This window comes from Agrobacterium sp. DSM 25558, from assembly GCF_900100825.1.
GTDB lineage: Bacteria > Pseudomonadota > Alphaproteobacteria > Rhizobiales > Rhizobiaceae > Agrobacterium.
The window spans coordinates 1-55,225 of record NZ_FMUD01000034.1 but is presented as its reverse complement, the minus strand read 5'-3'; the positions used below and the strand labels follow the sequence as shown (position 1 = coordinate 55,225).

Below are 55,225 nucleotides of genomic sequence, written 5' to 3'. Positions count from 1 at the left end.
TCGGGACATCTGCGACAACCGCTATGTGCTCCTTCTGACCGCAGTCGAAGACATAGCCTCTACCGTTCCCTCTCAGAGACATGAAGAGCGAATGCCGTTGATAAACCCCCGCATCACGGGCCGCATCAGCTTGCGGCTGGGATAGTAAAGGAAGAACCCGGAAAACGGCTCGCACCAGTCTTCCAAGACGCGCACAAGCGCGCCGGACTGGATGCTATCGAGCACCTGCCTTTCGAACGCATAGGCGAGGCCGGCCCCTCCCAGCGCGGCCTCGATGATCAACCGGTCGTCGTTCAAAGTGATCGGTCCCTGCATCGCGACCGCCATCGCCGAGCCCTCCTTTTCGAACTCCCAGTCGTAGAGGGCGCCGCCCGCGAAGCGCCGGCGGATGCCGACATGATCGGCCAGGTCGTGCGGTGTCGTCGGAATTGGATGCGTTTCGAAATAGGTGGGCGATCCCACCACCGCCGCACGCTGACGGGGTCCGATCGGGACAGCGATCATATCCTGTTCCAGGCTCTCGCCGAACCGCACGCCGGCGTCGAAGCCTCCGGCGACGATGTCGGTCAGACCGTCCTCGACCAGCATGTCCACCGCCGCGCCGGGGTGGTGACGTGTGAAGGCTAGCACTAGTGGAAGCAATACGAGTTCGGCCGCCGAGCGTGGCACCGACAGCCGGATCGTGCCCGTCAGTTGATGGCCGGTTTCGCCCGCGAGTTCGACGGCGTCGGTGATCGAGGCGAGCGCCGGGGCCAGTCCTTCGAGAAGACGGCGGCCGGCTTCCGTCGGAGCGACGCTTCGGGTCGTGCGATCCAGCAGTCGAAAGCCGAGGCTCTCCTCCAACCCACGAACCGCATGGCTGATCGCCGAAACAGATATGCCCTCTGCACGGGCAGCTCCCCGGAAGCTGCCATGCCGGGCAACCGTGGCGAAGATCGACAGCGCTGGGAGATCGGCTCGCTTCATTGATGAGCATTATAGAACAGGCCTTTGAATCTGTCGCGGCTTATCGATCAGTTATGCAGGCTGTATCTTGAGGCTCTGTTCAACAAGGAGTCACGCAATGAACGAACGTCATCTCGGACCGGATCTTGCCGTTTCGGCATTGGGCCTCGGCTGCATGGGAATGAGCTTTGCCTATGGCGGGCAGCCAGAAGCCGATTCGATTCGCACCCTTCACCGCGCCATCGACATCGGCGTCACGTTTCTCGACACGGCGGAGGTCTACGGCCCTTACGAAAACGAGGAACTCATCGGCCGGGCGATCAAGGGAATGCGCGAGCGCGTGGTGATCGCCACCAAATTCGGCTTCAAGATCAGCGACCAGGGACAAGGGACCGAGCGGATGATCGGGCTCGACAGCCGGCCGGAGCATGTCCGAGCCGTTTGCGACGCTTCGCTGAAGCGCCTCGGCATCGACGTCATCGATTTATTCTATCAGCACCGCGTCGATCCCGCCGTGCCGATCGAGGACACCATCGGCGCGATGGCGGATCTCGTACGGGCTGGCAAGGTGCGAACGCTCGGCTTGTCCGAAGTCAGCGCCGCCACCATCCGCCGGGCGCATGCCGTGCATCCCATCGCGGCGGTACAAAGCGAATATTCGCTGTGGAGTCGGGAGCCCGAGACAGAGGTTCTGCCGACATGCCGGGACCTCGGCATCGGTTTCGTACCCTACAGCCCGCTCGGACGCGGCCTCTTGACCGGTGCCATCCAGGATCGCGAGAGCCTTGGCCCGGATGACTTCCGCCGCACATTGCCGCGGTTCGAGGCGGCGAACCTGTCCGCGAACCGGCCACTGCTCGACACCCTGGGAACGATGGCCGCCGACAAGGGCATCACGCCCGCGCAACTCGCCCTCGCTTGGGTCCTGCATCAGGGCGATTTCATCGTACCCATTCCCGGCGCCCGCAAGATCAGGCATCTCGAAGACAATGCGGGAGCCGCGACGGTAGCATTGTCGGCCGAGGATCTCGCAGCGATCGAGCGGGCGATGCCGAAGGAAGCGATCAGCGGCGACCGCTATACGGCGGAGGCACTGGCCCTCGTAGACCGCTGAGGGGATAATTGATGGTGGCCGTGGGTCACTGGATCGTGCGGTCGCAATCGAAGCTGCAGATATGATTCTAGATTTTCGGATGGCCAGTTCGGCTTCTAAGTGGCCGAGCTGTCCACGGGAGGTGAGCGTTACCCGCCATGCGCTGGAGTTATACGATGAACATCACATAAAAGTCGTTTTAGGATTGTCTCGAAACCATGATTTTGCAGCGTTGCAAAAGTCCGGCTACCATATCGAATAAAATTCGGAATTATTGCGACAGTTCTTCCGCTTCGTGCCGATACTGAAAACTCTTCAATGTTCTAGCCGCGCGAGTGTTCTACGATAGTCGCTCCGTTTGGGCTGCTCATGGCCGTCTTGCAATCGTAATGATTTCAGGACTCTCGTTCGTAAACGATCCCGACTGGAAGTCGCCGTATTGCTGCTCAACAGCAAACCCATGCTTCACCAGAAGCGCCGCAAGCTCGTCCGCATGATGGAAGCGCAGTGTACTTTCGCTGCTCAAGGGGAGGTCTGGATGGTCTCCAGAGAAGTCATGTCTGAAGGATACTGTGCGACCGTCGAACTCTGACGTGACGGTCGTGACAATCTTCACCAAGCTATGATCGTCCAAGTAGACCACGGCAGGGCGCTCAGGTGTCCATTGTTCCCACGGGCGGACTAAGAGATTTCGGCTCTCAAATGCGAACAGTCCGCCCTCAGCCAGGCAGTCTCGGACGTCTGAGAGGAACTGTTCCACATCATTATCGGCAATGATGGCTTGGAATGCATGTCCGGTCATGACGGCGAGCTCGAACTTGGTGCTCCAAGCGGACTGAGGGAGCGTGCCTAGTACCCAATTGATATTCGGTAAAGTCCGAGCACGAGATAGCACGCCTGCCCCTGGGTCGATCCCGCACAAGTCGCCGAGATGCCCAGCGGCTCTTGCTTCATGTAGAAGTGACCCTGTTCCACATCCGATATCGAGCACTGAGCCTGCATTCATGATAATGGGCAGGTAGAAGTCGAAATCGTCGCGAACTGAGCGTGGATGCCAGGCATCATATATCTCTGACAGAAAGAGGTCGTCATAAAAGCGGTCGCTACTCAAGCGGGCCTCCGAATGCCGGTTGACTGGTATACTCATAGGGCGATGCTCGACGAGCAATAACCGCGGTTGGCGCAACGCGTTTGCGCTGTCGCAAATTTCCTGACTTCTTAAATATTCCAGAATATCTGATTAGATTCTGAACAAAAATCGGGAAAACTAGCTGCGCACCCAAAGTGAAAATTGCGATGTCGAAATCATTCCAATCCCGAGAGCCGATGATTGAGCGGTCGACGGCATTGGGCAGTTCTCCCTGAGCGTATCAGCGCTCGATATCATTTTGGCGGCAGCCTCAACCGGGCTTGCCCATCGTTACGATGGCTGTCTGGTCGCCCTGGGCCGCATAGATCACTCGTTCGAGATCGGGATAGGCTGACGGCTCAATCCGTTTCGACTTGATGACGAGCCTGCGGCGGACGAGGAGTTCGTCCCCGTTCAACGCATATGTCGCCGTGTAGGAACCGACCGGGGTGTCGACGGAGACGTCCTTCGGTGCTGCCGCAATTCGAAGGTCGGGTGGCAGAGTTACCGTGTAGGTCGAAACGATATCGCGAACGGGCAGGGCCATCGGGGTTTTTCGCTGACTGTCCCGGTCAAGATACGATCTCAAACCCTCCATGGGGGCAAAGGAGGGCGGCGTGGGCAGGACGAACGCGTTCGCTGTCGGCTCGATCCCGTGCGGGCTGTGCCAATTCATGGAGAGTTCCAGCGGGTGATCCATATCGTAGGTGTCGCTGGTCTTTAGATGACCAAAGCCGCCCTCGGGTGTGTCACGCAGCGCTTGGTCGATCTGCGCGTCATTCCGGTCGGAATCCTGCAGGCGGGCACGGAGGCCTTCCTCCAGGCTCGGCGCCATCGTCGCCGTCGCCGTGCCATCCACGGTTCCGTCCGCCGCGATGTGGATCGTGCCGTTCGTGGTGAAGCGCCCGGCCTTCGGCGTCATCGCGGGCGTCTGCCGCACCTGGGGCTTCTCGCCGGCGAGGATCGCGAGTTTGCCGCTGAGGTTCTGGTCGAGCGCGCCGAATGGCGTGAAGGGACTGGTTGGATTGGCAAACACGTCGAAATCGGGGAGGTAGACGATGGCATGATTGGTCTCGCGGCTCGACCAGATCGGCAACGGCTTGTCCCGGTTGCTCCAGTCGATCAGTGCGGGCTCGGCGCGAATGCCGACCGCCGCGAGGAGGGCCTGCATCAGCGTGACGTGATCCTTGCAGTCGCCGTAGCCGTTCTTCAGTACCGTCGATGCGTCATGGGACTCTTCGCCGGCGTCGTCGTTCCGATAGACCGCGAGATAGCGGATGTTCTTGGCGATCCAGTCATAGATCGCGCGCGCGGCATCCAGGCCCTTGCGATCCCCGACGATTTTCCGGGCGAGGGCCTCGATGTCGGGCTTCACGGTCGCCTTGTCCTCGTTCACGCGATGGTAGATCGCGCCCGCCGCCTCGTAGCTTTTCAGCGAGGTCGCGAGGAACATGGGCCCGAACTCCTCGGTCGGCGCCATGTGCGGCTCCCTGTCCCGCATCGAGACGTTTCGCATGCTGGCATCCGCCACGATATGGCGCATGCCGTCCGTCGTCGTGTCGGACACGACGAAGCCGCCCTGACTGCCGATCGAAAGGGGAAGGTCGGCTGGAATGTCGATAACGACACGTTCGTCGGCGGTCATGAAGGGGCTTAGCCACGCCATGGGGTTGAAGCCCATCAGGGGCAACTTTCGAACCGTCTCCTCGGCTTTGTAGTGGACATGGCTGCCCTTCACGACGCCGGGCATGACCACGGTGGTCGTCACCGAGGACACGAAACCCGGCGCATCGCGAGAGGCCGCGCTCGGGCGCGTAAAGATGGCGTCGGGCGCTGGCTCGTGGCGGGTGCCGTCCGGCCCGTCGACCCAGCCTTCGACGAGGTGGAAGGCCGTTCTGTCAGGATCGTAGGTGTAGGAGATGTGGGACGCATCGTTCACCTCGGCCTGCTTGTCGACGAACCTGTCGGCCACCACCGTCAGCTTGTAGGAATAATCCGGAGCAACCTCGTAGTGGAGGCTTTCGCTTTGCTCGACGGTCTCGGCTGCACGGGCGGGAAGGTCGATGGCCAAAAGGCAAACCGAACTCAGAAGTAGTATTTCGGTCGCTCGATGCAGGAGCGCTTCACGGCTCATTTTTGACGTATCGCTGTTCATAACGAAACCTCCTTAGGAGCCTTTCTTCAGAACGCGAGGCTCCAGCGATCTACGCGCCATGGTCACACTCCTGACATCGGGCCAAGCCGGTTGCCGCATTGGATTCGAAGAGTGCGGACTAAGGCCTTCAGGCCGTCGTCATCGTGAGCCGATGGGCGTAGTAAAAGACGTAGATCAGACCTGAATGCTCCGTTTCTCATGTATCTTCTAATAAAAGAACATCTTAAAACAACATCGATCTACGGCTTTTTTGCGTCAAAGAGAATCGTCTTTTTCGATCGAAATATTAAATATCTTTAATTTTCAAGAAATTAGGAAATCCCTACGCTCGTGCCAGAGCGGCAGTAATCCGCCAAACAACATAGTGTATAATGCAATTATCAAATAAAATCTGCAACGATCTATAAAATACTTTCCAAATAAGAGAGTTCGATATGTGATGATAGAAGCCTATTCGGCTAATCATCAATGATCGTAGCTGGCCTTCAACCCTGATAATATTCTATGTCGCAGAAATCCTGATTTTGCAGCGCTGCAAAAGTCGAGATAAAATACCGAACAAAACTCGGGAATTTCGCGACATAACAATAATTCGGATTCGCTTGCCATTGCAGACATCACACCGGTGTCATGAAACTTTCATAGACCCTAATCCGATCTCGCAATGAGGCCCGCCGCAATGGCTGAAGACCAAGCAGTATTCAAGAAGATTTCCGGGACGTTCTTCCGATCCATTCTCGCGGAAAAAGTTCATCAGGTCTTGGACCCACCGGGTGCCGCTAGCGCAGGCCGCTACCATCGTTTAGGCGAACCAACGCTTTACACAAGTGCCGCGTTGGAGTGGTCCATACAGGCTATATCGGGCTATATGCGCGAGGACAGACTTCCGCGCGTCGTTGTGCCGCTGAAGGTAAGTGATGCGATCGTTCTCGATCAACACGATAAAGAGGCCTGTAGGCGGCTTGGGATAGATCGCGGGTCATCCAATGAATCCTGGCGAACAGCTTTATCGGAAGGCAGAGAGCCTGCCTCATGGCGTAATGTTGACATCGCTCGGAAGGCAGGTGCGGACGGCATCATCGACAGGTCACGTATGATACCGGGTGGATGGCATCTCAACCTCTTCCGCTGGAATGGGAGCGGTGGCCCCTTCGTTGAGGTATGCGGCGATCCTGTCGAGATTGTTTTGACGCCTGATGGCCCCAAATGGGGCTTGTAGGTAAGCCGGATTCGCGGAAATCCGGAATTTCGGACGCCGCAAAAGTTAGCTATAGAATTCGAGCAAATGTCGGGATTTGTGCGAAAACGCGGTTTAGCGAACTTGATGAGCGAGACAAGCAGCTAGAAACGAGGAGGTTTTCATGTTCCTAATTCTTCCTCCTGCTCCCAAGCTCGCCACGCTGGTACACGCCTACTGGTTCATTGAAGATCTGCCGGGAAAATATGCAGGACGCTTAACCCGAACAAGCCCCATCCCTCTGGCGGTGCTATCCGTCAACATGGGCCGTCCCAATGCAGCGGAGGATGGAGGTCTGGTCCCGAGCGTGTCTTTTCTCGGTTTGCAGTCACGAAGCCGCGCTTGGCGTTCGTGGTCAGACACCTATTTCGCCATGGTGATGCTGACAATTCCTGGGCTTGTCCGGCTGTTTCCCAATACCGGAACGGGTACCGCCGACATTCTGCTTGATCTTGCTGCTCTCACCGGCGACGCTTCCGCGCAGACGTTGAAAAATAGCGTCGGGCTGGAACAGGAACCGAGACGTATCGCAGCCTTGCTGGATCACTGGCTGATTTCCAGGATGAGCAGCACGCGCCTTATTTCGGAGGGCAAGCAGATCGCTATGGCGCATTCAATCCTGAAAGGTGGCGGAAACGTCGAAACAGCCGCAGAGACTACCCAAGTCAGTCGCCGGCAACTCCATCGTCTTTTTCTCCGACACCTTGGCATGGGGCCAAAGTCACTCGCAGATTTGGAACGATTGCATTCCAGCCTGAAGAGCGTTCAGTCCGACAGCGGCGAGCCCATACATGGGTTCAGCGACCAAGCACATCAGATAAGAAGCTGGCAACGGCGGCTGGGCGTAACGCCAGGAGCATATGCCCGTGAAGCTCGCACGCCCCTGGCCGATCACTTCGGCGCGCAGAGTGGCCCATCGGGGATCGCCTATTATTTGTGAGGCCGATTGTCCCATTTATTCAATACCGGCCACGCCTTTCGACGAATATCGGATTTTTTCGAAGGGAGACCAAAAGAGCCATGCGCCTTCATCTGCTTCACCTGGGCATAATGCAGCCCGGCGATGTGCCCGTTCCGGGCTACCTAGTTCAGACAACGAACGGCATTAACATTCTTATTGATACAGGTTGGCCACGGTCTTTCGTCGAAGATCCTCGTAACCCACCGGGACTTTCAATCGAAATGAGGCCGGGGGATACGGTGGTCGCTCGCCTGGCGGCCATCGGACTCAAACCTTCCGACATTGATTATCTCGTATGCACCCATCTTGATGACGACCACTCCGGCAACCACGATCTGTTCGCCAGCGCCGAATTCGTCATTCAGCGAAAGCACTATGAACTGGCTAAAGGTGGCTGTCCCCGGTTTTCGGCCAATCGGGCGGTGTGGGATCATCCGTCGCTTCGGTATCGTCTCATCGAAGGCGACATCGAGCTTGTTCCGGGCGTGGAATTGCTGGAAACTAGCGGTCATGTCCCCGGCCATCAGTCTGTGTTGGTTCATCTTCCAAAGACGGGAGGCATACTGCTTGCTGCCGACGCTATTATGCACCAGTCGATGGCGGACGCGGCAACGCGTCAGATGTTCATAACCGATATGGACGATGAACCGGCCATCAGACGAAGCACACAGAAGGTGTCTGACATTGCGGAACGCGAAGGCTTGGCATTTGTCGTCTACGGGCATGATGCCCAACAATGGAAATCCTTACGTCACTCCCCAGCGTTTTACGAATGATCTACCTGCCAATCTCCCACGAGGCCTCTGTGGCGGCCATGCTGTCGCGAAAATCCTACAGAGCGTCCAAAAACTCTTTGGATAAATGAAGAACTGCGCTGTTCAGTGCCGGACCTCTAAAAGTGGCGAGATTTTCTTATTATCGATGTCCAAAGAGCCGGAAAGGCATGATCGAGCATCTGGTCGCTCTTATCTGGTTCAAAATGTGCATAGGACGGCCTTTTACGCCCTAACGGCGGCAATCAGGCCCGCAACGCCGACAAGGGTGATGGCTCTTTTGATATTGTAGGCGAGCGCCGTCAAGCTAAACTCCCCTCGCACGTTTTCCAGCCTGCGCATCAGAAACGCGCCCTGATACATCCACTGCTTGATCGTGCCGAACGGATGCTCCACGCTTTCGCGCCGTCGGTCCAGAATGTCGGGCCGGGCGGCAAGACGCGCCGCCATGCGGTCGAGCACCGCCTCGTTTTCGAGGCGCGACACGCGACGGAAGCTTCTGGTGCAGCGTTCACGCAGGTGGCATGCCTTGCAGGCGTCGCGGTTGACGTAGTCGATCTTCACATTGTCGCGTGATTTCCCGAAGTGACGGGGTGAGAGCACCTGGTCTGCGGGGCAAAGGTAAATGTCCTTGTCCGGATCGTAGCGGAATTCCTCTTTGGAGAAGAAACCCTGGGCCACGGCCGGACCGCGTATCGGTTTGGGAACATAGGCGGTGATACCGGCAGTTTCACAGGCTTCGATGTCCTCGATCTTGAAGTAGCCCCGATCGGCTACCGCCGCGATTCTGTCGACACCGAGCGTGTCCATCGCTGCCTCGACCGTCGGGGCAAGAAGCCCCATGTCGAGCACCTGGTTGCAGACCTCCTGCTCGGCGATCAGCTTGTGCTTCACGTCCACCGCGAGCTGGATGTTGTAGCCGACGCCGACCTTCGTCATGCGCGCCATGGCGCGGGCATCCGGATCGGTCAGCGAGATCTGGTCCTCGCCGGTCTTGTCCAGTTCATCCAGTAGCGCCTTGTGGCGATCCCGCTTGCCTTTGATCGCCGCAATCTTTTCCGAGAGTTTGTCATCGCCGCGGCCGGAGCCATTGCCGCTGGCTACCTTGTCTTCGTCGGCATCGCCCTCATCAAGACGCTTCATATAAGCGGCCAGTTTTTCGTCGGCTTCGTTGATGAACTTCGTCAACGCTCCACGGGTGAAGTTGCGGTCCTTGTTGTTCACCGCCTTGATGCGCGTGCCATCGACCGCCAGCAGTTCGCGTCCGAACAGATCGAGCTGCCGGCACAGGATGACAAATTCCCGGAACACCTGCTTGAAGGCCGACCGGTTCACGCGGCGGAAATCGGCGATGGTGCGGAAGTCCGGCTTCAGGTGCCGCAGCAGCCAGATGACCTCGATATTGCGATGGGCCTCTGCCTCCAGCCGTCGGCTGGATCGTACGCGGTTGATGTAGCCATAAACGTACAACTTCAGTAAATCGGCCGGATCATAACCCGGACGGCCGGTCTCCTTGGCAGCCACGCGCACGAAGCCTGCGGCAGCAAGATCGAGGCCATCCACGAAAGCCTCGATGAAGCGGACCGGGTTGTCCGGGCCGACATAATCCTCAACCGCTTCCGGTAGAAGCAGCATTTGGGAACGGTCAATTCCTGATAAATGTGCCATGGCAAAATATAGCATGGGGCCTTCGCTGTCGGAATCCCAGTGCATCATCGTCGACAAATTTGGCAACTTGTTAGAAACTGAGGTTGCACGAACCGAACAAAAGTCTTCGATAGGTCAATGAATGACAGAGATAACATTACGAGCAGCGTGTGTTAGGGATGCCAGGGAAGTCGCAATTCTGCATGTAGCAGTTTGGCAACAGACATACCGTGATCTCGCTCCGGAGAACGCGTTTGTGACGTTGGATGAAAGTTATCGTTTCGAGAAATGGAACGAAAAATTATCTGTGCCGGAGGCAGATCAACTGGTTCTAGTAGCCGAAAAGGAAAACAGGCTTGTTGGAATTGCGGCGGCCGGCGCTCCATCAGAAAAAGCGTTCGGCGGGAGAGGCGAAATCAAGTTCCTTTATATCGATCCCGATTTTAAACGGCAGGGGATCGGCCGCCATCTTCTAAGAAACCTGGCGACCCACCTAAGGGATCGGCAATATCCAGGCGTGGCTCTTAGCGTCGTTGAAGGTAATCGAGCGGCAACTGCCTTTTACGAGGCTCTAGGTGCAGAAATCATCGGTCGGTATGTCGATCCAGGGCCAATTTGGCGTTCGCAAAACATTGTTATGGCCTGGGATGATTTCGGAGTGCTTATACAATAGTCTGTTCAAAGCAATGAGGAAGACCTCAATAGTTTTCGGACAGTCTGCAGGATTTCTGCGACATGCGAGTTTGTTCGATAGTGGAAAGCATCCATGTCGCTCTGAGCCTGCGAGGGAGGCTTTCATCTGTTAGACGTTCTTTCAGGGCTTCTATCAACGCTGGGGTCGCAATAATGCAGGCGAGACGACAATAATTGCGAAATTCTTGCGTGTTCCTTTCATCAACGATTTTGAGCAAGACCTTTTCCAATCGGCGAACCTGATGGTTCGATAAGCGGACGTGCTTTAGAAACCTTGCGAGATTCGCCTTGATATAGCCGGATCGAAAGAACCAGGGGTCGGCCTCGAGGAACTCGATAGCCATTTCCACACCGCGCGCGTCGCCGTTTTTCAGCCGATCATAATGCTCCCAGAAGCCTGGCGGATAAGCCGCATCGATGGCATTGGAAAAGCGCTTAAGCAATTCGGGCGCTCGCGGAGAAGCATTGACAGCTCTTCGTGCTTCCTCTGCATTTTTCGCCCGTTCAGACCATGCAAACTTGCTCAATAAGTACCGTCCATTCAAAAGCACCTAGAAACCTGCGACGACTTTAGCAACTAACTCCTGTCAGGTAACAGGCATTGGATTTCCGCGACATGGGGAGGCCGCCGAAAGGAATCCGGCAGCCACGAGCTCACTTGCCCGATAGGCCGTAGCAAAACTCCCCGAGTTTCGCCCGAAATGTTAGCCTGACTTCGAACGACGGGGCCTGGGAAAAAGTGGCACGCATTACTGGCCCTCAGGTCTGCTGGTATACGGCGACGACGCGCTCGAACGCCCGATCCTGAAGATCCTTGTCGCGGATCAAGAAATAGACGGTGCCTTCCCCGCTGTCCTGCATCCAGCCGGGCACGCTGAGCTGCAGCAGAAGCCGCCAGTCCTTTGCCGTCTCCATCACCTTGGTCCTGTTCTTCGCCCAGTCCTCACGGGAGAGAGACTGCGTGTTGTAGTCGCTGACGACGACCGCGTCGTAACGGGGATCGTCTTGCTCCGGCACCGGCGCGCCGAGGAGCAGGGTTTCCCGGTCGGCCTCTCCCGAAAGCGCGTCATAGGCCTGGCTGAACGCCTGGGCGCCGCCGATCACCGCCCGATCCGCGGAATAGGTCGTGACCAACCGGCCGGTCGCCTCGAATTCGAGGCTGGAAAAGGAGGGCAGCTGCAGCGCAGCCTTCAGAGCCATCGGTCGGGAAGGGCCGCCATAGGGTGTGCCCGGCAAAGGCGTACCGGCCGGGCGAGCGTCCGGCTGTATGCCGTATTGCCGGTTCGTGTCGTCAATCATCGTGCGATAGGCAGAAGCGGCGGTTACAAGACTGTCCGGCATGTCCGCATGCGCAAGCGCGTCGGTCGGGCTGCGGTCCCAGATCACCTTGGCCGACTGCTCGCCTGTGTCGAACGGGCCGGCAATCATGTCGTAGAAGAACAACAACCGGCCCGCATCGGGCAAAGATTTCGCCACATCGCCGAGACCCGCCGCCTCGCCCAGATTGACCTGCGCGATAAAGGCGTAGGGCAGGCCCGCGGCAAGATGCTGGCGCAAATCAGCGTCGAAAGGCTCGCCTGCGCGTTTAGCGATCTCATCGACATCGTCGGGAACCGGTCGCCGCGGCCACTCGATCACCTTAGGCAGATCCGGCGTACCGCCAATCCGGCTGCCACCAAGCTTGTCGTCATTTTTCGCCGAAAACACTATGGCCGGTCGCAGCGCGCCCGCCACCATCTCGACCATATTGGGAGCGAACCGCTCCTCGATTACCTGATGCGCTTGCGCCGGCGTATCGAACATCCCTTACCCCTTGCCATATGCATTACGGGCTTAGGTAAAGTCACCAAATCGCGACGGCAAGTGGCGATAAGGTGCACCCCAACCACGTCCGGCTTGAAATCGCCCTAGGCCGGCAAAGCATAGAAGGCTTCCCTTGCGCCCAGCAAGCTGGAATGCCGCAGCGATAACGATCAGGTAGTCTGCACTCTCGCTGGAAAAGATAACTCCTAACGGAGCTTGCAGCGCTTAGTGCCGCCGGAGCAAACTTCAGGACCTTGAAGCAGCTTTTTATCTGTCGCGTCCGCAGCAAGCATCCAATGTTTGCTTGCACTGTTTTTTGTTGATCTATTCTGTGAGGTTGCTAGTCTAGGTTTAGAAGGAAGGGGGGCTTTCCATGAGGATTATAATCGCTATTTCTTTAGCTGTTACAGGGATCTGCCTGGGGTGCAGTACCGCTTCGGCCGTGACGTTCTGCCAAACCGCGAATGAACGGAACTGCTTTACAGGTAAGTTCGGACTGGTCGACATTTTGGGTGATCCCGACCATAAGCAGCTCGAGGCAGATTTCGGTTACATCGATGCAAATGGCGTGGGCTGGCAGACCAATAAGGCAACAAAGACTGACGGTGCATCGATCCCGCCCCTTCTACGACCGTTCGTGGGTTCGTCTTGGGAAGAAAGCTATATTCGCGCCGCTGTAATCCACGACTGGTATTGCGATCGACATGTACGAACGTGGAAGCAAACACATCGTGTGTTCTATGATGCGATGCTATCCAGTGGATTGCAAAAGCCTAAAGCCAAGCTTCTGTTTTACGCTGTCTATGCCTTCGGACCGCGGTGGGGCTATCTCGTTCCTGGACAGCCATGCGCAGCTGGAATTGATTGTATCCAGACGACTGGCAAGGAAGTCGTGTTCGTTCAGCTTCCCGGTGAGTTGCAAGATCAATCGGGGGTCGGAGAACTGCGGGCGATCGCGGCGGCGATTGATGTTAAGGAAGATTCTGCGGATGCGTTGACGCTTGATCAGCTTATGGCAATCGCCGATGAGGCCCATCCTAAACAGTCGCTTGTTGACCAGAAGCCCACCAGCAGCGTTGGGATCACGAAGTGACTAACTCACCGAGGTGGACGATAGTGATAGGACGCGAATGATTATCGATGTGAATGAACGGCGCAAGGCACCGATCATCCTCAATGGCCTTCACAACGCTGACCGCGCCTACACGATCTTTTACGACGAGACCAACAATCATCGACGGGTCCACGTTCGAGAGGATGGCCTCAACATCCCCGAGCCCACATGCTTTGTTATCGGCGGCATAGCCTATAGCGGGCCGCAGCGGAGTTTCGACCTGAGACACTTGCGGAAGATTCTGAAGGTGCAGGACAGCGCTCCGGAGATCAAGCTTAAGCATGTTGCGACAGGCGACTTTCTTAAAATACTCACCAGTCAGAAATTGGAGACTTTTCTGCGTTGGGTTCTCGAGCAGGGCCTGTATGTCCACTTCTCGGTGGTTGATCCCCTCTACTGGAGCGTTGTTGATATTGTCGACTCGATTTTGTCGGATGATTCCGCCGCCCAACTTTTCCCCTTCGAGCGCGACCTGAAAAACGATCTGTTTTCAATCCTCCGATATGATCTTGAGGGGCTAATCGATCTTTTTCGTCGCTATTCATTCCCCAACGTCGGTAGAGAGCGCGGGCGCGAATTTATCGAGGAGCTGCTTGACCTGGCTGAAGCACGCTCTGAACTGCTCGATCATTTTAACTACATGATGTTGAAGGGCGTGTTGCAAATGGGTCGTAATGTCGCCTCGCTCCCCTTTATTGAGAACGAGACTTCGAATGTTCTGATTGGCGGCTTTGGCACCTTCTTTCTGGAGCGCTTCTACATCCTTAAGAACGCTTCGCACATTCTGGATGTCGAAGAAGTCATCATCGAGTATATCAAAAACGTTCAATTCGTCGATGGAATCAAGGAACTCAACCATTTCCGGTTTGCAAACTCCGAGAGTGAACTAGGCGTCCAGATCTCAGACGTTATGGTCGGCTTCCTCGGAAAATATTTTTCGTTCATTTGCTTGAATGACGATGACGAACTCAGTGAGATCCGACAAACATTGGGGCAGCAACAGACCGCCAACCTTTCGCTCCTGAACGAACTCCTGGAGCGCTCCAACGCTGAAAACCCGGTTTTCGCTCATGCGGTCATGAGCAACCGAGATCGGATGATGGCGGAGAGGTTTCGAGAGCCAATCTAGATTGCAAGACTTTACTTCCCTTGATAGCGCAGCCGCCTGTCACGGGGGGGATGATTGCACATTGGGCGCTGATTTCCGCCTAGAGCGTCTTGGTGTCGTAGTCTCGGCTTGCCCCGTCTAGCTGAAGAGGATTGGCTTTAAAAGAAGTAACGATGTGATTAGCCCTTCAGTAGGCGTTTTCGTTGTGCCCTGAACCAGTCCAACAAGTCCCGAAGACGTCGTCGCAGGACCACCGGAGAGGCCAGGTTGGCCGGCCTTCGATACAGCTACACTCACTCCTTCTACTTGAGTTACAACCGCGCCCAGCGAGGTTGCCGACTTCGGATGGAGCTTCATACCGGGAAAACCTGTCATCAAGATTTTTTCACCAACTGTGGCTGCAACAATTGAACTTGCCTCGTAGAAGCCGTACGCGGCAAGTGAAGCCGCTTCAAAGCCCGAAAGCTTGACAGACATGGCGTCGAAGAACATTCCATCAGACGGATCATTCGCAATTGAGTATCGCCCGGAGATGCCGGTCTGGAGCGCAAGCCGTACATTCTTGCCAACAACTTGAAATGATACGCTCATAAAGAAACTAAGGTTCGCGGGCGTGTTCACGAGGCCACTCACGAGATGCACCGATGTCACCAGCCATTTGGAGTTTCCGCTCCTCACCACGAAGCCAGTGCCAACGCCTAAGTTCTGAGTGTTTGGCCTAATGCAGTGTAGCGGAATAGGTAGTGGCATCGCGTACTCCAAGAACATGCGCAGAAATTGGAAACTGATAATTAGCAACGGACAGAGCCAGCATTTCGACCCTACGGCGGGCCGTGCCAGATCTGTCTTTAGGAAGCACACGGCGGGAATCCGCCGGAGCTTAATCGGTAGATTGAGGAGGTGGAGAGAAGAAACTACAGTGTCGGCAAAGCTTGTTAACTTGGACTGAAGCAAACAGATACCCGACGTCGCAGCGATTTTTTTCGTCTTGCCGACCGCGTTACACTGCTTTCAGGACAACAGATACACCTGTCGCCTCCACTTCCAATATAAGCCCATGAAATCGATAAAGGCGAGAATTCCCCCCACTCCATCCACTCAAGGCAACTTCGTTGGGTTCCGCGCCCGGAAGACGCAGCGACCACTATTGGAGATTAGCGTCCCCAAATTTTGCGCGATTGCTGTCGATTTGCGCAACTGCTAGATAGTCAAAACTAGAGACAGGGCCCTTTAGTAAGCCCAGAACCGTGGCCGCTTTTTTAATGTGAAGGCGCACGATCCAAGTCGAAGTGGATGTATGGTTTTCTGACGGCTTTAAGGATTCGATCATCGCCACCAGAGCTGTCCGGCGCTGATCGGCCGTGCCCTTTGTTTTCACCTTCACGTCTTTGATGCGGTAATTGATCTGGTATAGTCGACGCTTCGAATTGAGCTCCGCCTTGGCTGCAGTTTCAGCTGCGGCCAACGCCGCGATCGCTTGATCGACTTGCCGTTTCCGGCGCTCTGCCTCTGCGTCTGCCGCTTCTACCAACGCAGCCATCTTTTCGAGCAAACTTTCCGCCTTTGTAGTTGTACCTGTGTCTGCCATTTTAAGTTCCTTCATTATTATGGCCTACTAGTGGAATCTCGCAAATGCGTCGCGCACTTGCAGATGCCGTGTTACCCCCGGATCGTGATCTCGATGGCGCTTTCGGGCACATCAAACGTGACCGCGAGGCCCGCCTTAGCTTCGGCGATCGTCAGCCCCAACGCCTTTGACGCGGCTATTGGTTGGTAAGTCAGCCCCTTGAAGTCGATATCTGAGAAGTTCCGGTCGCTCCAGTAAGCTACGGGATTTCGGCCAGACCACTGATCTGGAACGTTGGTTCTGGCGTATTCGCTGATTAGGATCAGCCAGCGGCCAGCTGTTTCGGTCGATGCAACGACATCCTTGACCTTACCGACCAGAAACGCCGTTCCATGCGGTTCTGGCCCTTGCGCTTCGCGGGTCTTTGCATTTCGGCATACGACGACATAGTCACATCGGGCAGCTCTCGTCCTGTCCAATGCCCAGGACTGCGTGCCACCATCAGCCAGAATCGTCTCGACTGATTTAAATGTCAGGACAGATATAACGTCGCTCATCAATTTTACCTCGGTTGATGCGTGATGTTATCAGATACTCGTCGGGAAGTACCAAGCACCTTTGCGGATGTTATGTCAATAGTTCCGGTTCAGTGTATGCGGATCCATATCGGTCTTTGAACTGCTGTGGCATGCGCTCAACATGGCTAGCGCTGAGTTCCGATCGATTTGATGAGGTGATCGAGCAGCCGACCAAACTTTCGAGGTGGCGATGATCGTCATTTCACAGGGGGTCCGTGTACGCGCGAACAACACGTGGGATGAGATCGCCATTCTGCTCCCGCCACGACCATCAGCGCTTGACGAGAGGAACAATAAAGGAACAAATCCTAGCTTCGACCTAAGTACCTGAACTACCTGAACAATTCGGTATTTTAAATTATTCATTAAACGTAATGACTTGTCAGTGATTTCAAGAGATAATTGGCAAGCAGGCCACCGGAAGAATCAGTCGAAATTTTAGAATTTGATGAATAAAGGCGCAACACAAGACGAGAAGGCGGAGAACCTCTTTGCACGGATAGAGGACGTCATCACACGCCTCGGTTTTGGTGCCAGCGCCGGGCTGACGCGTTCTTGGGATCAATTCAAGGGTACATCAAATCGGCATATAGTTCGCCAGGCATTTGACACAGTGGGAGCCTACGCTGTATTCGGGTTTGGACTACCCGGTGCGGGCTATCAACAGAGTTTCACACCCATACTTTACTTCTGCGCGGCACAGGACGATGCCGCTGCCAAGGACATTCATCGTCTGGTGTGGAGCCAAGGGGTCGTGCCGCTACTTTTTGTGGCAACGCCGTCAGGCCTTCAGATAAGGCGCGGTTTGGCACCTCCGCCGGAGCAAGCGATCAGCCTGGCATGGGAAAAATTAACAGATTCTGAGACCCTCCCAGTAGAACTCACGTCGCTCACGGCCATTGCTTTGAGTAGTTCAGTGGTTTGGCGAGATTTCTCTATCGACCGCTCATCTCGTGTCGATAAGGCTTTGCTGGAAGGAATCGTTGCTCTCAGCCAAGTCGTTCAGACCGAGCAGACAGAGCTGGAACGGTCAGTCATTCACGCGATTATTGGTAGGTTTCTATACCTCTATGTTCTACTCGACCGGCATATCGTCGATACGAGCTGGATCGCGAGTCTGAAGGCTCCGGGCGGCGACGAATTGCTTTGCCCATCGATCGCGGCAAGTCTGGACGATCCCCAGCGTTCTCATGTTGTATGGCCTGCAAAAGAAGTCTGGTCGTTGTTTGATGCGATTGATGGCGTGATGAACGGAGCGATCTTTCCTGTCTCGGAGTCGCACCGGAAGGCGGTAACTGACGGCACCCTTCACATGATTCATCGCGTAATACGTCACGGAGACCGCGTTAGCCCTGCTGGGCGGCAGCTAAGCTTTCTGGATGTCTCTTTCTCGACGCTGCGGACCGAAACAATCTCCGCTATATACGAACTGTTCCTCGCACTGGAATCACAGGATACAAAGTCAGACGACGGCGCTTTCTACACGCCGCCTTTCCTGGTCGACTACGTGCTGGACGAGACGGATCGCATTGAGCCTTTCACAAAAGAGAGCCGTGTCCTCGATCCTGCGGCCGGATCCGGAATTTTTCTGGTTGGCGCGTATCGCCGCATACTGGAAAGAACACTACCGGCCGGCACTTGGGGGGGGCAGCAATTCAGATCCTCGCGCAAGTTGCTCGAACGAAACATTTTTGGAATCGAACGAAATGGACAGGCGGCAAACGTTTGCCGTTTCAGTCTGTACCTAACCTTGCTGGACTATATAAGTGGCGCCAATATTACAGCGCTCGCAAAAATGGCGCGCGGGACACAGGTGTTCCCGCCGCTGGTGAACAACATCATTTCTCAGGATGTGTTTGCCGTGCAGAGCGAAGGTCCGAACAGCGTCGGACGTTTCACCCACGTGGTAGGCAATCCTCCATGGGGATCGTTTGGTGATAGCGCCAGCCGGACAAATGCTCAGCGCTCTCAAGAACGGCAGGATAAGATTGCTCAATCAATGGTCGCGGCGATAGAATTCCATACCACTTTGAATGAGCGTCATTATCCCATATCGAACAAACGTCTTTCTGAGCTTTTCATTTGGAAGATCAAGCGAGACCTGCTTGCTGTGAACGGCGTTATGGGCGTCCTCATCTCTACAAGAAGCTTTGTCAGCAGAAGCGCTTCAGCGTTTCCAAATGCGGTCGCCTCGCATTTCGCCCTCGCTGGCATCGCCAATCTTTCGCATTTCCGGTATAGGCTGTTCGCCGAAGCCAGAAGCCCAACAATTGCGGTGTTCGCCCGGAATATCGAACCTCATCCAATGGACGAGGTGTGGATCTACTCACCGCTGCTGTCGTCTCAGCCAATCGGTGAAAAGGGACATTTGTGGTCGATCATCGCAAACGCATCGGATGTGGAAACGCACCGGTTGCGCGATCTTGTACGCGACCCGGACGGCTGGTTCACCCACCTCATCCTGCGTCCGCTAGACCGCAGATACGCTCGTCACATCAAGCTGTGGACTGAGAAGACGTCGAAATCTCTCGGCGGATTTCTTGAAGCATGGGGATTGCGAATGTCGCGCGGCGGGAGTCCAGCTCAAACTGGCCTTCCAGAGAAGCTTCTGCTAAAGGCGAATTATAAGCAAGCGCTTGGATTAGAGGGCTTCGGATTCGAAGCATATCCACACATGCAGCTTGAGCGATATCAGATTGCCAAGCAGTTTAAGGCCCTGTTCTCAGGAAATGTGTTGTTGATTCCGCGCAGCATGAACGACGCTGTTTTCATCGAAAAACCGGTCGGTTTTTCATCGACGTTCAACGCGATCTACTTTCCAGAACGTATCGCTGGCGTGGCCGAAAAGAAGCTTTTGAGCGCCATGGCAAATTATCTTCTTTCAGATGTCGCCAGTTATTTTTACGCGTTGATTGGGAAAAGTTGGATTTTAGACCATGCGCGTTTGGAAAAGCATGATCTTGAAGCTGTACCTTTCCCAATCGATGGTTTGGGCGATAGTGCTCTAGACACGCTGCTCGCCGGGGACCAGTCGATGATCACAAATCTGGTCTCGGCTAGAATGGGTCTCGACGTGTCCTTCGCCGCATCGGTAAAGGAATATGTTGAATTTCGAAGTGGTTATGAAGATTCGCAATTGCCGACCGCAAGCCTACAAAGACCAAATGTCGATAAGCTCGACCGATACCAGTCAATGTTGTCGACGCAATTAGTCCAGCGGTTTGGTTCGCTAGCTAACGTTGTTGTTGCACTTCAAGATGACCTAGGCGATGACTATTTTGCTGAGATTCTGATAAAGTTCGGACCACCCAGTGACGAATCGACCGCCGCTGTTGCGTCGGAAATGGCATTGACTGGTGCCGGTCCAGGAGAATTCAGTCCATACTCCGCCATAAGCTACGATCCATCTTCAAACAGCGTTGCTGTCTTGAAGCCATGGACGCGTGCCGCCTGGACTATTGAGCAAGCGTTTGCAGATGCTCAGGGTATTTCGGCCGCCATACTTCACTCGGGGGCCGCTGCTTGAGTGATTTTGAGGTTTTCTTCACTAGCAATGCAGCGCTCGGTAAGAAGCTGTTGTGGGAGCATACCATCTATCAGGTTGTTCGGCTTTTTGAGGAGGCAGAGCGACGCATCCGGAGTGCAGATGGTCAAAAACACTACACCGGCCTAGCTGGGTGGTGGCGCAAGTCCGCCCACAGGATCAACAACAAAAACGGATTCCAAGTCCCAGAAGAGACGGCTGTTTCCGAGGCCCTGGTTGAGCAGATGGAGTTGGTCAAGCGCGATTTCATACTCAATGCCCACAATTTTGGGCCTGATATCGCTGATATAGACAGTCTTGAGTTTTACGCCGAAGCTCCACGTCGCCGGAAAGCAGGCATCGGTCGCTATGCGAAGCCAACGGATTTCCGCTTTTACCGCAGCGGGCTTGGCAGTTTCGACCTCCGTATCGAGGCGAAGGTGCTGACCAAAGATGCCGAAATTGCTAAAAAATACCTGTCGGGGGACGGGCTCGGGCGTTTCTCTGATCCCAAAGAACCATACACAGACGATCTCGTTGGCGGCATGATCGCTTATACAGTAGCTGACGATCGGGCCACTTGGCTTGCGAGGATCAACAGCCAAATGGGCTCTGCATCTCCAGCGATCTCCTCGTTTCAACACTCGCTACCCCCAAGCGGGCAACAGATTTTGTTCAGCCAAGTACCATTCAATTTTGTGAAATCACCCGCCCAGACTGAAGTTCTTGTGTTTCACATCGTCTTGGAATTCGATTGTGTCCCTTCTGCACGGTAGTCTTGATTCTGCCCCGCGGCGTACGCCCGAAACCAACGCCTGTTGTTAATCCACTCGGAATTATTGCGTGCACATATGTCGACGTCTGCTGTCGCACTATTGATTGCCTGCGCAGTTTCGCTTACCTTCTGTCTGCTCTTGGCATGAGCATGGCACTCGCCGTTCCGAAGCTGCTGGCAGCACTGCTGAAAAATTTATCTGAATCCTTTCATCAACCATTCGGGCTTGAAAGGCGGTTGGCGAGTGACGCTTGCAAATTCAGGCCAGGAGAATGGCTATGTTGAATGGTAAAGTGCGGCCTACGACCCTCGATGGTATTAAAAGGCTCGCCTCGCAGATTCGCAAGGAGCAAGGGCTCAAGCACGCTCTTGCGCTTGATCTCGCCGCGAACGCGGCTAATTACGCAAACTTCCGCAATGCTCAGCGTGTATTTAACGCAGCAGTGCCAGCGGATTCACCCCCATATGTGTTGCTTACCAGATATTGGATGGATACGACGGGCCGGCGAAGTGGGCGCGAGACACTTAGGATCAATCTGCCGAGGCCGCTCTTGGAAATATACTGGAAACCCGAGCTTAAGAAGGTTCGTGGCTTGGAAGAGTTTCGAAAGGTAGCGAACGACCACTTCGTATGTGATTTGGTCGATCCATCGCAAAGCTACGCACGCGAGCGTCTTTGCACTTCCGAACGCTCACTTCGCTTTATGGAGCACACAGGGCTTCGGCCATTGCGCAATCCGCAAAAGGCCTATCAAAACGGTTCGGTCAACGATGAGCTGCCAGACAGGGACCACACCACGCTGTGGGTCGATCCGGCGAGCGGACAATTCATTTTAATCGATGAGCCCTACGCCCAATCGCCAGATGAAGAGGCGCGGGCTGCGTGGGCAATTCGAACCGGTTGGCGTGTTGCGAAAACATCCTGGCCGGGCATGTACAACCCATATAGTTGCGACCTTTATGTAGCGACAGATGGGCGCTCGGGATATGATCTTGATGGACTTTTGGCGAGAATTGAGGCCATGCCCGCACCGCTCGTCGAAGCGGACTGGCCGGGAGAATCGGTGTCTTCATGGGATACTTTCATAAGTCCGCTGGCTAAAAACGCTCTGGACAGGCGCCGCGCCAGATGCCGGGGCACAATCTATCCTGTGGCTAGCGCAATGACTATTCCCTGCAGCTATAGTGTGGGGTCGTCACGGCGCCGCCCTGCTGGAGAACTGGGGGTTGCCGGTCACATTGAGGTCGGGCGGATCATCAAGGCAGTGCTTCGTTCAAACCACCGACCCTATGGAGCCTACCGACGTCTGAATTCGGTCCGCTCAACGTTAGAGGGGTGGATGAGTCTCGAGATCGGGCGCGGCCAGCTCAACGGGCCAGAATTTTTCGAGGTTTACTATACCGAGGTTGAAGGAGACGCTCCATATCTTGAGATGGCGAAATCACCACAGGATGTCGTCGTGATGCTCCTACATTTAAAGCAGAAGCTTAAGGCGGGGTATCCCGATTGCGCGCCCCTTCGCCAGCAACTCCACCGTATCGATATGTCCGTTTCGCTAACGAGGAAGATGATACGCGCTGGCGTTTGAGTGTAACGGCGGCAGAGGACTGCAGGTATACTGCCGCCCGCCCGATGCACGAGAAAGACCGTTATCCTGTCAGTGGATGGGGGTAAGCGCGAAAGTGGATCGAGGCTCGATTCCGAGAGCCTCGAACGCCACAAATTCTGTCGGAATACGATGGCTAGGTCGTCGTTCTAGGCTAGTCTTACAATCGGTCATATCGGAGGTACAACTTGGTGGAGGCTTTAGATAACGCATCGGATGCATCGTTGGCCGAAGAGCGGCATGTTGTCGTTGTCGTCCACCAGGAACTGGTGAACGGAAGTGTAACCGAAAAGGCATATTTCTACGACAGCGCCGAAGTCGACAACGGTGGCGGTGGGCCGTTCGATTTTATGATGGATGAAGCACTTGTCCGTGCGAAGCGCTTTGCATCTGACAACAAGATTGCAAAAGTCGTCGTGAGAACAACGCAGCTGTGAGCGCCCAGGATATGTCCGAAAGCCTTCGTATGGACCCCGTCTGGCGAGTGCACCACTTTATTTGGAAAAAGCCGGATAGCTGGATGCCCTCGTTGGAGACTTGGCTAGCTTCGCGCTTTCGCAAGGACGGCATGCGCCGCCTTCGTCGCGGCGATTACCGCGATATTTGCTGGGACGATCCCGAGTGGTCCGAAATACTCGGTGTATCCCTTCGGGGTGGTTTCGACAGCTGCACTGAAGCGCTCGCGAATGCTCTTGAATATTCAGTTATGCGCACCTTCCCACGGTTGCCGGACAATTGATGCCAGTGTTTATTTTCGGGAAGGGCTTCGCCTTCACGATCGGGGCGAAATGACGGCCAGGCGCGCGATAATCGAGAAGAATACCGATCTCCATTGGACGCGAAACCGAGTTGAAGAGGCAATCCGGGAAGTTGGGAACACGCTCGATGAAGGGCGGTTATATGTCGTTGCCGATGACACCTCTCTCCTGAAATATGCTGCGCATTATCTCATCTATGGAAGTGAATGGATGACTGCCGTACTCAGTGATCCGGCGCGCAATGTGCTCAAGACCATCGGCGCGCCCACATTGCTAGAGATCGACCTGCCTCTTTCAATGAGTAGTTTTCGGACGCGCAAGGAGCTGGCGATCAAAATGCTGAATGAATGGACGCGATTCGCTTGCAATAAGCCGGACTGGTCTGCTCCGATCGATTTTTCATTCTGCCTGCGGTCGTCTATTCCAGCGTGTTGCATTGTCGGCCATTCCCATCCTGCTGAATTGCGTGATCCGTTAGATGGGAGAGGGCTTTATCGTTCACCCGTGACAGTATGCGATCATTGCGGCTAGAAACCAGCCATAGTGGCAGTGGTCATTGATCTCCCCTGGAGTAGGTTTGATGAAAAAAAGTCTGCCCTAAAGTGCGGCAATAATCCCGCGCCAACCTTTTCTGACTAAGTGGCAAGTTGCAGAAAGGCTAACGCTTCACCGGGACAGGTAACGTTTCTAACATCCTTGGGTTGAAGTCTTCAAACTTCTTCATACATTTTATGGAGTCTTCTCCAGCGCCCACCGTTGGTGTCCCGATGGGGTTGGCCGAAGGCAGGGAGACGGGCTGTCTAACCAACGCCGTTGCGTTCAAGCAGGATGACCAAGTTTGCGCGAGTAATGCCTGGTTCTGTAGCTCGACATTCTTATTCAGCTGAATTTCGTCCCAAGAAAGCCTTTGCGCAGCTATCGTTGCATCCAATTCAGACCTCGTCTTCGCGGTAAGAGCGGCGCGTAGATCTTGCTGCTGCACGTAATTAAAACGATCTCTTTCCAGTGCGAGTTTGTCACTCTCGCTAGCTAACTTGTCCCCCTCGAGCTTCAAGCTGTCGCGGCCCAAAGCTAACTTATCTCGTTCAACAGCGATGTTGTCGCGAGCAATTTCGCGTTGAGCAACAGTCTGATACAGGCTGCCCCCAAAGACAGCTAGACCGCCGATTAAGGCCCCAACGAAACCGGACAGTGCGCTCCCCCAATGCGAGCTTTTCTGTCCACTGGACTGTGCAAGTGTTACGTTTACCGGCAAGGGCTGGATTATCGGTCGGCTAGCGGCTGCCCTGAGTCTAGTTCTTCTCGCAATCATCCCCGCTCCGCCGAAATATCCTCGAACTGCATTTATATTATTCTGACTATGCAAATCGGCAAGTAGAATACCATCGCCTTCATGCTTATCGTCTGCGGTAAAAAGGTTCGCATCCTTGAAATACGACGGCTCGCGTTTGGCGCCGGAACGGCTACCTTCCCATCGACAGTTCTAAAGGTAGGGAGTTTTCCTCTCGAGCCCACCCTTGGTATTACTGACCAGGCGCGATTCAGTCCATGTATGACATTGCGAAATTCAGTGTGGGCCTACACATTCGGAAACAAGCCTCATAAGGTTGTGGTGTCAACGATTATTCGTGGCGTGGATGTGATGACGCTTTGATTGGGTAAATATGTCGAACGAAGTATATCTGGAAGTCGGCCTTCCTCCCTTGCCTGAGGATCTACTTCTGGCCCGGGATCATGGAGATGTACTGTTTATAGTAGGGGCGGGTGCATCTTACCCGGCTCCGTCTTCACTGCCCGATTTTGGCGGTCTGGTCGCAGATATTTATCGGAAAGTGGACCCGGCGGTGGCTGCGGCTATGGATGCCGTTTCAGTGCGCGGCGGCCCAAGTTGGAGCGATGCGCCTCACCTTCTATCCGATGCGCAGCGCACTGAATTGAAGTTCTTTTGCCAGCGCGAATATGACGTGGTGCTCGGCATGTTGGAGCGCCGTATCGATGGCGACCCCAACGATGAGAGCACAATGCGGCGTGCGGCGCGCGAAGTATTGGCTCGGACGACGCAACCTAATCCCATCCATAGCGCGCTGGTCCACTTGGGTCAGCGTTACGGACAAACGCTTTTGGTGACAACAAACTTCGATCGCCTTCTATCGGAAGCTGCCAAGCAGGAGCGAGCGGTCGCTGAATCTTTTGCGCTCGGTGAAATTCCCAATCCAAGCCGGAGAACAGATTTTGGTGGTATTCTGCATGTCCATGGAAAACTTTCATGGAAGCGCGAAAAAGGATCGGCGCTGATTCTGACGGACCAAGACTTTGGAGATTCGTATCTCCGCCGGCACCTGATAACGTCCTTTTTGTACGACGCCGCGCGTATCTTCCATCTCGTTCTCGTCGGTTACAGCGCGAACGATTCCCCGGTGAGATACCTCCTCAATGCCATCGCCGGCGATGAGCGACATTTCAACGACTTGAAGCCACGGTACGCATTCATTGGATGTGAGCCGTCCGACGAGCGAACACCAACGGAATGGCGAGCCCGGGGTATCACGCCTATTCCATATGATAGCGCTCATAATCACAAGGCACTGGGTGACCTCCTTGTGCGATGGGCAAATATCTTGCCAACCAAGCGTAACCAGGCCTCGCTGAATTCCTATCTGAAAACACTCGGTCTTCTCGATCCTGAATCTCCGGCGGGTGATGCGGCAAAGTCCTTCCTGAAATACTACGTGCGCCGATCAACGCAGAGTGAACAGACTGACCTGTCAAAACTTCTTTCCCAAAAGGGATGCTCGCCACGATGGCTTAGCTTCTTGAATCAAATCATCCGGGAAACCGGAAAGGAACGTTGACATGCGCCGTCCGAAACTGTCCGACACAGGAAGTCGTATTCGCCAGACCACATGGGCTTTCGCCGACGGTCGCTTGGACGATAGTGCTGTCCTGACATGGGCCGTTGGCTTGACCGCAGACCATGACGCAGAACGCACGTCTTTGCGTGACTTGTTCGATCAGCGTGTAAATATGATCAGTGCGCCTTTCGCGCTCGCATGGCGTTGTGTGTTCGAATATTGGCAACGACCGGACGTTGAGACCAATCTCGACAAGTACATGATCAAGCGAGAGCTGAAGCTTGGTGGGACACAACGTGAAATTATTGAGCTGATTGTCGAGGTAGTCAGGCCTTGGCTCAAGATTGATACCAGTAAGCACTATCACGCCCTTTCTGGCGAAAAGCTGCCAAATAAGCCAAAGTTGCTGAAGCATCTCATCTGGGCCAAAATATCCAGCGGGGACCGCCTCACCCCAAAAGACATCGGGCTCGAGGACATCAGTGATCGCAACTTTCTCGTTGAATTGGGTGCTGCGCTCAATGCCTCTCTGCTTTCGGGGCTTAATCTGGCGCGGATGATCGGGTCGATAGCCGATGGTGTAGACTCGACAAATTGGCAGGTACATCGGGTCTACTATGTGCCTGAAGCGCAGTTTCCTCCAGGCGGCGGCGAGCCGGACAGGCACGGTGAGGGTTTTGCACCGGCAACGAAACTGATGTTTTCCGTATTGGAAAGGCTTGCCACCATTGACGTGGAAGCTGCAAGACGCTTGGTGTTGTCGTGGGACACCAGTGAGTGGAAGCTGTACAGACGGCTCTGGGCTGCGGCTGCCCGCAACCCCCATTTGGCGGTCCCGGCTGAGGTGTCCGAATTCTTGGAGAAGATCGATGATGAGGAGTTCTGGTGGTCCAGTTCCTATCCTGAGATCGCTGAACTTCGCGCCGTGCGCTGGAGTGAAATTCCCGCAGATCGCGCTCCCCGCCTGGAAGCGCGCCTACTGAAGGGGCAACCTGCGAAACTCATTCCAAAGTCAGTCGAAACAGCGGACAGACTGGGCTTTAAGCAACACCATACGCGGGTTGAGCTACAACGAATTCGGGCGGCTGGAAGCATGCTTTCTGAGAAGGCGAGCAAATGGCTCAATGATTCGAACGAATTGCTAGGGGACACGCCTGAGGTTGATCTGACCTATGGATTTAACCAAGGCGTACGCTTGCTAAGACGAGACCGGTCCAGCAAAGCCGCTTTGGAAGCCCCTCCGGGTCCCCAATTGCTGGGAGAACTCGCCAATATGATTGGTGATGGTGGCTGGGACGATCGAACAGAGCTCGCGTCCGACTACATAGCGCAAAATCCGACCGACGTGCTTGAATTGCTTGAGCGAGCTCCAGATCAAACGGTATCTGCGAAGATCTGGCAGGCTTTCGGCTATGGGTTCCGGCCCTTGGATCTAAACGTTGGGCCTGACAAGGTTAAGCCAGAGGACAAAGCCAAAATCCCGATCGCAGTGCGAGCATGCAAGGCAATCGTTGGGGAGCGGCCCGAAGTGCTCAAGGAAGCGATTAATGGGCTGGCTTCGTTCATGAATAGTTGGGACAAATTGCTTCGTGACGGCGAGGAGTTTCTTGCTGCATGGCTTGCACTGTGGCCGATTGCTGTCGCAGCCACAAATGAAGAGCCGGATCTTTCGCAACCTCTCAGCGAACGTGCTTTTGCATCGCCAGTAGGCCAACTTCTGTTCGCGTTGAGTGGTTGGCCAACCGTGAAGGCTGGAGGCACGCCTTTGTCAGAAGGACCCTGGGCAGATATCCTTTCTGCGATCGCAAACACAACCGGTGAGGCTCGCTTCGACGCACAATATATTCTTCTTCGTGATGTCGGTTACTACCATGTCGCTGAGCCGGCGTGGACGACTACCAACCTTATTGAACCGTTGAAGAGAGCATTACCAGGTGATGTCACGTTCGAACTGTGGGAAGGTCTCGCGTCAGGGCATCTGCCGGGCGCTGAAGTTTTTTCAGAGCTTGCCGAACCGCTTGTTGCCGCCGCCATCTCCAAGCACCTCTCTGGTCGTGTGAGGGGGGACCTCTCACAGCAGGTTATCTGGTCTCTTCTCCTGAGTGCTCGTGACAAACAGGCACCCGCCGTTCCCTTCAACCTCGCCCAGCAAATGCTCCGAATGGGAGGCGATGATGTTCGTCGTGAGGCGATCAAAGCGATGCACGACTTTCTTGAAAACGGTAAGGACGTGGACATCAACGGTCGCTTCGAATTGGTCGCGTCGCTGTTCTTGGAGGTGTGGCCGAAGGAGCTCACACTGAATTCGCGCCAAGTTTCGGAAAGTCTCGCAGAACTACCTGCTGCGGCTGGAACGCGCTATGCCGCGATAGCCGAACTCGTGCTTCCGTATTTGACGCCGTTTGATTGCTGGTCTCTGTGGGACTATGGAATTCTGGATCGCAATGCCGAAGATGATAACTTCTCTATCATTGACGATCCCGCGAAAGCATCGGCTCTTCTCGCGATATTGGAGAAGACAATCGGAAGCGAGGAGGGGGCGATCATCCCAAATGGTTTGGAGAGTGCACTTATCCATATCGCAAAGCTGGCTCCCAAGCTCGAAAAGGATATTCGATTTCAGAGACTACTTACTTTGAGCCGTCGCTGATGTTCGAAAATGGCATCATGGATGACCACAGGCAGACGGGATCCATCGTGGAGATCGAAGGACTAGGAAGCGCAGTGGTGCGGATGGTGGAACAGTTAGGCAGTCCTGATTGTCGAAGGCCATTACTATAAGCTTTACTGGCGGGCGCCCGCGATCTCCTGACGGACCCAGCGGAAAAATGCTTGGCATAGGGTGGATTATCGTATTGCTATACCAGCACGCTAAGCCTTGGGTATCAATTGGTCAGTGCGAGAGAAAGAGACGTTAATTATGGTGAGGAAGCAAGAGAAGAAGGGTGAAGTAGAGCCTCTTCCCTCGAGGCATGTATTCCTTGACACTCAAGTCTACCGGGCCCTTGGTCACAATCCTGCAAATCCGGCCATGAGACTGCTGGCCAAGCAGGTGGCGGAGCACCGCGTCGTGCTGCACACCACGGACATCACGCTACTCGAAGTAAAACGGCAGATACATGAGCGCGTTTTGCTTAAACAGCAGGAGCTGAGCTCGCTCGAAAAAGATTTGCGGCGCTGGCGAAAGTCCGCCCCGAAGTCGGCTCCTAGTGAGCCTGTCGTGTTTGAACCGGAGGCATTAGCTGGCGAGCTATTCGCGCAATTCCACGAATTCCTCGTATTTGAATGCAGTGCGATCGTGCACAACGCCCTTGATCTGCAGGCGGGCCTTATTTTCAAAAAGTATTTCGACCGTGCTCCCCCTTTCGATAAGGAAGCAAGCAAAGAGTTTCCGGACGCTTTTATGATTGAGGCTTTGCTGGCGTGGTGCGATGAGCAGTCTGAAAAAATTACTGTTGTAACCGGCGATGGCGCGATGAGACGGGCCGCCGAGGCAACGAAAAGCTTGGTTGCTGTTGAGAAATTGCAGGACATGCTTATGCGTGCTGCAGCAGACCTAGGTCAGGAGGGTGAAGAAGCGGCGGAGGCTGTGCTGAACCACCCGGCTTTCGACCAAACCTTCAGGGAGGCGGTTGATCATCAAATGAAGGACGTTGGATATGTCTACATCGGTGATCTACCAGATGGCGAGGCGTTTGATGGTCGCCTTCTGAGGATAGAGGCGATCGATGGCTGGTCGGTTGTCGGGCTCAGCGACACGCGAGTGAACTTGGTAGTCGATGCTAGACTGCAAGTGCAAGTAGATGTACAATACGATGAGCGAAGCGACGCGATCTACGACCGTGAGGACGACAGATATTATGGCGCTGAGACGGCCTCCATGGAATTGGAAGATGAGGTCGATGTCCAGATTTTGATCGAGGTTGATCGAGGCTCGGGAGTGGTCAGAGAAGCCAAAGTGCTTGATCGAGATATTACGGTTTCGGGGCCCCATGACGACTTTTACTAGCCCATCTCACTTCGGTCTGCCCTTCTGACGGATGGATTTTGCCTTATGGTCTCCGGGATGTTGAGTTTCTCTAGGATTTAACCCGTTTTTCCATTTCGCGTTAGCCCGCCAGTTTTGGTGTAACGGATTGTTCGGAAACAATTTTACCCGGCGTAAGTGGATCATGGCGAAAGGGAAAATGGATCGAACCCAAACGAAAACTAACAGACGTAGCACAATAGGAATTGTCGCAGTCTGCGGTAGGATTACCTACCAATTAGTCTTCCACTAACGGGCATCCGATCCGAATGGCTCAGGACACGCTGGACGATGTTCTCGATGCCAAGAGGTTCTGGCGCTGAAGCGAGGTGAGTTTGCTCAGCCTTTGGTGTTCAGCGCCTGATGCGCTCGTTGTCAATGGGGTGACTTAACAACAATTCACACCACCGGCGACCGCTGAAGCCGAGGGTGCTCGGTCACTCGCCTTTAGCCAAATACTGCTTGTACCCTCAACAAAACGTTTAGCGTGGCACCGTGCTCTGATCCTCTTGGCCAAGCAAGGACAAGATCTCGTTGACCACCACATTGCCGAACAGTCTGTCAATTTTGTACTGTTGGACGCCCCAAGCTTCGGAAATGATGCTCACAAAGCTTCTCGCCTCGAGTTTTTTTAGGCGTTCTGCAGGGACCTGATAAAACCACAACCCGAAATCCCGATGGCAGAAATGATCAAGCCGTTCAGCGAGCCTGTAGACGCGCGCGATGTCTGACGAACTGGAACGCTTGTTGTTGTAAGCAGGAAATTGGTCTGGATGGTCACTTTTTTGATAGTAGTGGAGCATAAACCTTTCGACCTCGCGCAAGTATTTATCGTCGAATTGTGAGAGTGTTGGCAGGTCGCGTTTGACCGTGTCGGGAAACCTGTCCGCGCGATAACTGATTGTCAGGTCGCGGCTCAACGTGCTTTGGAGAACCGCGGTCAGTTCCTCATCACGTCGGCTGAACCCTGATGCAGAGATGCAGTGGCAAAGATCGTGCAGGAAAAGCCTGTCACCATAGCTTTGACCGACGAATTGATGCAAAAGACCGGCCGGTCGCAGCCTTCCCCAACTGCTAAAGATAGATTGCACGAATTGATCCAGCCGCTGATCAGGTTGACAGGCGATTTCGTTCACCGGCCACCCCAGAACAGCGCGACGCGGGAATATCGACCGAAGGTCGGAGCAACCGCGGTCTTGGCCGGCATCGCGCGATGATAAAGTGTGTTCCACATAACGATCGTGCCGGGATCGATCGTGATACCGACTGAAAACTCAGAGAGCGCAGCCTCGTATCGTGCCAAGTCCTCGTTTCTGTTGCTCTGGCACGGGACAAGAGCATGGACGCGTCCATCCCCGAGAAAGCGCAACTCGTTTATTCTCACCTCGAATTCCGAAAGAGTCATTGGGTAACCCCCGTGAGCGCCAGGCTCGAATACAAAGCGTTGTTTGAAATCTGCGGCTAGGGAGCGCAGGCAAGCGGGCATGTCGACGAACTGGGTTTCCGCTGGCGCGTAATTGCAGACGGTGGTGAGAGCGGAAATCGGATTCATGTCCCTGTGCGCGTCTGGTCCAGAGATCTTGCCATCCGGTCTGGGCCGCACGAGCACATTCGTTTTCATGAGCCGGAGGCCAATTAAGTCAAATAGGCCCGTGACAAGCCAGTGGCTGCGAAACGCCAGAAAAGCATCCCGCTCTTGAAGTGGCCGTGCGTAGTCGGCGGCGACTAGGTCGGAGCGCTGCTCACTCCACGGCAATTCAGCAATCCCGCCCACAATGACCAAGGTGTCGGGCTCCGAATTTTTCAGCTCAAAGAGCGCTTCTGCCAGAAGCGGCGGTGTGTTAGCGCGGAAAAAGGCAGATATCTCCTCAACGCTCAGCAGTGCAATGGATCCGTTAAACCCCGCCCCCGCCAGGATGGCGTTGAACTTCGTCGACACATCCGGGGTAAACTCAAAATAACGGACTTCTAGGCCTAGGGGTGCAACGTCTAGCATTCACGGGCATCCTGGATGAGAGACAAAGTGTCTTTTGCAGAAGTGTCAATTTAGTATTGCAGTTTTTTGAAAGCCGCCTTCGTGATTGCCTCAAACAGCGTAGCAAGAGAAGATTAGCTTTTGTGAGACAGAACGACCTTTAAGCAGTAAAAAAATTGACGGAAGCCCTCCTGTCACTCGCCTGAAACACTTTATTGGTGTAATGTACTTTCAGGGATAAGTGTAGCTTAAGGATGGGAAAAATGAATATTCTCGGCGTTGCGCGCAATTATTCTAGCTTGTCAGTCAAGGATCTTCTCGAGGCCCGTGACCTTTACCACTATCACCTGATCCACAAGGCTAATGTGGTCGGTACCGCTATTGGTCTGTATCTGATCCGCGAAACTGACCCATGGCCAACCAGCAGCAGGCCGGATGCCGACATGCGCACTCGGTCTGTAGCGCCGAAAGGAGAAAGGACGCTCGATAATTCCAGTGTTCGAGATTACTCTTGGCCATGCATTATCGTGTTCGTCGATGTTTGGGTCGATAAGGATCGCTTTGGGTCGGGTAAACGGGATCTCCATCCGGAAAATATGGTCCCGAAAACGCTCTACATGCCAGACGGGCGCACGGTGCCTGTCTGCGTCGTTAAGGTGACGCCGGCGAAAGCGGCACCGGCTCACCTTCCTGCTGCGCACTGGCCGCAGACACTCATTGGCGGCGGCTTTCCTTTAGTTGCGATCACGCAGGGAGAGAAACGTCTCGCCAGCATCGGTTGTCTAGTCACCGACGGCCACACCGTTTTTGCGCTGACCAATCGCCACGTCTCCGGACCTGAGGGTTGCCCGATCAGTGCCATCCTGCGTGGTGGCGAAGTGGAGATCGGGCGGTCTAGCGCCAAGCAGTTGACCCGGCTACCGTTCACGGACGTTTACCGCGACTTTCCTGGCCAGCGGACCTGGCTGACACTCGATATAGGGCTCGTCGAAATCTCCGATCTGAAGGACTGGACTTCACAGGTCTACGGTTTGGGGTCGGTCGGGCCGCTGGCGGACCTGAGCGAACGTAATATCAGCTTGCGATTGATCGAGGCGGAAACCGTGGCCTATGGCGCGTCTTCCGGTCGGCTGAAGGGTAGGATCAAGGCGCTGTTCTATCGTCATCGCTCGATCGGTGGCTATGACGATGTCTCTGATTTTCTGATTGCGCCCGACCCTCGCGAGCCAAACCAAACCCAGCCTGGCGATTCCGGTACCGTATGGCATCTCAAGATGACTGACCCGAATGCGCCCGTGCGGCCGCTTGCTGTTGAATGGGGAGGACAGACCTTCTTGTCAGGCACACGTGAGGGTGGTTTCAATTTCGCCTTGGCGACCAGCCTGAGCAATGTTTGCAGGCTGTTGGACGTCGAGCTTGTTCGAGATCACAATACCGGCGTCAAGCCGTATTGGGGGAAAACCGGGCACTACAGTATCGCAGCCTTCGCTTGTGACGCCATCCAGTCGAAGAAACTCGAGACCCTGATGCAGGCGAACCGGGATCGGATAGCGTTCGAGCTATCAGGCCTGGATCCAGATGCAATTGAGCAGGCCATCAAGGATGCGAAAGAGGGCGGCGAGTTTGTGCCCTTGGCGGACGTGCCGGATATCGTCTGGAAACAAGCTGCAAGTAAAATAAAGGGCGGCCGCAAAGGCGGAATCAATCCTGAAAACCCGACCCACTATGCCGATATCGATCAACCCCGACCGGGCGATGGACTGACGTTGCGTGATATCTGCTCGGCAGATCCCAGCAAGGTGACAGTCGAAGACTGGCAGGCCTATTACGACACTCTCGGTCACACAAAGCCCAGTGCAAGAGGATTGCTGCCATTCCGCGTCTGGCAATTTTACGATGCCATGGTCGAGGCTTTGCGGAAGAGTGATGTCCCAGCCTTCGTTTGCGCGGCTGGCATTATGGCGCATTATGTCGGTGATGCCTGCCAGACGTTGCATGGATCCTACCTCAACAATGGATATCCCGACGGACGTGGCGACGGAGTCCATGGCGCCTATGAAGACGCAATGATCGACAACGAGTCCGAGACACTGTTCGATCTCATCGGAAAAGACTTGGCGAAGGCGAGGGATGGGCTCGATCTGTTGACGGATGGGCAGGCGGTTGCTGCCTGCGTTTTCAACTTGATGGACCGCACGATGGCCGCGCTTCCCCCGTCATCAATCGTGGATGCATTTATCGCCACAGGCGGAGGGAAATCGCGGCAAGTTACAAGCGCCTTGTGGGAACAATTCGGCGAGACGACTGCAGCAGCCATGGCTGATGGTGCGAGGGTTCTCGCGCTTGTCTGGGATAGCGCCTGGAAGGCCGGGAACGGAGACCGTCTGAAGAACAAGGATTTGATTGCGATCGACAAAGCAGAGTTGATGGCACTTTATGAGGATAGGAACTTCGTGCCGTCACTCGTGCTGAACGATATTGCCGCGATCCTGAAATAACGCAAGCCATGCATATTCGACGTTTTTGGATGCGGCGACCAGCTTTCAAGATGACACGACCGTCAGTTGGGCTTCAGGCTGGTTGCAGCCTCGACGGACTAACGTGTATAGCCCGGTCTTTGAAGACGAGAAGCAATACATGTCGATCCGCACGGAAGTTGAAAAAATCATCCCTATCCTGGCGAAATGGTGGGTCCGAGATACGACGTTCAGCGTACTTGTCGCCTTTTCCAGCATGCTCATGGCGAAGAGCGCAATCGAATACGGCTACGATTTCGCAATGCGCCGTTACAAATATTTGCCGCTGGAGGCTCCACCAGTCGGAAGTGATTTTGGACCAACCGAATATCTTGCGGTGTTGGTTTTGATTGTGGCGATCGGCTATCGCTTATGGGTTGTCAGGGGCACCGCGGCCGAGACGGCAGACCATGCGACACGTGAAGCTCTCAACAGCTCGTCGACAGGAAGTCTTCTCCAATTGGAGCACAGAAAGGCTTTTGGTATCCTGGCGACCGTTCCTGAGATTGAGGCACTCAGAGCGCATCCGACCAATGCGTTGGGAATGACGTTAGCTCACGCAAGTGGCGCTCGACACGTAGCCTGGGACGGGATCTGGTTCACGCTGGCGAGCAGACATCATGGTGTCAAACGGGGGCTTGTGCTGATTGCGTTCACGATTTCGGCGGTCGCCGCGCTTGTGATCTTAGTTGTAGCAGCGGGAACCTATGCAAAAGCGGGCGTTGTTTCCATAATGGCTTCGGCGCTGGCTGCGGAGGGTGTCCTGCTAGTCTTCGCTTCGGCCTCCTACCTCAAGGATCTTGAGCGCTTGAATTCGGCCTGTGCCCTCTTGAAAGAACGCCCTCCACTCACCGTTTCTACCACCCCGTGATGCAATGGACTCCCATTGTCTTCGCCCGCGCAGATAGTTGTGAGGCCGACCCACACCGGCTGTCAGTACTGCAGCGCGCGGCGCTCCGTGTTGATAACGGAGTGGTGCGGTCCATCAGCTCATTCCTATCGGTTCGTCGGCCGGTGTTGCCGATGGAGCCTAGAGCGCCGGTCGCCGCCACGCGAGCTGTGTTAGACGACGTAGTTCCGAGCAATTGAGTCTGCGTCATTCAGACGTTGCAGCGCTGCTCGTGTCGCCAAGCCCTTTTTTGATCGCATGGGGATGTAAATTAAATGAGTCAGCGGAATTACTTAGCGAAGATGCCTATAGGGGTCTGAGTAGCAACGGAGCAGAAAACCTACATAAGGGTTTCACGGCTCATCGCTGTCGGCGCTTGATGGGTCGCGCAACGGCCGGAGTTCCCCTCGTGCGACAAAATCCGGCAGTGTGAAGGCGTATCGACCGAGCATGTTGATATGTTTGAGCCCGAGGGGCGACAGGCGATCGACGTCTTCGGGTTTAACGTTATAGCCTTCGGATATGAGCTGGTTCAGGGCGGCGTCCATATAGATAGTATTCCAGAGCACGACGAGATTGACTACCAGGCCAAGCGTGCCGAGCTGATCTTCCTGACCCTCACGATAACGCTGGCGCAGTTCTCCACGCTTCCCATGAAAGATGGTCCGGGCGAGTTGGTGGCGTCCTTCTCCGCGATTAAGTTGAATAAGGATACGCCGTCTATAGCTCTCGTCATCAATGAAGCGCAGGAGGTACAGCGTCTTTATCAGGCGGCCGAGTTCTTGGAGCGCGCGCGCAAGCCGTGTCGGGCGATCGTTGGTTTGCAGCGTCCGCGTCAGACCTGCGGCATGGACGACCCCGAGCTTGAGCGATCCGGCGAGGCGCAACAGATCATCCCAGTGCTCCAAAATCAGCTTCATATTGATTTTGTTCGAGGCAAGTTCATCGAGTATACCATAGTGGGCTTTCCCATCGACGCGCCAGAACCTCGCGCCGCCGACATCGGCGATGCGCGGGCTGAACTGGTAACCAAGCAGGTGGAATATGCCAAAAATCGTGTCTGTATATCCGGCAGTGTCGGTCATGATCTCGGTCGGCTGAAATTCGGTCTCTTGTTCGAGAACGACGGCGAGGAGATTGAGGCTGTCGCGCAATGTGCCGGGGACGGTCACAGCATTGAGACCGGTGAACTGGTCGGAGGCAAGATTGTACCATGTGATGCCGCGCTCCTGCCCGAAGTAGCGTGGATTTGGGCCGGAATGGATGGTGCGGACCGGTACGACAAAACGCAATCCATCTGCGGAAGCAACTTCGCCACCACCCCAACGCCTTGCCAGCGGTACCGTGTTCTGAGCCGCGACGAGCGCGGCGTTGGCGATTGTCAGCGTCTCGGCGCGCAGGAAATTCTGCTTGACCCAGCTCAGCCGCGACCGTCTGAGCGCCGGCGCATCGAGACGGACCAAGGGTTCGAATCCGGTGTTGGTCGCCTCCGCCACAAGCACGGCGCAAATGCTTGTCGCGATGTCCTCGGCTCTGGCGCTGCCTTCACTGGCATGTGTGAAGAGGTCGGCAAACCCCGTCCGCGCGTGCATTTCCAGGATCAGCTCAGGCAGATCGAGCCTGGGCAGTCGGGCATCGACTGCAATGCGGAGCGCGATCAGGCTCGCGGGCTCGTCGATCTTTTCCAGGCGCTCTACGGACAGGTCGGGACCGGCTGCGGTGCTGACGATCGTCACCGCCGTGTTCTCCGGCACCCTCCCGGCTGTTTCTCGGTATGCGAGATCGAGCCTGCGCGACAATTTGCCGAGTTCCTCGTCGGCCGAGGCCGATACACCAACGGTGCGGCAGATCGCCGGTCGGGCGGCCTCCCACGCCGCTCCCGATAGCAGACCCTTTCTCGGGTCGGCATAGCGAAGCGACCGAACCGGAAAAACGTCGCGTCGGCGGATTGCGCGGCGAAGCCCGTCGAGAACGCAGAGCCGGTATCCGGTCATGTCCAGAGAACCGTCGGGGTTCTTTAACTGACCCTGCCATGCTTTCGGTGCGAAGGCGGTTGGCACCGGACCTGAGCGCTTGCGGGCGGAATGCACGGCGCGGAGATATTCGACAGCTTCAAGCAATGACCGACCCGCCGGCGCTGCGCCGAGATCGAGACCGGCAAGCAGCGCCGGCGTATAGGCGATTTTGCGAGGGTGCTTTCTGAGCTCCGTGAAATAGGTGTCGTCATGGGGCTCGGCAAGCGTCCCGACGCGCTCGGCCGCAGCGGCCAGCGCGTCGCTGCTGAGAAGCTGGAAAATCGCGGCGCGGACCTCTGCATCAGGTGTTTCCGGATCGAGGACGACGAGCGCGGCGTCGCGGAGCTTCAGTGCAGCGGCGTCAAGGTCCCGCAGAGAGCGTAGCCTGGCCTCCTTCGAGGCCGTAGCCGCTTGCGCGAACATCGATGTCGTGACTGCATCGAACAGATCAATCACATCGTCTCCGGCTGATGCCTCCAGGGTCTGGATGAAGGCCAACAGCGTGGCGGCGCGCCGATCGGGTGGCAGACGCGCAACCGCTTGTGCCTTTGCGGCGACTGCGAAACGCGCCAAAGACGAAACTTTGCCCGGCGGCAGCCGATCGGTCGAGGGAAGCTCGTTGGTGATGGCACGAATTTCTGCCAGACGTGCAAGTGCGCGGCTGATCTCCCGGCCGCTCTGTATATAGGGCCCGTCCCGCAGTCGATCGAGCGGGCTCTGCCTTAGGCTCTCCGGAACTTCCACAAGGTTGTCGAGGCGCGCGCGCTGATCGGGCGTCAATGCCTCGATCAGCAAGCGATGCAGACGGGCGTTTGCACGAGTCCGCACCCTTGCCACGGCGCGTTCGAGAACGGACGGGCCTGGAAGCAGAACCTTGGCCTCAAAAAACCAGGCGACCGCCCGGTCAAATATAGCCGAAGGTCGGTCCGATCCTGTCCAACACAGGGCATATAGGAAACGGTTGAGCCGGAAGCCGACGCCGCGATCGGTGTAGGTTCGGTAGCCATAGCGCTGGCGAATTCGGATTGCATGTCGCCAGCGCCCCTCGCTTCGTGCATATTCGGCAATCAGTTCCTCATGGCCGGGGAGCGAAAGCTGGTGGGCGGTGAAGCGCAGGGCGGAGTCAGGCACCTCTCTCGGATCTTCGAGAAAAATCCCGAGCATGCGTAGCGATCCGAGCTGAACGGCAACACCCAGGCGATTGTGGTCGCCGCGGTGCGTGGCGACGAACGCGCAATCAACGTCGTCGAGATGAAAATAGCGGGCCAGTTGATCCGGCGTCGGCTCTCCAGTGAAGCGGCCATACTCCCTGGCCTGGCTTTCGGTCAGGAAACCAACCGGCATGGTCTTTAAACCTGTGCGGCAGTTTCGCGCTTCGTACGGCGCTTGGCAAGGAGTTCGCTGGCCCGTTCGCGCGGGTTTCCTTTCGCATCTACATAGGCATAGAGCGTTGACAACGACATGCCGAGCTGTGCGGCGACATCGCGCGCAGCATTGTCCTGGTCGGCCATCATCGCCATTGCCGCTTTGAGTTTTTGTTGGGTCATCACACGCGGGCGTCCACCGGCTCGCCCGCGTGCACGAGCCGCCGCCAGTCCCGCCATGGTGCGTTCGTATATGAGATCACGCTCGAACTCCGCCAGCGTCGCAAAGATACCGAAGACGAGCCTGCCGGTCGTGGTGGTAGTGTCCACGTCGCCGGTTAGCACCTTGAGCCCGATCCCGCGCTTCTGTAGATCGCTCACCAGACCGACCACGTGCGGAAGCGAGCGGCCGATGCGATCGAGCTTCCATACCACAAGCGCGTCGCCCGCCCGGCTGATCTCAAGCGCCTTCGAAAGGCCAGGCCTTTCGGTGGCGCGCCCCGAGCAGACATCCTCGTAGATCTTCTCGCACCCGGCACGCTCCAGCCCGTCGCGCTGAAGATCGAGATTTTGCTCACTGGTCGAAACGCGCATGTAGCCAATCAGCATGTTAACTCCCCCACTTCATATTAACTTAGGCGAATGGGAGTTTATAGGCTATAGGTTTATGGACGGGTATTTATGAAATTCGATGGCTTTTCCGGCGGCTTTGCGATCGGCTCCACATCTTCGCATCAAACCGGGGTTTGTTGGAGTGGTCGTGTCGGCAATGAACCTTCCAAAGCCGGTCATTCCGCCGCCTTGCATGGCGTCTCGGAACCGATTGCTGAAGTCGCATTCTTTGCGGCGATAGCAAGCTGGGACATGACGCTCCCCGCAACACTCGACGCCTCCTCCCCGAGAGCCTCAGCCAACCGGATGCGGGCGAGCTCCCAAGCGGCCATGGACTCTTCCATCAACTGGCGGCCTTCATCGGTGAGTGCCAAGCGTTTGCCGGACCTGCCCCGCCCCCCGAGACTATAGGCGAGATTGCTCCGTTCGAGGCCCTTTACACTGCGGCTAAGAGTGGTGGCATCGACTCCGGCGCGCGCCGCCAGTTCAGCAAGCGTTGGCTCGTGGCTACCGCCAATGCCTATCAGAAGGCTGAACTGTTCTGCGGTGATCCCTAGTGGCCGGAAGCAAGCATTATAGTAGCGTGTCACCGCCCTCGCGGTGACACGCGCTTGGAAGGCCGGGCAATCGCTTTCGACGCGGCGGTAGAAATCAGAAGCATCTATCATTTGCGGGTCTCGACAATCATTGATCCATTAAATACTGTATATACAGTATTTAATGAGGAGTTGCATATGCCTGCCTATGTCCACGTTAATCTCCGCATCAAGGATTCGGCCAAGCAAGCCGCATTGGGACCTCGCTTTCAAGCCGCATTGCAGGCAGCAGGAGGCCGTATTCTGCATTTTGGGCCCGTAGTTCAGATGCTGGAAGGGGATGTGTCACCACTACCTATGGCTGGCATTTTTGAATTCCCAACCCTGGCCGACGCACTAGCGTTCTATGAGTCATCAGAATACGCACCGATCAAGGTCGAGCGCCATGAGGCGCAGGAAGCACGCATGTTTATCGTCGACGCGGGCTAAGCCTTATGTAGGTTTTCTGTTCCGTTGCTACTCAGACCCCGTGACCAGCAGCCGCGGTCGACCGAACATCGGCCAGGCGTGATGGAGATTGCGCGCGGCAAGCCATGCGTTTTTCGGGCACATAGCCTGGGCGAGGCATAGCGCCACGGAGAGAACCGACGGCTTCTCCAGGGTAAGGCAGAAGCCGAGAATAGATCGTGTCGACACATCGGTGATAATTGTCAGGTAAGGGCGGCCGATAAACACACCAGCACCGTCGACAACCTCCACGAAATTGATGTCGGTTGGCGTATGATCAATTTGGCAAACGGCGAGCGGATGCGGTGCGTGGATGTAGCCGGGCCGTGGCTTCAGCCGCAGCAAGTGCTTTGGATTGGCGGATCGCTTCCTCGCGATCTCTTCAGGCGAAAACAGCATCGGGATGCGGTGGGCGACCGTCACGTAAGAAGGCACCGCGACACCGGCTTCCTCGCACCGCGCGCGGATCTCATCGACCACGGGCGCAAGTGCGGCTGGCTCAAGCGTCAGCCACTTCTCGCGAAGAGTTGCCGCGACGATGTCCTCCACCTGTTCCGGCAGCCGCTTGCGCCGACTGGTGGCGGTGCGAGGCAGCAGGGCCGTCACCGTTCGATCGGCGCGATAACGGGCAAGGAGATTGTAGATCTGCCGGGCGGTAAGCCGTAGTTCAGCTGCCGCACGTTTGATGGCAGCTTGTTTCGGATCGCGTCCGTCGAGGATCTTGTCCAATTCCCGGGCGATGCGCCGCGCCGTCGACCACTGCTCGTCTGAAATCGGGCGCGTCATGGGTGCGATCTGATCCTGAAATGGCTTCGACAAGGGCTCAATGAAATTATTACGGGGCAACCTTCACCATTTTAGTCCTCGGACCAAACGCCCGTATGACAATTAGGGCGGTTCTGGAGAGGGCGGAATGGCGCTCTGGACCGAGCAAGATATGGAACTTAAAGTCACGTATTTGAAATACCTGACGTTTAGGGAAAGGGAAGGAACCATTCTACGCTCTGTTGTGGGTTCCGGCATCGTGTCCAGAATTTGCGTGTCGGGTGGTGACACCTCCGGTGCGGCCATCAGCGCCTTGTCCATCGCCGCTTTGCTAGTAGCCCGATCTATTCGCCAGGCGCACCCTTGTGTCCCGGCATCACATCGTCGGGGCGAGAGCTCGAGATCGCATTGAATGGTGGCCAGGTGGGACAGGACGATTACTTCTGCCGGCTCAAGGGCGCTATAGTATGTTGAATCAATTTATCGATCAGAGGTCATGTCGTGACCGAAAGCGGCTAGAACGACAAGAATGATGGCCGGAATATCATGTGTCGGGCGTGAGGGTCGTTGACTCACAAAATTTCTCGTTGCCTATTCGTAAAAGGTGTAGGTTGCGAGCGCATTGAGAGACGAGATGCTTCCCACGCAAAAAGGTTTTATTGAAGAGGGCCTCGTTTACCGCTTCTACGACATCGGGGTCTTCATCTCTGGCTTAGCGCCGATCCCGAAAACTGTGTTGAGCTATCTGTCGGAAAACGAGCTTCGAGAGGCGGATTCGGTGATTGACGCCGCCGAGCGAATACGTCGATTGTTGGCGAAAGCAATCCTGAAGGCAGAACTCGCCAGCATTCTCCATGCGAAGCCGTCCTCGCTTTTATTCGAGCAAGCGCTTCGCGGTAAACCTTTTCTGTCCAGCTCAGACTTCTCCTGGCTTCGATTTAGCATTTCTCACTCAGGTGACTTTATTGCGATCGCCACCGGTCTAACCGAGGTTGGCATAGATATCGAAATGCACCGTCCATTCGAGGATCCCAACAACTTTTTGGATCTGTATTTTTGCCGGGATGAGTATCAATGGTTCCTCGAAGCCAATGACGGAACGGAACTTGAAAAGTTTTTCGCATTATGGACTCGGAAGGAAGCTCTGCTGAAAGCTATGGGGACCGGCTTCAGCCGCGCTCCGGAGACTATTTCTGCTGCGGGTGATGAAGTCATCGAAGGCCATTGGCGGGTGCACACCATCGTTGCGCCCACGGGTTATTCATCTGCTGTTTCCTGGCACGTTTAACTTGGTGGTGTTGTCGGGCATCTTCACTGTAACCGCCCGAGTGTTACCGCAGAGAATTCGCTTTGATGCGGGCGACGAGCCGTTGTTGTCGCCCCCGGGATGATGCGGTCGTAGCGCACTACAGTACCTCCTGAGCACATAGCCCATCTTGGGATGGGTTTGAGCTATTCATGCCAGTTCATTCGCCAAGGCAAATGCTGCGGCAACGTTCAGGATAGCAGGGTTGCTGACACCAATTGAGGGCCAGTTGATCTGACCGAGTGTAAAGCAATTACCGCACATGCCGTGGATTTGGCGCCAAGATTTGACTTCGAGGTCGGTCACCTCACTATTAATTAAGGTATCGTGCACGACATACTTCGCCACCGTCTGGGTCTGAACAGACTGATTTTCGAGTGCTTCAAAATCCAAGAACCTTTCTGCAAAGTCCTTTGTTCTATCCTGAAAATATGTGAACTGAGCGGACAGTGCTTCAGCAAAAAGCGCTGGATTATCTACGCCACGCGATTCCGCTGATGCAGCAAAACCTGAACTTCCAGACAGTTGGTCATCGGTTTTTTGTTGGAGGGATGGAAATTCGAACAGACAAGTTATTGTGCAGGCGAAATCTGCTGTCTTTGGGAGTATTTTTGCAGAAAGCTCCAATGCATCTGGTGACATACGATGCACTTGATCGGCGGTCCAGCCTGGGGCTAGGCTCGCCAAACATATCTGGAAATGATGGTCGAACGGCCCCTCGTTTCGGTTTGGTCTAGCCAACATCGCACCCATCGCGGTTGGTCTTTTAGTTGGCTCAAGCAGCCTCCCGGTAATGACATGTGAGACGACGCCGTGGCACGCTATCGAGTGCGTGACATTACCAAGGCGGTTGCTCAAGCGGAAGTTTTCGAGTGCTCCCGCGCAGAGGACGAACTGTGCTCCGGAAAAGTGCTTCTCAACGTCACCAAACTTCAGACCGGTGATCTGTTGTTCTTCAGCCAACAGCTCCGATACCCGCGCGCCACAAACGATATTAATTATATTTTTCCCAGATGAGAAAATTTCACGCCAAACCGAAACCGCAGAGAATTTAACGCCATTCCTCCTGGCTATCGACGCGGGATTAATCGAATAACCTGAAACAGCGGACCAAGGAAATTTGTCTCCGGGCATCGACGTAGTATCTGCACGATCAGTCCCAAGGAACTCTTCAGCTTCTTGGAATTCGCTGAGGAGGGTCGTCACCAATTTTTTGGGCCATCTATCAAGTTCCTCGATCGTGGGCCGGGGCGTCCAAGCTGTCCAGAAAAGCGTGCGGCCACCGAACAAGATCCTGTGTGGAACAAGGCTTGGCAATCCTGCGCCGATCTCTTCGTCAGCTACCTCCTGAAAAGCCGTCCAAGCCGCATCCTCGGTTTCCTGCTGGAAATGTTCAGACAGTCTTGGCAGTCCGGCCTCGATGACAAGAATGCGCTTGTTTCGGCTCAATTTGGTGAGGCGATGGACAAAGCTCACTGCAGTTAGACCGGATCCCACAATAACAAAATCATACTCGTCGTTCAGGCAAGGTAAATCCGGAGTGAAGTTGTGTAACCACGACGCCATATGCACTCCTGTTGGAATTACTCGATTTGAGTTCGTTGTTATTTATGAATCCGTGCCGAAATAGCGGTCTCCGAAGTCACCGATCCCTGGGAGCATAAAAGCATTCCCGTTTAGGCTGCGTTCGATTGATGACGTAACAATTCTGATCCCCGGCCGTTCGGCGGTGAACCTGCGTAACCCTTCGGGTGAAGCTAGAAAATTTACAAATATGATGTGATCTTCGGGAACGCCGCTATCCAACAAGACTTTCGTGGCTTCGAGTGCGCTACCGCCAGTCGCCAACATCGGTTCCAAAAGCAGAACGTGACGGTGTGAAATGTCCGCAGGCAGGTTGGTATAAAGGTGAAGTGGCAATTTCGTCAATTTATCCCGCTGTATTAGAATTTTCCCGATTGGTATAGCGCCCAAAGCATCGCGCAACTCTGCCTCCATACTTTCACCAGAACGGACTACCGAGACGCCGCAAAGGTTAGCCGCCAAATCGAGACCGCTGTAAATTTCTTTGACAGGTGTCTCGACCGCTTTTGTCTCGAACGGCAAGAGCTCCAAGCTCGCATCGATCAACAATCGAATGATTCGGTTGGCGTAAAAGACAAACTCGTCACGGGACGCATTGCGCGCCCTCACTTTCGTGTGGAGCGCGCGAAGCAGCTTCGATTGCGGAAGGAGATGGACATTTGGGCTAACGTGGTGAGAATCCACGGCCTGAGCGATGCTGTTCGACAAGGCATATTCCTCACTTTTTATTCTGTTGCCGGTTGTTCGAAAGACGGAGGAAGGTCCGGGGTCGCCGTGAACTGACCAGCTGCTGCCCGGTAGATTGTCCGGCCGCCGGTCCGTTCCCAAAGCCGCTTTAAGACGTAGACAAGTTTCGGGTTGTGTTCCTCCTCTTCCTCAAACGCCCGTCCCACTATATTCGCCCAGTCATCCGCAGAATGACGAGCAGTCACATCGTCAACTGAAGAGTGGAAGAGCTTGTGTAGAGCTTGAAGTTTGGACCGCTTGACGAAAAGTCTCTCGGCAAAAATGACACCTAGCATCCCGATCCAAAAGCATTGCGCAACATTATTGCGGATTTCTGGCGAAGCGGCATCGGCGATTTGTTCCATCGCATGAAGAGACGTGATTAAGTGGAGAATGACGAAGTCACCCGGCTGCGAAAGATAGAGCAATGTTACGAGATAGTAGAGTTCATCCCAACGGGGCTCCGTTTCAAAACTCCAGGCTGGTAATTGGTAAATCAGAGGATGGCCGACAGAAAGGATGCGCGCAATCCGGAATTGAAGACCTGAACGTTGGAGCTCAGGGTGGATTCCATCCGGCTCCGCGGGCTGTCGAAGAAAATTTTCTACCCACTCGCCCAACCTTTGCTTTTCCCATTGATCGACAATTTCGAACAACGAATTGACCGCGTTATCGCCTCTTTCTCCTCGGGTTGCTTCTGCTCGTTCAGGATGACAACTTACATACGCGAAAGCCATGTAGGCTAGACCTTCGATGACCATCCACCGGCTTTCAATATCCAGGCCCCATCCGAGATGAATTGTCGCGTGAGTGAACGCTCCCACCCACCCAGGCAACAACTCTGGCAGATATTCGCGAAGTACCGAATCAAGCCCATAAATTTCTGTTTGCCCATCAAAAAACTCGCAATATGATGCGAAATGCGAGCGCTGACCTAGGAAATCGCGCCAATTCTCCTTCGATATCGGTACTCTTGGCGGACGGGGTTGCTCCAACCCGAAACCGTACGGCGTTTCAATCGCGTAGTTGTCATAATACCGCTTGATCGCCTCGGGTGCTGCTCCAAGTCGCGCAAGGGCCACCACCGCGTGCTTTGCATGGTTGGTAAGGTGCCCATTGAATTCAATGTGATAGGTTCGGTCACTGAGGAGATCGTCGATCAACTTTGAACTGGTCATGGCTTACCCTCCAGCCGACGCTTGCGAAACATCCCAGATAAATAGATGGCACTGACCACGAGAATTACCCCGATCGACGTAAGAATGGTCGGACCCTTGCCACTGACTATCCAGTCAAAGATTACAGCGGTAATCATCTGTCCGCTGATAACGAACAGCGCGGCTTTGACAGCTCCCAGTCTAGGAAACACATAACTGCTGACGACTACGAAGAGAGCGCCAAAGAAGCCGCCGAGGTAGGCCGCAGGCGGAGCAACAGTCAACGGATAGTAAAGAGGTTGGCCGGAGACGAGGATGAGGAGCGTGACGAACGCAAGACCAACAAGATGCGCCCATACGGATGCATTGAATGGGCCAACATGGGAGCTAAGCCGGCCGTAAACGGTGCGGCTTGTCCCAACCACAATCCCGTTAAGTAACCCAATAAGTACATAGAGCATCGAATCTCAGCCCTTTCCAAATATTATCAACGAGCTGCCGCACAGCACCGTCAACGCGACAATAAGGTCGAAAATCGAAACCTTCCGCGTCTCACTGCCAAAGAGCCCGAATTGATCTGAAATCATCCCAAAGGCGGTCTGACCCACGAGAGAAAGAGCGATGACCCCTGATAAAGATAGACCGCCATTGACAGCCATCGTGGGGAGTATGACCGTTAGTGCACCAGCAATACCGCCGAGGTACATCCAAAATGGTGGCTTTTCGTTGGAAACGCTGCCTGCCTTTGGTCGGCCTAGTAGAAAGGACGCGCTAGTCGCAATAATTAATGCGACAATTGCCCCGCCTGCATGTGCGACAAAGGATGAGAATATCGGGGTTGTGCTGTGCGCTAGGAGGCTGCTGCAGCTTATAAGAAGTGTCAGCAATGCTCCGCCGATAAGTGCGAGGGCGTAGAGGCCAAGCCGGTCAAGCATATGCTTTTCCCTTCCACGTATTCTCTGCGATTATGCTCAGAACGTCCTGAAATGAGGCCGCCAGATGAGTGGGCTTAGCCGCCATGATCTGTTGATGATTGTGGACGCCGTAGGTAACGCCGATTGAACGAATGCCCGCAGCATTCGCCATCTGCACGTCATGTGTCGTATCGCCGATCATCAGCGTGCTTTCCCTGTCTGCTCCAGTTTGTTGGAGGATCCGTTCAACGGCCTCGGGATGCGGTTTTGGATTGTCGACTTGGTCAGCTCCGAGAACAACCGCAAAAAAGGGAAGGATCGCGCTCGCTCCGAGTATGGCTTCGGCGCTGGCCTGGAACTTGTTAGTTGCGACCGCTAGGGTGATTTTATTGGTGCGCAAAAGTCCTAGGCCGTCCGCTACTCCTGGATAAAGTAGATCAACGGCCTTTGGCAGGATCAGGGTTCGAAAATGAGCTAGGTAACGAGAGACGCAATCCGTCACCTGCTCGGAATCCTCGCTCTCACCTGTCAACAGTGCGAACGCCGCCGGGAGAGGGAGCCCAATAGTAGAGCGAATGCTTTCTGGGGGAGGAACTGGCACATCGGTCAAAGAAAATACACCCGAAAATACTTCGACAATGGCGCTCGGAGTATCAAACAGTGTTCCGTCCAAATCGAAAATTAAAAGCTGATTTTTCATCTGACTTCGACCTCATTCGATTGTCGAGGAAACGCGGGCGGGTCGAAGTTGGCGTAGGCAACGGCAAGCTCTGCTGCGGTTTCTGCAGTGGTGATCAGAGCAGCTATGTTTGCGCTCGTTGATCGCCCTCCTGTTGCGAGGTCAACGGCTCGCATTATTTCTCTCGTAATCCCGTTTCCACGAATTCCAGCCGCCTCGGCGGCAGATATCGCGTCCCTGACCACCCTTTCGACATCTTCGAGCTCGAGGGAATCTTCAGTTTTAGTTGGTGAGGTGATCAATACGCCGCCGTTATTGCCCAAAGCCCAATGTAATTCCAAGGCGAGAGCAATGGCGTAACCGGTGTCAAGGCGCTGCGGACTTGGAAAGCCACTCGACCTACAGTAGAAGGCTGGAAAGTCGTCAGACTTATATGAGATTACAGGGACACAGTGAGTTTCGAGAAACTCCAGGGTCAGGCCCAGATCCAAAATATTTTTAGCGCCGGCACAGACTACTGCCACCCGTGAGCGCGTGAATTGGATGAGGTCAGCGGAAATATCCATTGTGTTTTCTCCGCCCCGATGAACTCCACCAATACCTGCAGAAGCAAAAAATCGAATTCCAGCCAAATCGGCGGCCACAATTGATGACGCTACGCTGGTCGCTCCCAGTCCGCCACGTGCTAGCGCTGCGCCCATATCTCGGCTGCTTACCTTTTCGATTCCTTCGGCCGAACCGAAACGTTCAATATCGACCGCTGACAACCCAATGCGAATTCGGCCGCTGTCAATTGTGATTGTGGCGGGCACGGCACCAGACTGGCGAACCTTGTTTTCCATCGCGAGCGCTGTGGAAACGTTGACTGGGTAGCGGAGGCCGTGCGCGAGAACGTTCGACTCTAGCGCAACCACCGGCGCCCCACGGTCGAGCGCTTCTCGGACTTCGTCTTCGAAAACTAGTAGCGAGTTTGCTGATAAGTGACGCATTTGGTTCTCAATACTGCGGTGTTTTTACGAGAAATTCATGCCTTGCCACGATTTCCGGTTGGTAAACCTCATCCTGCCATTGGGCGGGCGAAATGCTTTCAATTGAGATTGAAACGACTTTCTCGTCGCAACCGAAAGCCCGCGTCACAGCATTCACGATAGACCCGATAAGCTCGGCTCGTAGTTCGTCTGGCACTAAAGCGGGGAAATGTTTGATGTTCACGTGAGGCACGAGCGTCCTCCTTTTCCGATGGGGGCTGAAGATTGATGGGTGTTTGTCAGCACCGATTCTTTGAGGATTTGCTCTAGACAGTCTGCTAATTCAGTTGCCCCGGCGCTTCTAAGGAGACCATAATGATCCGCAGTAAGATCGATGGTTCGGTAGACGTGCGCGGCTTCCAGATCACCAGCCTCTAAAAAGGAGTGATCGTCGCCGGATGCCTTGATGATAGTTATCGGAGTAGAGATTTTTCGTGCAAATATTTCGCTATGGTCGTAACGAAATCCGTAGGTCAGTCTAACAAGCTCGACAATCCGTCTGGTTTGGTTGAAGTCTAGCTCAGGAAATCGCTCGTGAAGGAACACGGCGATCACTTCGTCATCATCGGCGATGCTCAGAAACTCTCGCAGCATCGGATGGGATAGTGTTCCTGTGAAAACAGACAACAAGATTGTTGCAAACTTGGCCCGATCGTCGGAGCCAATAGCTCCAGACATGGACGAAACAATCTGGTCTGTTTTGGGCGACCCTGGAGCAATAAGGACAAGCGCGTCAACCTCAAAGCCTCCACGCTCGAGTTGGTAGGCCGTTTCAAAAGCGATCCGAGCGCCGAAAGAATACCCAGAAAGCGTATATGGTCCGAACGGCTGCACCTCCCTGATCATTTCAATGTCGGCGGTCGCCATTGCACTTATAGTTGGGAATGGGCTCTCGCTTTCGTTCAACCCATATGCCTGGATGCCAAAAAAAGGACGGTTGGTCAGAAGTTGGGATGCAAGTGTCCGGAGGCTAAGAGGGTATCCGCCAAGGCCTGGCCAGCAAAAGATTGGTCGTCCCGGACCCGAGGATAGTCTCACGATGCGGGAGGTTGAGGATCTTCCGCCATCTTCGATACGTTGCGCCAACCTCTCGATTGTTGCTGCTTCGAAGACAGTTTGAATAGGCAGAGTGGCGTTGAAGACGACGTTTATCTTATGTGTGAGTATCACCGCCGTCAGAGAATTTCCGCCCGCCTCGAAGAAATCGTCATCAACGGATGGATCGTCAACTTTCAAAACATCCTTCCAAATGGCTGCAACCTTGTCTTCAGTAGACGAACGGGGCCTGATTAGATCCCCGCCCTTCCGAAAACTTTGAGACGAGAGTTGTTGGAGAATTGTAGAATCGACTTTGCCATTGGGGAGTAACGGAAGGTGGTTCAAAATCATTATTTTGGTGGGCATCATATATGCTGGCAATGTGCGGCTTAAGTCGTCCTTGATAAGCTCAGCCGGCCCCCGCATATGTACCGCATCTTCTTTCATCGCTTTGCTGACAATCTGTTCTTGACTTACCCGTCCGCCAACCGCGAAATAAGAAGCTTGAGCACCACTTCCCATCTTCGAAAGGATATCCGACAGCCGCCGCGCTGATCCGAGGTCGTGTCCATCGCGGGAGGAGTAACCCGAGGACATGAAACCGAATCCCAATGCGTTCATCTGCAGATGTTGGAGTTTTCGGCCTAGGTCCATATAACTCCGCCAGCCGTCGCTTTCCGTTAGCAGGCTTATGGCGAATTGAGATCGTTCGTAGACTTTCTGATTGATGGCAATTACATCATGCTTTTCGACGATTTCATCAGACAGTTTCGTAAGTCGGCCGTTCTTAAATTCGGACAGTCCAACCGCCAAGCCTGGTATCCCAGAGCCGTGTGGTTGGATCAGGAGACGGACGGAGTCATTCCAACTCTGATCTGCCTTTCGCGCAAACGGAAAACTACCGAGATATACATGGTCTTCCGAAATATCGAAGCGATGCCTGACCTCGGGCAGGAATTCGCCCGTTCCCACACCCAAGCCTGAATTGGCCAACACTCGGTCAAGTAGACCGACCATGTGGCCAGCTTCAAATTCCAATACTTCTCGCACATTAGTCTTGTAGATAGGCTCGATTGCTCGCCTCTTGCCGATAAAGTGAAAATCGATCTCCGGTGAGGCCGCTTCCGAGGTAGCATCAAATTTCACGAGTGTGTGCTGCGAAGGATGATAGTAATAGTATCCTGGCTCTAGGCTTGGAATCCCTCTTGCTTCGACATAAAGCTGTGTTGCGTAAAGTGCTCCAGGAGAGGCGTAGCCGTATTTCGGTAGCAGGCGTTCTTCGCTGTTGAATTGACCAAAGTACCTGAGAACGAAACCGAGGAGATCTAGGTTGATTTCGGCGAGGCTATCGTGCGATTCGGCCGCTGCGGGATCAGTTGAGAGAAGCTCGTACAATGCGGCAAGCGTCGTATCGCCACCATCGTAGAACCTGTAAGTCTTGCGTTGAAAAACCTGACTGATCTGCTCTATAGTGGGTTCCTTGCCAGGCAGGAGAACAGAAGATCGATCTTGGATTTCATGTGCCTCTCGCAACCCAAGGTTCGCGATCTGCGCACGCACCTGTAACCTGCTTGCTTTTGAATGGTGATGCGAGCTGCTGATGCCTTGGTCCATGACAGCGGCTTGTGTAGGGCTTAGTTCGATAAACGCGGTGAGAAACGTAGAATGAGAAAGCGGATCTTCGCTCGCGATGACGGCCGCACTGCGCACCCAGTCGTGGCGCTCGATAGCGAGTTTTATTTCGTCAAGCTCTATCCGAAAACCCCTAAGCTTTATCTGGTTATCTGCACGACCAATAAATTGGACGGTTCCATCGTCATTCCAGCGAGCTAGGTCGCCAGTACGATACAACCGGTCAGGATGTGACTGGTTTTCAACAGTAATGAAGATGAAGCTCTCTTCGGTCAGGTCGGTGCGACCGACGTAACCACGAGCCAACTGAATACCACCGATGAAAAGCTCACCGGTCTCCCCTCGAGTTACCGGCTTCCTCCCAGAATCGAGGATAAAAAACTCCATGCCATCCACGGGCTTCCCGATAGAAATCGACCCATCTGACTTGGCAGCTTCTTCGACATTAACCACATGCGAAGACGCGTTGATCGTGCATTCCGTCGGCCCGTAAAGGTTGATCAGTTCGCACTCAGAAAGTTGATCAAAAAACTGCTTCGCCGTAGCGGTTGACAAAACCTCGCCGCCACTGAAAACTTGGCGAAGAGTGGCACATTCGCGGAATAGATCTACGTCAAGGAGCGCCTTAAGCATCGTGGGCACACACTGTAAGGTCGTTATGCTATGACGTTGTATTTCCGAGATCAAAGCAATGGGATCTCGATGGCTTTCGCCTGGTGCCATTACGACAGTCGCGCCGCAGGCCGAAGCGAGTAGCTCCCACTGGGCCGCATCAAAACTGATCGGCGTCTTCTGGAGCACTGTTTTTGAGCCGTCCAACCCATGAGATCGGCTTAGCCACTGCATCTGATGAACGATGCTGCGGTTGTCGATCATCACACCCTTCGGTTTGCCTGAACTTCCAGAGGTATAAATGACGTAAGCCAAATCGCGACCCGTTATTTTAGCCAAGGAACCTCGCCCCATCGTGTGCGGGGCAGGGAGGAAATTGCGGCAAACAAGAGCCGAAAGATCGAGAACTATGACTTGGGGAGGAGCAAGCGATTTCAACCGCGAAATAAGTGGTGCTTCCGCCAGAATTATCCTTATCTTGGCATCCTCGATCATGAACCGCAGACGATCGTCGGGATAATCCGGCGCCAACGGTAGGTACGCCGCTCCGGAGAAGATCGCTCCCCATATTCCGACAAGCAAATTCAGGTTTCGCGTCGAAAATATTCCGATGCAGGTATCTACCTCCGCACCGGCTTCTTGGAGTTCACTTCCAACTGACAACGCTAATGAAGATAGACGTCCAAACGTTAACTCTTCATCACCGCTGACAGCAGCAACTTTGTTCGGATGAAGCTCAGTTTGCGAAAGGAGAAGATCGGCTAGTACCCTTGATTCGGGGGCCTCTCCCGAGGCCTGTAACGCAGTCGCACCTGCAGTTGCATGCATGACCTACCCTCCTCGCCAGCTGAAAAATACACCTGTAGTTGGTACACTCGCTTCCCATGCAATTAAACAGACATGAAATCACAACTGATTGGACAGGTTGTCCTAAGTCGGTTCGCAGTTTCTAGCTTATCCAACAAACAGCAGTTGCGTTCTCCACGGTTACTCCCCACCTAATTCCGGGGATGTTGTGGTGGCGCTGCCAGAATTCCAAAAGATGGGAGACAACATGGACAGATTGAGCTCGCTGACGGCGTTCTTGAGATCTGCCGAATCTGGCAGCTTTACCGATGCTGCACGCCAGCTTGGCCTTACCCCGTCGGGGGTTGCGAAAGCCATAGGTCGACTTGAGGCGCGTATAGGGGTTCGTCTCTTTCACCGAAATACCCGAAGCATTTCGCTCACACCTGAAGGTGAACAGTTTTTCGGTCGGAGTAAGAAGATACTTGAGCAGTTAGCGGCCGCGGAGGACGAACTCTCTCAATCTTTGGTCAAGCCACATGGCAGGCTCCGCGTAAGCTTCCCTTTGTCCGGTATGCGGTCGATGCCGGAAATGTCGCGTTTCATGAATCAGTTTCCTGACGTTGAGCTGGATTTGGACTTTTCCGACAGGCTCGTAGACATCGTGGAAGAAGGTTTTGACGTTGCAGTCCGAACAGGTGACATTCGTGACTCTACGTTGATGACCCGCGTGCTAGGAAGCTTTGGACACAACATTGTGGGGACGGAGGCATATTTCGAGCTGCACGGGCTTCCTACCCGGCCTAGCGATCTCCGCCTACATCGATGTTTGTATCACCGGTATCCTTCGACCGGCAGATTGTCGCCATGGAAGCTAGTCGATGACGACCAAACGGATTTCCATGTTCCTGCTTTCGCTACGGCCAGCACACTTGAGCCCTTGCTGCATCTCACACTGGAAGGCACTGGGATTTCATATTTACCCTCGTATTTGATATCAACGTTAATCGAAGAACACCGACTTGTAACAGTTCTCGATCGCTTCACGAATGATATTGGTAAGTTTCGGGCTAATACCAACCGTCATTGATCAGAACCGTTGCGCCCAATGGCGTCGGCCAATTGACATGATCTTCCATGGACGTTGCTGGAGCGTTCTCCAAGCGTAACAGCAGTGATCGACGATATCCTCGTAGGACTTGAAGACGCGGTTTGAGAGCCAGTTGTCCCTCATGAATTGCCAGATGTTTTCAACGGGGTTCAACTCAGGTGATTTGGGCGGCAGTGGCAGGATGGTGATGTTTCCTGGGACGACGAGATTGTTGGACATATGCCATCCGGCTTGGTCCATGATGAGGACGGCGTGTGCGTTGTCGGCGACATTGCGGGATATCTCGATCATGTGCTGGTTCATGGCATGGGTGTCGCACCACGGCATGACGAGAGCGGCAGCCTTGCCCTGCTTGGGACAGATGGCACCGAAGATATAGGCCGATCGGGTTCGCTGGTCGTGCGGCGCGGATGGCCTTGTTCCCCGCTTAGCCCAGCGGCGGGTGATCTTGTTCTTCTGGCCTATCCGGGCTTCGTCCTGGAACCAGATTTCGATCACTTTGCCCTTAGCGGGACCGGCGGCGATTTCTGCCACAGCGGCGGGGAAGTTTTTTTAAATGCCTCGGCCGCCTCCCGATCCTGCGCATGATGTCTTGGGCGAGCCGAGAGCTTGCGATAGCCCATGGCCCGCACTTCGCGACCCAGGGTCTCCTCACTCACCGAGATGCGGAACTCTTCCCAAATCCATTGGGCAAGATCACACAGACGCCACCGAACGACGCCATCCAGATAGGGTGTCGGTCCGCGCTCGATGGCTTTCGCCAAGGCCGATCGCTGTTCGTCGTTCAGGAGAGTAGGCTTTCCCGGAGCCTTGCCGTTGATCAATCCGTCGGGACCGCGAGCATTGAAGCGGACCACCCAGTCGCGCACGATCTGAACTGTCACACTGCCGAGCCGAGCGGCATCGGCGCGTGAACCGCCGTCATAGATCGATGCGAGCGAAAGAAGCCGCCGCGCCTGATCGGCATCACGCGTCTGACGAGCTAGCCGCCGCAACCTGACCCCGTCGAAATCCGACCGCAATGAAAGCGCTGAACCCATCGCAAACCTCCTGTTTGCTCCACAGATTCAGATTCGTCCGTCGTTGGGAATCCCCAAGAGAGTCAGTCTTACCGACGACTGGTATAAC

45 protein-coding genes and 1 pseudogene are annotated in these 55,225 nt (G+C 54.8%); 20 read left to right on the top strand and 26 right to left on the bottom strand.

Features of this window, described 5'->3' with window-relative positions; translation table 11 throughout:
* Positions 1-72: 72 nt before the first annotated feature.
* Positions 73-966 (bottom strand): LysR family transcriptional regulator, encoded by an 894-nt coding sequence (locus DSM25558_RS22520; protein ID WP_077106914.1) that lies wholly within the window; start codon positions 964-966, stop codon positions 73-75.
* A gap of 97 nt (positions 967-1,063) precedes the next feature.
* On the opposite strand from DSM25558_RS22520, the gene DSM25558_RS22515 reads away from it, so the two are divergent.
* Complete coding sequence (locus DSM25558_RS22515) at positions 1,064-2,059, top strand: aldo/keto reductase (RefSeq protein ID WP_077106913.1); 996 nt, start codon at positions 1,064-1,066, stop codon at positions 2,057-2,059.
* 346 nt (positions 2,060-2,405) lie between these two features.
* Here DSM25558_RS22515 and DSM25558_RS22510 read toward each other — a convergent pair whose 3' ends face one another.
* Both DSM25558_RS22510 and DSM25558_RS22505 read right to left on the bottom strand, forming a co-directional pair.
* Positions 2,406-3,149 (bottom strand): methyltransferase domain-containing protein, encoded by a 744-nt coding sequence (locus tag DSM25558_RS22510; RefSeq protein ID WP_159442519.1) that lies wholly within the window; start codon positions 3,147-3,149, stop codon positions 2,406-2,408.
* Positions 3,150-3,438: 289 nt separating this feature from the next.
* The gene (locus DSM25558_RS22505; protein ID WP_077106911.1) at positions 3,439-5,322 is read right to left on the bottom strand and encodes a DUF3857 domain-containing protein; all 1,884 of its coding nucleotides are present in this window, start codon (positions 5,320-5,322) and stop codon (positions 3,439-3,441) included.
* A gap of 679 nt (positions 5,323-6,001) precedes the next feature.
* Between DSM25558_RS22505 and DSM25558_RS22500 the strand changes: the two genes are divergently transcribed.
* The 3 genes from DSM25558_RS22500 (at position 6,002) to DSM25558_RS22490 (ending at position 8,296) form a co-directional block, all read left to right on the top strand.
* Complete coding sequence (locus DSM25558_RS22500; protein ID WP_083716623.1) at positions 6,002-6,541, top strand: RES family NAD+ phosphorylase; 540 nt, start codon at positions 6,002-6,004, stop codon at positions 6,539-6,541.
* A gap of 142 nt (positions 6,542-6,683) precedes the next feature.
* Complete coding sequence (locus DSM25558_RS22495) at positions 6,684-7,499, top strand: helix-turn-helix domain-containing protein (RefSeq protein ID WP_077106909.1); 816 nt, start codon at positions 6,684-6,686, stop codon at positions 7,497-7,499.
* A gap of 80 nt (positions 7,500-7,579) precedes the next feature.
* Positions 7,580-8,296, top strand: a complete 717-nt coding sequence (locus DSM25558_RS22490; protein WP_077106908.1) for an N-acyl homoserine lactonase family protein — start codon at positions 7,580-7,582, stop codon at positions 8,294-8,296.
* Between the two features lie 222 nt (positions 8,297-8,518).
* Here the strand turns inward: DSM25558_RS22490 and DSM25558_RS22485 are convergent, their stop codons facing one another.
* Positions 8,519-9,928 carry an IS1182 family transposase gene (locus DSM25558_RS22485; RefSeq protein WP_244554279.1) on the bottom strand — a complete coding sequence of 470 codons (1,410 nt, stop codon included), beginning with the start codon at positions 9,926-9,928 and terminating at the stop codon, positions 8,519-8,521.
* Between the two features lie 154 nt (positions 9,929-10,082).
* Here DSM25558_RS22485 and DSM25558_RS22480 point away from each other — a divergent pair, with 154 nt between their 5' ends.
* Positions 10,083-10,613 (top strand): GNAT family N-acetyltransferase, encoded by a 531-nt coding sequence (locus DSM25558_RS22480; protein ID WP_077106907.1) that lies wholly within the window; start codon positions 10,083-10,085, stop codon positions 10,611-10,613.
* Positions 10,614-10,638: 25 nt separating this feature from the next.
* On the opposite strand, the gene DSM25558_RS22475 is transcribed toward DSM25558_RS22480, so the two are convergent.
* Entirely contained in the window at positions 10,639-11,160 is a 522-nt protein-coding gene (locus DSM25558_RS22475) for a hypothetical protein (RefSeq protein ID WP_077106906.1), read from the bottom strand.
* 232 nt (positions 11,161-11,392) lie between these two features.
* Complete coding sequence (locus DSM25558_RS22470) at positions 11,393-12,436, bottom strand: DUF1963 domain-containing protein (protein ID WP_077106905.1); 1,044 nt, start codon at positions 12,434-12,436, stop codon at positions 11,393-11,395.
* A gap of 373 nt (positions 12,437-12,809) precedes the next feature.
* Here DSM25558_RS22470 and DSM25558_RS22465 point away from each other — a divergent pair, with 373 nt between their 5' ends.
* Both DSM25558_RS22465 and DSM25558_RS22460 read left to right on the top strand, forming a co-directional pair.
* Complete coding sequence (locus DSM25558_RS22465; protein WP_077106904.1) at positions 12,810-13,529, top strand: DUF1353 domain-containing protein; 720 nt, start codon at positions 12,810-12,812, stop codon at positions 13,527-13,529.
* 37 nt (positions 13,530-13,566) lie between these two features.
* Positions 13,567-14,679: a DUF3800 domain-containing protein gene (locus DSM25558_RS22460; protein WP_083716622.1), complete on the top strand. Its 1,113-nt coding sequence runs from the start codon at positions 13,567-13,569 to the stop codon at positions 14,677-14,679.
* Between the two features lie 117 nt (positions 14,680-14,796).
* On the opposite strand, the gene DSM25558_RS28575 is transcribed toward DSM25558_RS22460, so the two are convergent.
* From DSM25558_RS28575 to DSM25558_RS22445, 3 genes are all read right to left on the bottom strand, one after another.
* A complete protein-coding gene (locus DSM25558_RS28575) occupies positions 14,797-15,279 on the bottom strand; it encodes a hypothetical protein (protein WP_143240215.1) in 483 nt (160 codons plus the stop codon).
* A gap of 523 nt (positions 15,280-15,802) precedes the next feature.
* Complete coding sequence (locus tag DSM25558_RS22450) at positions 15,803-16,246, bottom strand: hypothetical protein (protein WP_143240214.1); 444 nt, start codon at positions 16,244-16,246, stop codon at positions 15,803-15,805.
* Between the two features lie 71 nt (positions 16,247-16,317).
* Positions 16,318-16,782, bottom strand: a complete 465-nt coding sequence (locus DSM25558_RS22445; RefSeq protein WP_083716621.1) for a hypothetical protein — start codon at positions 16,780-16,782, stop codon at positions 16,318-16,320.
* Positions 16,783-17,251: 469 nt separating this feature from the next.
* Here DSM25558_RS22445 and DSM25558_RS22440 point away from each other — a divergent pair, with 469 nt between their 5' ends.
* The 5 genes from DSM25558_RS22440 to DSM25558_RS22415 all read left to right on the top strand — a co-directional run bounded on the left by DSM25558_RS22440 (position 17,252) and on the right by DSM25558_RS22415 (position 23,997).
* Entirely contained in the window at positions 17,252-20,329 is a 3,078-nt protein-coding gene (locus DSM25558_RS22440; protein ID WP_077106900.1) for an HsdM family class I SAM-dependent methyltransferase, read from the top strand.
* Entirely contained in the window at positions 20,326-21,102 is a 777-nt protein-coding gene (locus DSM25558_RS22435; RefSeq protein ID WP_077106899.1) for a hypothetical protein, read from the top strand. The genes DSM25558_RS22440 and DSM25558_RS22435 overlap by 4 nt, the downstream gene beginning before the upstream one ends.
* A 277-nt stretch (positions 21,103-21,379) precedes the next feature.
* Complete coding sequence (locus tag DSM25558_RS22430; RefSeq protein ID WP_077106898.1) at positions 21,380-22,690, top strand: DUF5623 domain-containing protein; 1,311 nt, start codon at positions 21,380-21,382, stop codon at positions 22,688-22,690.
* Between the two features lie 206 nt (positions 22,691-22,896).
* The gene (locus DSM25558_RS22425) at positions 22,897-23,145 is read left to right on the top strand and encodes a hypothetical protein (protein WP_077106897.1); all 249 of its coding nucleotides are present in this window, start codon (positions 22,897-22,899) and stop codon (positions 23,143-23,145) included.
* Positions 23,146-23,394: 249 nt separating this feature from the next.
* On the top strand, positions 23,395-23,997 hold the full coding sequence (locus tag DSM25558_RS22415; RefSeq protein WP_143240213.1) for a hypothetical protein: 603 nt from the start codon (positions 23,395-23,397) through the stop codon (positions 23,995-23,997).
* 127 nt (positions 23,998-24,124) lie between these two features.
* On the opposite strand, the gene DSM25558_RS22410 is transcribed toward DSM25558_RS22415, so the two are convergent.
* Positions 24,125-24,721: a hypothetical protein gene (locus tag DSM25558_RS22410; protein WP_143240212.1), complete on the bottom strand. Its 597-nt coding sequence runs from the start codon at positions 24,719-24,721 to the stop codon at positions 24,125-24,127.
* Between the two features lie 409 nt (positions 24,722-25,130).
* On the opposite strand from DSM25558_RS22410, the gene DSM25558_RS22405 reads away from it, so the two are divergent.
* The 3 genes from DSM25558_RS22405 to DSM25558_RS22395 all read left to right on the top strand — a co-directional run bounded on the left by DSM25558_RS22405 (position 25,131) and on the right by DSM25558_RS22395 (position 30,327).
* The gene (locus tag DSM25558_RS22405; protein WP_083716620.1) at positions 25,131-26,318 is read left to right on the top strand and encodes an SIR2 family protein; all 1,188 of its coding nucleotides are present in this window, start codon (positions 25,131-25,133) and stop codon (positions 26,316-26,318) included.
* A gap of 1 nt (position 26,319) precedes the next feature.
* Positions 26,320-28,968: a hypothetical protein gene (locus DSM25558_RS22400; protein ID WP_077106892.1), complete on the top strand. Its 2,649-nt coding sequence runs from the start codon at positions 26,320-26,322 to the stop codon at positions 28,966-28,968.
* Between the two features lie 270 nt (positions 28,969-29,238).
* The gene (locus DSM25558_RS22395; protein WP_077106891.1) at positions 29,239-30,327 is read left to right on the top strand and encodes a PIN domain-containing protein; all 1,089 of its coding nucleotides are present in this window, start codon (positions 29,239-29,241) and stop codon (positions 30,325-30,327) included.
* A 500-nt stretch (positions 30,328-30,827) separates the two neighbouring features.
* Here the strand turns inward: DSM25558_RS22395 and DSM25558_RS22390 are convergent, their stop codons facing one another.
* Positions 30,828-31,481 (bottom strand): hypothetical protein, encoded by a 654-nt coding sequence (locus DSM25558_RS22390; protein WP_143240209.1) that lies wholly within the window; start codon positions 31,479-31,481, stop codon positions 30,828-30,830.
* Positions 31,478-32,341 carry a hypothetical protein gene (locus DSM25558_RS22385; RefSeq protein ID WP_077106889.1) on the bottom strand — a complete coding sequence of 288 codons (864 nt, stop codon included), beginning with the start codon at positions 32,339-32,341 and terminating at the stop codon, positions 31,478-31,480. Before DSM25558_RS22385 ends, DSM25558_RS22390 begins: the two co-directional genes overlap by 4 nt.
* Positions 32,342-32,583: 242 nt before the next feature.
* Between DSM25558_RS22385 and DSM25558_RS22380 the strand changes: the two genes are divergently transcribed.
* Both DSM25558_RS22380 and DSM25558_RS22375 read left to right on the top strand, forming a co-directional pair.
* Positions 32,584-34,818 (top strand): Nal1-like putative serine protease, encoded by a 2,235-nt coding sequence (locus DSM25558_RS22380; protein WP_077106888.1) that lies wholly within the window; start codon positions 32,584-32,586, stop codon positions 34,816-34,818.
* 139 nt (positions 34,819-34,957) lie between these two features.
* On the top strand, positions 34,958-35,707 hold the full coding sequence (locus DSM25558_RS22375; RefSeq protein ID WP_077106887.1) for a hypothetical protein: 750 nt from the start codon (positions 34,958-34,960) through the stop codon (positions 35,705-35,707).
* 371 nt (positions 35,708-36,078) lie between these two features.
* On the opposite strand, the gene DSM25558_RS22370 is transcribed toward DSM25558_RS22375, so the two are convergent.
* The 3 genes from DSM25558_RS22370 to DSM25558_RS22360 all read right to left on the bottom strand — a co-directional run bounded on the left by DSM25558_RS22370 (position 36,079) and on the right by DSM25558_RS22360 (position 40,384).
* Entirely contained in the window at positions 36,079-39,084 is a 3,006-nt protein-coding gene (locus DSM25558_RS22370; protein WP_077106886.1) for a Tn3 family transposase, read from the bottom strand.
* 5 nt (positions 39,085-39,089) lie between these two features.
* The gene (locus DSM25558_RS22365) at positions 39,090-39,713 is read right to left on the bottom strand and encodes a recombinase family protein (protein ID WP_077106885.1); all 624 of its coding nucleotides are present in this window, start codon (positions 39,711-39,713) and stop codon (positions 39,090-39,092) included.
* 179 nt (positions 39,714-39,892) lie between these two features.
* A complete protein-coding gene (locus tag DSM25558_RS22360) occupies positions 39,893-40,384 on the bottom strand; it encodes a MarR family winged helix-turn-helix transcriptional regulator (RefSeq protein ID WP_077106884.1) in 492 nt (163 codons plus the stop codon).
* Between the two features lie 66 nt (positions 40,385-40,450).
* On the opposite strand from DSM25558_RS22360, the gene DSM25558_RS22355 reads away from it, so the two are divergent.
* Positions 40,451-40,741: a DUF1330 domain-containing protein gene (locus DSM25558_RS22355; protein WP_077106883.1), complete on the top strand. Its 291-nt coding sequence runs from the start codon at positions 40,451-40,453 to the stop codon at positions 40,739-40,741.
* A gap of 33 nt (positions 40,742-40,774) precedes the next feature.
* On the opposite strand, the pseudogene DSM25558_RS22350 reads toward DSM25558_RS22355, so the two are convergent.
* A pseudogene (locus DSM25558_RS22350) lies at positions 40,775-41,545 on the bottom strand (transposase); the annotation flags it as partial.
* A gap of 613 nt (positions 41,546-42,158) precedes the next feature.
* Here DSM25558_RS22350 and DSM25558_RS22340 point away from each other — a divergent pair.
* The gene (locus DSM25558_RS22340; RefSeq protein WP_077106881.1) at positions 42,159-42,812 is read left to right on the top strand and encodes a 4'-phosphopantetheinyl transferase family protein; all 654 of its coding nucleotides are present in this window, start codon (positions 42,159-42,161) and stop codon (positions 42,810-42,812) included.
* Between the two features lie 168 nt (positions 42,813-42,980).
* Here DSM25558_RS22340 and DSM25558_RS22335 read toward each other — a convergent pair whose 3' ends face one another.
* The 9 genes from DSM25558_RS22335 to DSM25558_RS22300 are packed head-to-tail and all read right to left on the bottom strand — an operon-like array spanning position 42,981 to position 53,028.
* Positions 42,981-44,396 carry a GMC family oxidoreductase gene (locus DSM25558_RS22335; RefSeq protein ID WP_077106880.1) on the bottom strand — a complete coding sequence of 472 codons (1,416 nt, stop codon included), beginning with the start codon at positions 44,394-44,396 and terminating at the stop codon, positions 42,981-42,983.
* A gap of 42 nt (positions 44,397-44,438) precedes the next feature.
* Positions 44,439-45,122, bottom strand: a complete 684-nt coding sequence (gene upp / locus DSM25558_RS22330) for a uracil phosphoribosyltransferase (RefSeq protein WP_200800791.1) — start codon at positions 45,120-45,122, stop codon at positions 44,439-44,441.
* Between the two features lie 17 nt (positions 45,123-45,139).
* Complete coding sequence (locus tag DSM25558_RS22325; protein ID WP_083716619.1) at positions 45,140-46,318, bottom strand: questin oxidase family protein; 1,179 nt, start codon at positions 46,316-46,318, stop codon at positions 45,140-45,142.
* On the bottom strand, positions 46,315-46,758 hold the full coding sequence (locus DSM25558_RS22320) for a DMT family transporter (RefSeq protein ID WP_077106879.1): 444 nt from the start codon (positions 46,756-46,758) through the stop codon (positions 46,315-46,317). The genes DSM25558_RS22325 and DSM25558_RS22320 overlap by 4 nt, the downstream gene beginning before the upstream one ends.
* A 6-nt stretch (positions 46,759-46,764) precedes the next feature.
* Positions 46,765-47,232 carry a DMT family transporter gene (locus DSM25558_RS22315; RefSeq protein WP_077106878.1) on the bottom strand — a complete coding sequence of 156 codons (468 nt, stop codon included), beginning with the start codon at positions 47,230-47,232 and terminating at the stop codon, positions 46,765-46,767.
* Entirely contained in the window at positions 47,225-47,911 is a 687-nt protein-coding gene (locus tag DSM25558_RS22310) for an HAD family hydrolase (protein WP_077106877.1), read from the bottom strand. The genes DSM25558_RS22315 and DSM25558_RS22310 overlap by 8 nt, the downstream gene beginning before the upstream one ends.
* Positions 47,908-48,879, bottom strand: a complete 972-nt coding sequence (locus DSM25558_RS22305; RefSeq protein WP_077106876.1) for a pseudouridine-5'-phosphate glycosidase — start codon at positions 48,877-48,879, stop codon at positions 47,908-47,910. Before DSM25558_RS22305 ends, DSM25558_RS22310 begins: the two co-directional genes overlap by 4 nt.
* 7 nt (positions 48,880-48,886) lie before the next feature.
* The gene (locus tag DSM25558_RS27915) at positions 48,887-49,111 is read right to left on the bottom strand and encodes a tautomerase family protein (protein WP_083716618.1); all 225 of its coding nucleotides are present in this window, start codon (positions 49,109-49,111) and stop codon (positions 48,887-48,889) included.
* Positions 49,099-53,028, bottom strand: a complete 3,930-nt coding sequence (locus DSM25558_RS22300; protein WP_083716617.1) for an amino acid adenylation domain-containing protein — start codon at positions 53,026-53,028, stop codon at positions 49,099-49,101. The genes DSM25558_RS27915 and DSM25558_RS22300 overlap by 13 nt, the downstream gene beginning before the upstream one ends.
* 226 nt (positions 53,029-53,254) lie before the next feature.
* On the opposite strand from DSM25558_RS22300, the gene DSM25558_RS22295 reads away from it, so the two are divergent.
* A complete protein-coding gene (locus tag DSM25558_RS22295) occupies positions 53,255-54,076 on the top strand; it encodes a LysR family transcriptional regulator (RefSeq protein WP_077106875.1) in 822 nt (273 codons plus the stop codon).
* Here the strand turns inward: DSM25558_RS22295 and DSM25558_RS27910 are convergent.
* A protein-coding gene (locus DSM25558_RS27910; protein WP_143240208.1) for an IS630 family transposase occupies positions 54,077-55,137 on the bottom strand; the annotation gives its coding sequence in 2 pieces (ribosomal slippage) (positions 54,077-54,645 and positions 54,645-55,137; 1,062 coding nt in all).
* Positions 55,138-55,225: the final 88 nt, after the last annotated feature.

Bases quoted from the DNA above. Each gene is read 5' to 3' on its own strand.
- DSM25558_RS22520 (WP_077106914.1), bottom strand. From the start codon at position 966: ATGAAGCGAGCCGATCTCCCAGCGCTGTCGATCTTCGCCACGGTTGCC.
- DSM25558_RS22515 (WP_077106913.1), top strand. From the start codon at position 1,064: ATGAACGAACGTCATCTCGGACCGGATCTTGCCGTTTCGGCATTGGGC.
- DSM25558_RS22505 (WP_077106911.1), bottom strand. From the start codon at position 5,322: ATGAACAGCGATACGTCAAAAATGAGCCGTGAAGCGCTCCTGCATCGA.
- DSM25558_RS22500 (WP_083716623.1), top strand. From the start codon at position 6,002: ATGGCTGAAGACCAAGCAGTATTCAAGAAGATTTCCGGGACGTTCTTC.
- DSM25558_RS22495 (WP_077106909.1), top strand. From the start codon at position 6,684: ATGTTCCTAATTCTTCCTCCTGCTCCCAAGCTCGCCACGCTGGTACAC.
- DSM25558_RS22490 (WP_077106908.1), top strand. From the start codon at position 7,580: ATGCGCCTTCATCTGCTTCACCTGGGCATAATGCAGCCCGGCGATGTG.
- DSM25558_RS22485 (WP_244554279.1), bottom strand. From the start codon at position 9,928: ATGCTGCTTCTACCGGAAGCGGTTGAGGATTATGTCGGCCCGGACAAC.
- DSM25558_RS22480 (WP_077106907.1), top strand. From the start codon at position 10,083: ATGACAGAGATAACATTACGAGCAGCGTGTGTTAGGGATGCCAGGGAA.
- DSM25558_RS22470 (WP_077106905.1), bottom strand. From the start codon at position 12,436: ATGTTCGATACGCCGGCGCAAGCGCATCAGGTAATCGAGGAGCGGTTC.
- DSM25558_RS22465 (WP_077106904.1), top strand. From the start codon at position 12,810: ATGAGGATTATAATCGCTATTTCTTTAGCTGTTACAGGGATCTGCCTG.
- DSM25558_RS22460 (WP_083716622.1), top strand. From the start codon at position 13,567: ATGATTATCGATGTGAATGAACGGCGCAAGGCACCGATCATCCTCAAT.
- DSM25558_RS22450 (WP_143240214.1), bottom strand. From the start codon at position 16,246: ATGGCAGACACAGGTACAACTACAAAGGCGGAAAGTTTGCTCGAAAAG.
- DSM25558_RS22445 (WP_083716621.1), bottom strand. From the start codon at position 16,782: ATGAGCGACGTTATATCTGTCCTGACATTTAAATCAGTCGAGACGATT.
- DSM25558_RS22440 (WP_077106900.1), top strand. From the start codon at position 17,252: ATGAATAAAGGCGCAACACAAGACGAGAAGGCGGAGAACCTCTTTGCA.
- DSM25558_RS22430 (WP_077106898.1), top strand. From the start codon at position 21,380: ATGTTGAATGGTAAAGTGCGGCCTACGACCCTCGATGGTATTAAAAGG.
- DSM25558_RS22415 (WP_143240213.1), top strand. From the start codon at position 23,395: ATGCTCTTGAATATTCAGTTATGCGCACCTTCCCACGGTTGCCGGACA.
- DSM25558_RS22405 (WP_083716620.1), top strand. From the start codon at position 25,131: ATGTCGAACGAAGTATATCTGGAAGTCGGCCTTCCTCCCTTGCCTGAG.
- DSM25558_RS22400 (WP_077106892.1), top strand. From the start codon at position 26,320: ATGCGCCGTCCGAAACTGTCCGACACAGGAAGTCGTATTCGCCAGACC.
- DSM25558_RS22395 (WP_077106891.1), top strand. From the start codon at position 29,239: ATGGTGAGGAAGCAAGAGAAGAAGGGTGAAGTAGAGCCTCTTCCCTCG.
- DSM25558_RS22385 (WP_077106889.1), bottom strand. From the start codon at position 32,341: ATGCTAGACGTTGCACCCCTAGGCCTAGAAGTCCGTTATTTTGAGTTT.
- DSM25558_RS22380 (WP_077106888.1), top strand. From the start codon at position 32,584: ATGAATATTCTCGGCGTTGCGCGCAATTATTCTAGCTTGTCAGTCAAG.
- DSM25558_RS22375 (WP_077106887.1), top strand. From the start codon at position 34,958: ATGTCGATCCGCACGGAAGTTGAAAAAATCATCCCTATCCTGGCGAAA.
- DSM25558_RS22370 (WP_077106886.1), bottom strand. From the start codon at position 39,084: ATGCCGGTTGGTTTCCTGACCGAAAGCCAGGCCAGGGAGTATGGCCGC.
- DSM25558_RS22365 (WP_077106885.1), bottom strand. From the start codon at position 39,713: ATGCTGATTGGCTACATGCGCGTTTCGACCAGTGAGCAAAATCTCGAT.
- DSM25558_RS22360 (WP_077106884.1), bottom strand. From the start codon at position 40,384: ATGATAGATGCTTCTGATTTCTACCGCCGCGTCGAAAGCGATTGCCCG.
- DSM25558_RS22355 (WP_077106883.1), top strand. From the start codon at position 40,451: ATGCCTGCCTATGTCCACGTTAATCTCCGCATCAAGGATTCGGCCAAG.
- DSM25558_RS22340 (WP_077106881.1), top strand. From the start codon at position 42,159: ATGCTTCCCACGCAAAAAGGTTTTATTGAAGAGGGCCTCGTTTACCGC.
- DSM25558_RS22335 (WP_077106880.1), bottom strand. From the start codon at position 44,396: ATGGCGTCGTGGTTACACAACTTCACTCCGGATTTACCTTGCCTGAAC.
- DSM25558_RS22325 (WP_083716619.1), bottom strand. From the start codon at position 46,318: ATGACCAGTTCAAAGTTGATCGACGATCTCCTCAGTGACCGAACCTAT.
- DSM25558_RS22320 (WP_077106879.1), bottom strand. From the start codon at position 46,758: ATGCTCTATGTACTTATTGGGTTACTTAACGGGATTGTGGTTGGGACA.
- DSM25558_RS22315 (WP_077106878.1), bottom strand. From the start codon at position 47,232: ATGCTTGACCGGCTTGGCCTCTACGCCCTCGCACTTATCGGCGGAGCA.
- DSM25558_RS22310 (WP_077106877.1), bottom strand. From the start codon at position 47,911: ATGAAAAATCAGCTTTTAATTTTCGATTTGGACGGAACACTGTTTGAT.
- DSM25558_RS22305 (WP_077106876.1), bottom strand. From the start codon at position 48,879: ATGCGTCACTTATCAGCAAACTCGCTACTAGTTTTCGAAGACGAAGTC.
- DSM25558_RS22300 (WP_083716617.1), bottom strand. From the start codon at position 53,028: ATGCATGCAACTGCAGGTGCGACTGCGTTACAGGCCTCGGGAGAGGCC.
- DSM25558_RS22295 (WP_077106875.1), top strand. From the start codon at position 53,255: ATGGACAGATTGAGCTCGCTGACGGCGTTCTTGAGATCTGCCGAATCT.